The sequence below is a fragment of the Ruminiclostridium herbifermentans genome, assembly GCF_005473905.2.
Lineage (GTDB): Bacteria > Bacillota > Clostridia > Acetivibrionales > DSM-1351 > Ruminiclostridium > Ruminiclostridium herbifermentans.
This window is the reverse complement of record NZ_CP061336.1, coordinates 2,638,257-2,695,927: the sequence shown is the minus strand read 5'-3', so window position 1 is coordinate 2,695,927 and position 57,671 is coordinate 2,638,257. Positions and strand designations below refer to the sequence as shown.

43 protein-coding genes, 1 tRNA gene and 1 riboswitch (2 of these 45 cut by a window edge) are annotated in these 57,671 nt (G+C 32.1%); of the genes, 33 read left to right on the top strand and 11 right to left on the bottom strand.

The window, feature by feature from the left end; all coding sequences use genetic code 11:
• A protein-coding gene (gene crcB, locus EHE19_RS11075) for a fluoride efflux transporter CrcB (protein ID WP_137695880.1) crosses the window boundary here: on the top strand, positions 1-124 show its end. The gene continues 257 nt to the left of window position 1, outside the view; the window shows 124 of its 381 coding nt (coding positions 258-381); its start codon lies off the left edge, out of view; the stop codon is at positions 122-124.
• A 527-nt stretch (positions 125-651) separates the two neighbouring features.
• On the opposite strand, the gene EHE19_RS11070 is transcribed toward crcB, so the two are convergent.
• Entirely contained in the window at positions 652-1,131 is a 480-nt protein-coding gene (locus EHE19_RS11070) for an acyl-CoA thioesterase (RefSeq protein WP_137695881.1), read from the bottom strand.
• Positions 1,132-1,590: 459 nt separating this feature from the next.
• Here EHE19_RS11070 and EHE19_RS11065 point away from each other — a divergent pair, with 459 nt between their 5' ends.
• The 4 genes from EHE19_RS11065 to EHE19_RS11050 all read left to right on the top strand — a co-directional run bounded on the left by EHE19_RS11065 (position 1,591) and on the right by EHE19_RS11050 (position 8,780).
• Positions 1,591-1,965, top strand: a complete 375-nt coding sequence (locus EHE19_RS11065) for a ribosomal maturation YjgA family protein (protein ID WP_137695882.1) — start codon at positions 1,591-1,593, stop codon at positions 1,963-1,965.
• A gap of 254 nt (positions 1,966-2,219) precedes the next feature.
• Positions 2,220-3,683, top strand: a complete 1,464-nt coding sequence (locus tag EHE19_RS11060) for a serine hydrolase domain-containing protein (protein ID WP_137695883.1) — start codon at positions 2,220-2,222, stop codon at positions 3,681-3,683.
• A gap of 931 nt (positions 3,684-4,614) precedes the next feature.
• Entirely contained in the window at positions 4,615-6,816 is a 2,202-nt protein-coding gene (locus EHE19_RS11055) for a glycoside hydrolase family 9 protein (RefSeq protein WP_137695884.1), read from the top strand.
• Positions 6,817-7,187: 371 nt separating this feature from the next.
• Positions 7,188-8,780 carry a dockerin type I domain-containing protein gene (locus EHE19_RS11050; RefSeq protein WP_137695885.1) on the top strand — a complete coding sequence of 531 codons (1,593 nt, stop codon included), beginning with the start codon at positions 7,188-7,190 and terminating at the stop codon, positions 8,778-8,780.
• Between the two features lie 82 nt (positions 8,781-8,862).
• Here the strand turns inward: EHE19_RS11050 and EHE19_RS11045 are convergent, their stop codons facing one another.
• From EHE19_RS11045 to EHE19_RS11035, 3 genes are all read right to left on the bottom strand, one after another.
• Positions 8,863-11,685 carry a stalk domain-containing protein gene (locus EHE19_RS11045; RefSeq protein ID WP_171003470.1) on the bottom strand — a complete coding sequence of 941 codons (2,823 nt, stop codon included), beginning with the start codon at positions 11,683-11,685 and terminating at the stop codon, positions 8,863-8,865.
• A gap of 120 nt (positions 11,686-11,805) precedes the next feature.
• A complete protein-coding gene (locus EHE19_RS11040) occupies positions 11,806-13,428 on the bottom strand; it encodes a copper amine oxidase N-terminal domain-containing protein (RefSeq protein ID WP_137695887.1) in 1,623 nt (540 codons plus the stop codon).
• A 305-nt stretch (positions 13,429-13,733) separates the two neighbouring features.
• Positions 13,734-14,837, bottom strand: coding sequence for a hypothetical protein (locus tag EHE19_RS11035; RefSeq protein WP_137695888.1), 1,104 nt, complete (start codon positions 14,835-14,837; stop codon positions 13,734-13,736).
• A 630-nt stretch (positions 14,838-15,467) separates the two neighbouring features.
• Here EHE19_RS11035 and EHE19_RS11030 point away from each other — a divergent pair.
• The 7 genes from EHE19_RS11030 (at position 15,468) to EHE19_RS11000 (ending at position 24,998) form a co-directional block, all read left to right on the top strand.
• On the top strand, positions 15,468-17,270 hold the full coding sequence (locus EHE19_RS11030) for an ABC transporter ATP-binding protein (RefSeq protein ID WP_137695889.1): 1,803 nt from the start codon (positions 15,468-15,470) through the stop codon (positions 17,268-17,270).
• A 192-nt stretch (positions 17,271-17,462) separates the two neighbouring features.
• Positions 17,463-17,630 carry an AC3_0185 family rSAM-modified Cys-rich RiPP gene (locus tag EHE19_RS11025; RefSeq protein WP_171003471.1) on the top strand — a complete coding sequence of 56 codons (168 nt, stop codon included), beginning with the start codon at positions 17,463-17,465 and terminating at the stop codon, positions 17,628-17,630.
• 287 nt (positions 17,631-17,917) lie between these two features.
• Positions 17,918-18,439 carry a tetratricopeptide repeat protein gene (locus EHE19_RS11020; protein ID WP_137695891.1) on the top strand — a complete coding sequence of 174 codons (522 nt, stop codon included), beginning with the start codon at positions 17,918-17,920 and terminating at the stop codon, positions 18,437-18,439.
• A 366-nt stretch (positions 18,440-18,805) separates the two neighbouring features.
• Positions 18,806-19,519 (top strand): SDR family oxidoreductase, encoded by a 714-nt coding sequence (locus EHE19_RS11015; protein WP_137695892.1) that lies wholly within the window; start codon positions 18,806-18,808, stop codon positions 19,517-19,519.
• A 300-nt stretch (positions 19,520-19,819) separates the two neighbouring features.
• On the top strand, positions 19,820-21,319 hold the full coding sequence (locus tag EHE19_RS11010) for an MBL fold metallo-hydrolase (RefSeq protein WP_137695893.1): 1,500 nt from the start codon (positions 19,820-19,822) through the stop codon (positions 21,317-21,319).
• A gap of 220 nt (positions 21,320-21,539) precedes the next feature.
• Complete coding sequence (locus EHE19_RS11005) at positions 21,540-23,639, top strand: RecQ family ATP-dependent DNA helicase (protein ID WP_137695894.1); 2,100 nt, start codon at positions 21,540-21,542, stop codon at positions 23,637-23,639.
• Positions 23,640-24,998 (top strand): DNA-processing protein DprA, encoded by a 1,359-nt coding sequence (locus tag EHE19_RS11000; protein ID WP_137695895.1) that lies wholly within the window; start codon positions 23,640-23,642, stop codon positions 24,996-24,998.
• A 471-nt stretch (positions 24,999-25,469) separates the two neighbouring features.
• Here the strand turns inward: EHE19_RS11000 and EHE19_RS10995 are convergent, their stop codons facing one another.
• From EHE19_RS10995 to dinB, 3 genes are all read right to left on the bottom strand, one after another.
• Positions 25,470-26,282, bottom strand: coding sequence for an SOS response-associated peptidase (locus EHE19_RS10995; RefSeq protein WP_137695896.1), 813 nt, complete (start codon positions 26,280-26,282; stop codon positions 25,470-25,472).
• A gap of 128 nt (positions 26,283-26,410) precedes the next feature.
• The gene (locus EHE19_RS10990) at positions 26,411-26,644 is read right to left on the bottom strand and encodes a hypothetical protein (RefSeq protein WP_137695897.1); all 234 of its coding nucleotides are present in this window, start codon (positions 26,642-26,644) and stop codon (positions 26,411-26,413) included.
• A gap of 340 nt (positions 26,645-26,984) precedes the next feature.
• Entirely contained in the window at positions 26,985-28,226 is a 1,242-nt protein-coding gene (gene dinB, locus EHE19_RS10985) for a DNA polymerase IV (protein ID WP_137695898.1), read from the bottom strand.
• 458 nt (positions 28,227-28,684) lie between these two features.
• Between dinB and EHE19_RS10980 the strand changes: the two genes are divergently transcribed.
• The 19 genes from EHE19_RS10980 (at position 28,685) to EHE19_RS10890 (ending at position 49,326) form a co-directional block, all read left to right on the top strand.
• A complete protein-coding gene (locus EHE19_RS10980; RefSeq protein WP_137695899.1) occupies positions 28,685-29,248 on the top strand; it encodes a DUF2971 domain-containing protein in 564 nt (187 codons plus the stop codon).
• 43 nt (positions 29,249-29,291) lie between these two features.
• Positions 29,292-30,794, top strand: a complete 1,503-nt coding sequence (locus EHE19_RS10975) for an RNA-directed DNA polymerase (protein ID WP_137695900.1) — start codon at positions 29,292-29,294, stop codon at positions 30,792-30,794.
• Between the two features lie 355 nt (positions 30,795-31,149).
• Positions 31,150-31,389 carry a GNAT family protein gene (locus EHE19_RS19585; RefSeq protein WP_205314707.1) on the top strand — a complete coding sequence of 80 codons (240 nt, stop codon included), beginning with the start codon at positions 31,150-31,152 and terminating at the stop codon, positions 31,387-31,389.
• Positions 31,373-31,582, top strand: a complete 210-nt coding sequence (locus EHE19_RS19580) for a GNAT family N-acetyltransferase (protein ID WP_205314706.1) — start codon at positions 31,373-31,375, stop codon at positions 31,580-31,582. Before EHE19_RS19585 ends, EHE19_RS19580 begins: the two co-directional genes overlap by 17 nt.
• A gap of 85 nt (positions 31,583-31,667) precedes the next feature.
• Positions 31,668-31,961, top strand: coding sequence for a hypothetical protein (locus EHE19_RS10965; RefSeq protein ID WP_190530265.1), 294 nt, complete (start codon positions 31,668-31,670; stop codon positions 31,959-31,961).
• Positions 31,962-32,015: 54 nt separating this feature from the next.
• The gene (locus tag EHE19_RS10960; RefSeq protein WP_190530263.1) at positions 32,016-33,176 is read left to right on the top strand and encodes a hypothetical protein; all 1,161 of its coding nucleotides are present in this window, start codon (positions 32,016-32,018) and stop codon (positions 33,174-33,176) included.
• Positions 33,177-33,477: 301 nt separating this feature from the next.
• A complete protein-coding gene (locus tag EHE19_RS10955) occupies positions 33,478-34,440 on the top strand; it encodes a Gfo/Idh/MocA family protein (protein WP_137695901.1) in 963 nt (320 codons plus the stop codon).
• A gap of 353 nt (positions 34,441-34,793) precedes the next feature.
• Complete coding sequence (locus EHE19_RS10950) at positions 34,794-36,059, top strand: L-lactate MFS transporter (RefSeq protein ID WP_137695902.1); 1,266 nt, start codon at positions 34,794-34,796, stop codon at positions 36,057-36,059.
• A 628-nt stretch (positions 36,060-36,687) separates the two neighbouring features.
• The gene (locus EHE19_RS10945) at positions 36,688-37,527 is read left to right on the top strand and encodes a CvfB family protein (protein WP_137695903.1); all 840 of its coding nucleotides are present in this window, start codon (positions 36,688-36,690) and stop codon (positions 37,525-37,527) included.
• A 204-nt stretch (positions 37,528-37,731) separates the two neighbouring features.
• The gene (locus EHE19_RS10940) at positions 37,732-38,109 is read left to right on the top strand and encodes a PH domain-containing protein (protein ID WP_137695904.1); all 378 of its coding nucleotides are present in this window, start codon (positions 37,732-37,734) and stop codon (positions 38,107-38,109) included.
• A 546-nt stretch (positions 38,110-38,655) separates the two neighbouring features.
• Entirely contained in the window at positions 38,656-39,303 is a 648-nt protein-coding gene (locus EHE19_RS10935; protein WP_137696643.1) for an FMN-dependent NADH-azoreductase, read from the top strand.
• Positions 39,304-39,893: 590 nt separating this feature from the next.
• Entirely contained in the window at positions 39,894-41,027 is a 1,134-nt protein-coding gene (locus tag EHE19_RS10930) for a hypothetical protein (RefSeq protein ID WP_137695905.1), read from the top strand.
• Between the two features lie 449 nt (positions 41,028-41,476).
• Positions 41,477-43,588 carry a methyl-accepting chemotaxis protein gene (locus tag EHE19_RS10925; RefSeq protein ID WP_171003472.1) on the top strand — a complete coding sequence of 704 codons (2,112 nt, stop codon included), beginning with the start codon at positions 41,477-41,479 and terminating at the stop codon, positions 43,586-43,588.
• 365 nt (positions 43,589-43,953) lie between these two features.
• Positions 43,954-44,787 carry a DNA adenine methylase gene (locus EHE19_RS10920; RefSeq protein WP_137695907.1) on the top strand — a complete coding sequence of 278 codons (834 nt, stop codon included), beginning with the start codon at positions 43,954-43,956 and terminating at the stop codon, positions 44,785-44,787.
• A 12-nt stretch (positions 44,788-44,799) separates the two neighbouring features.
• A complete protein-coding gene (locus EHE19_RS10915) occupies positions 44,800-45,603 on the top strand; it encodes a DNA-methyltransferase (protein WP_137695908.1) in 804 nt (267 codons plus the stop codon).
• Positions 45,593-46,456 carry a type II restriction endonuclease gene (locus EHE19_RS10910; protein ID WP_137695909.1) on the top strand — a complete coding sequence of 288 codons (864 nt, stop codon included), beginning with the start codon at positions 45,593-45,595 and terminating at the stop codon, positions 46,454-46,456. The genes EHE19_RS10915 and EHE19_RS10910 overlap by 11 nt, the downstream gene beginning before the upstream one ends.
• A gap of 162 nt (positions 46,457-46,618) precedes the next feature.
• A complete protein-coding gene (locus EHE19_RS10905) occupies positions 46,619-46,795 on the top strand; it encodes a hypothetical protein (protein WP_171003473.1) in 177 nt (58 codons plus the stop codon).
• Positions 46,796-47,332: 537 nt separating this feature from the next.
• Positions 47,333-47,415, top strand: a tRNA-Leu gene (locus EHE19_RS10895).
• A gap of 1,026 nt (positions 47,416-48,441) precedes the next feature.
• Positions 48,442-49,326, top strand: coding sequence for a YesL family protein (locus EHE19_RS10890; protein ID WP_137695910.1), 885 nt, complete (start codon positions 48,442-48,444; stop codon positions 49,324-49,326).
• 113 nt (positions 49,327-49,439) lie between these two features.
• On the opposite strand, the gene EHE19_RS10885 is transcribed toward EHE19_RS10890, so the two are convergent.
• The 3 genes from EHE19_RS10885 to dapA form a co-directional block, all read right to left on the bottom strand.
• The gene (locus EHE19_RS10885; protein WP_137695911.1) at positions 49,440-49,910 is read right to left on the bottom strand and encodes an ACT domain-containing protein; all 471 of its coding nucleotides are present in this window, start codon (positions 49,908-49,910) and stop codon (positions 49,440-49,442) included.
• A gap of 698 nt (positions 49,911-50,608) precedes the next feature.
• A complete protein-coding gene (gene dapB, locus EHE19_RS10880) occupies positions 50,609-51,373 on the bottom strand; it encodes a 4-hydroxy-tetrahydrodipicolinate reductase (RefSeq protein WP_137695912.1) in 765 nt (254 codons plus the stop codon).
• Positions 51,374-51,434: 61 nt separating this feature from the next.
• The gene (dapA, locus tag EHE19_RS10875) at positions 51,435-52,319 is read right to left on the bottom strand and encodes a 4-hydroxy-tetrahydrodipicolinate synthase (RefSeq protein WP_137695913.1); all 885 of its coding nucleotides are present in this window, start codon (positions 52,317-52,319) and stop codon (positions 51,435-51,437) included.
• Positions 52,320-52,413: 94 nt separating this feature from the next.
• A riboswitch (Lysine riboswitch) is annotated at positions 52,414-52,593 on the bottom strand.
• Between the two features lie 214 nt (positions 52,594-52,807).
• On the opposite strand from dapA, the gene EHE19_RS10870 reads away from it, so the two are divergent.
• Positions 52,808-54,517 (top strand): SpoIID/LytB domain-containing protein, encoded by a 1,710-nt coding sequence (locus EHE19_RS10870; RefSeq protein ID WP_244648200.1) that lies wholly within the window; start codon positions 52,808-52,810, stop codon positions 54,515-54,517.
• Positions 54,518-55,059: 542 nt separating this feature from the next.
• Here the strand turns inward: EHE19_RS10870 and EHE19_RS10865 are convergent.
• Complete coding sequence (locus EHE19_RS10865; RefSeq protein WP_137695914.1) at positions 55,060-56,421, bottom strand: aspartate kinase; 1,362 nt, start codon at positions 56,419-56,421, stop codon at positions 55,060-55,062.
• A 306-nt stretch (positions 56,422-56,727) separates the two neighbouring features.
• Between EHE19_RS10865 and queA the strand changes: the two genes are divergently transcribed.
• A protein-coding gene (gene queA, locus EHE19_RS10860; RefSeq protein WP_137695915.1) for a tRNA preQ1(34) S-adenosylmethionine ribosyltransferase-isomerase QueA crosses the window boundary here: on the top strand, positions 56,728-57,671 show its 5' portion. Its footprint extends 79 nt past the window's final position; only the first 944 of its 1,023 coding nucleotides appear in the window; it begins with the start codon at positions 56,728-56,730; the stop codon falls past the right edge of the window.

Sequence of the window (57,671 nt, the reverse complement as noted above, 5' to 3'; positions counted from 1 at the left end):
GACAATAAACCTATATCAAAATGGAAATACATTTCTTGCAATTCTTAATGTTGTTTTAAGCATTTTATTTTGCTTAGCAGGTGTAGTATTAGGTAAGGTTCTTGCAAGGGTGATAATTTCTTAATAATGAATGATTGTGTTATTACGCAAGCTTTATGTGATTTAATTGGGTAATACTATTAATTATAATGTGATTTACAAAATTAATAACATTCCTTTGTCATTTATATCATAGAAAATGAGATAAAGGGAACTGATTGAATAAGAATTATAAAAATGTAAATGCTATTATTTCCTAAATAGTTATGATAAAATCATGTGTTTTTAAGGATGCATTTGTTTATACAGAAAGTTTCTTTGAAAGAAAATTTGTTAAAAATTTTAGTTATTTGACGAAGCTGTGTTTGACTAAATAAATTGAGGAATGCCTGCAAATTTCATATGCGAAATGTTGTGTTAATAATAATTGCATATGGAGGCAATCCTCAATTGTTAAATGAAATGTACATTATTGGGCTTAAGCCGAAAACCAATATATTTAACAGTTAAATTATGTTTAAACATATAATTTAACATATTTTCAGTATTGCTTAAAGCTTGACCAAGACTTTTTATAAGATAAAGAGACCAAGCATAAGCAAACGTAAAGAGTTAGTATGCTTCAAGTCTTCTTTGTTTTCTAAGTTCTCTGCGCTTTTCACCAGCTTCCCATTCAAGTCTTTCTTCATCTGTTTCAAGTATAAGACCGGGAACACGAACTGGATTATCATTTTCGTCTAATGCTACTAAAACCAAATATGCTCTATTAATCATCTGTCTTACGCCGTTTAGCTTTTCGACATAAGTAGTTACACGGACTTCCATAGAGGTAGTACCAACATATGTTACTTGGCCGCTTAAAAAGATAGTGCTGTTTATATATGCTGCTGCTTTAAATTGCAGATTATCTACTGAAGCAGTAGTTACATTACAGCCTGAATGTCTTCTGGCTACTACTGCAGCAACAACATCAATCCATTCCATTAGCTTTCCTCCAAAGAGGCGGTTAAAGCCATTTATGTGTTCGGGCATAAGTATTTGTATCTGCTCGGTCTTAGAATCCGATACTTTTTTATATACTAATTTATCCATTAAATTATACCTCCTTAGATTGATGCAATTTATATGTATAAAGTATTAATTTATTCTCGTTTACGAACTATGTCTATTGTTTCTTAAAATATTAATACTATTTTATTAATGATTATGCTTGTTAATATTATAACTCAAAAATATTATTTGTATATAGTGAAGGAAATGAAAAGAAGAAGTTAACTTGATAACTTATTCTGGTAAAAGTCCATTAGAACTCTAATCCACAAGATTATTCGTATAATTATTTATAAAGAACTATCTATTTATATGCAATTTCTGCTAAGAAGGCGGAGCAAAATTATATAATTATAATTTTATTACATTTTGTTTTTTTGGCTCAAAATAAATGGTGTTGAAGGGAGCAAAAGTGATACAATATATATGGTAATTGTCAATAAAATCTAATATTTAGTCGACAGTAATTGACTTCAAGAAAAGCTGTAAAGGAGATGCATAGTGAAAATAAATAAGAAATATTTGTTTGCTTTTATTTGCTTATTGATAATTGAAATTATAATTGCTTTATTTGTGCATGACAAAATTATTAGACCATATTTTGGTGATTTTTTGGTGGTAATTTTATTGTACACAATGATAAGGGCCTTTATTGGAAAACCAATAAAGCACTTGCCCTTATACATATTCCTTTTTGCTTTTGTTGTTGAAATGGCACAATATTTTCGAATTATAGATATACTAAACCTCCGTGATAATAAATTTGCTGCCACAATTATGGGTACTTCCTTTGATATAAAAGATATTCTCTGCTATTTGGCGGGGACTATAGCTTTGATTATTTGGGAGAGGTGGGAGTTAACATTGAAATGTTAGGTATCCAGTAGTTTAAACGGTAAAATTTTAGACACCTCGTTAACATGCATTGTTAGGTATAAAAGTTAATCAGGTGACTGTATTATTTGTGTTTATCGTATTTTAATGTTTGTAACAGGATTATTGAAGGAAATAATAAATAATTACATTAATATCCGCTACATAGGGTTATTTTAATGAATAAAAACAGAAATACGAGATTTTTTATTAGGAATACAGTATGAGTTTAATAAATTATATAAAGGAGATTGATTATGGAAAACAAGAAGTTACTACGGGCAAAACCTTACGAAATGGGAGTAGATCCAAAGGCTATTTTAAATTTTATTAACGTGTTGGAAGAGAAGCAGCTCTCTATTCATTCATTTATGTTGATGCGTCATAACAAGGTTGTGGCTGAAGGCTGGTGGAAACCGTTCAAGCCCGAATATAATCATGAACTTTATTCCTTAAGCAAAAGCTTTACCTCAATAGCAATTGGATTTGCTGTTCAGGAAGGGTTACTCACTGTTGAAGACTATGTAGTATCTTATTTTAAAGACAAATTGCCATGCCAACCATGTGAAAACATGAAGAAAATGAAGATTAAGCATTTGCTGAATATGTGTACTGGTCATTCAGTAGAGCCAGATATTATGAAAGAAGGCCAGGATTGGGTATATTTGTTTTTGACTTCATATGTTGATTGTGAACCTGGAAGCATATTCGTTTATAATACTCCAGCAACCTATATGCTGTCAGCAATCCTTCAAAAAATTACAGGGATAACTTTATATGATTATTTACAGCCTAGACTATTTGAGCCTCTGGGTATTTCTAATGTCTGGTGGGAATTATGCCCAAAAGGTATAAGTACAGGGGGATTTGGTCTGAATGCAAAAACAGAGGATGTTGCTAAATTTGGTACGTTCTTATTAAATAATGGAGTATGGGAAGGAAAACAACTTTTAAATTCTGAATGGATTAAAAAAGCGTCATCAAAGGTTATTGAGTCTCTGTCAAATCCAGAAACTGCTGACCAATGGCCTAAAGACTGGATTCAAGGGTATGGATATCAATTCTGGCGTTGTCAGCCAGAGGGTGTTTATCGTGCAGACGGTGCTTTCGGACAATTTTGTATTGTAATGCCAAATCAAGATGCAATATTAGCTATGCAGTCAGGTGAAGAGGATACTCAAACTATTTTAAGCTGTGTATGGGATATATTATTACCTGCAATGAAGGATGATATTTCAAAGGATACAGTTCCAGAAGACAAAGAAAGTCAGATGGCCTTAGAAGAGAAATTGTCCAGCTTAATATACAAAGCACCGGCGGGAGAAGCAACGTCACCAATAGCTGATAAAGTTTCAAGAAGAGAATATGAAGTATCTGAAAACCCGATTAAGCTTACAAAGATAATTTTTGATTTTGCTGATACAAATAAAGTTACAATGACATTAGGAAATGAGAGTTATACGGCAGAAATTGGTTATCAAAAATGGATTGACAATCAAGCAGGTCTTAATAAAGAAGATAAAAAAGTATTTCTGCAATATAATGATATATCTTGCGCAGGTGCATGGATAAAGGAAGATACTTTCAGGTTTGAAACTCTGTTTACTAGAATTCCAACAAAAGAGATTTTTGAAATAAGATTCCATGAAAAAGGAATTTCAATGTCCTTTGAAAGTAAAAACAACTTTTCTGCTATAAAATGCAATATGATGGGGTGGTAATAACTGTAGAAGCAGTTATTACTATATAACATATTAACCTAGCTTTTTGTAACTCATAATTATCAATGATATTAAATTGCTAGAATTTGTAAGTGCAAGAAACTAGCATTATTCATACAAGTAGCTTTGCTGCTGTACACATTCACAATCGTGGTTCCTGTAACCGGTATTCTGTAGGCTTTACGACAAGTAAACTATTAATGCTGTGTGATTGGCCTAAATAATTAGAGAGTAGTTTTGCTTGCTTACTTTGCTTGAGGATGCTTAAAAACAACATTTTTTGTATTGCGATGTCTTATTAAGAAATAGTACTAAGCAGTAATATATAATTCAGAAGTTCAGTTAGAAATTGATGCTAGAAATAGTGGGTGAAGAAAAAACATTGTAGCCGATACAGCGGAAGTAAGTAGCTGTGAGTATTGACCCGAGACAGGATGTCTTGATGATACGGTCGGTGGAAGTGCTTGTTCTTCACCTTAATTATTTCAACGTCAATTTTAGGAGAGAACTATACATATATTGTTTAGGAGTATTATTTAAGTAGTTTACTGCTAACATATACTATTTTTTGCTTTGCTCTTTTTAGTACATAAGTTTGTTAGTATAAGAGCGTGAAAAAATACTTTTTTTGACATGCTTTCTAACGATATTATTGTCATCAAAAAGATTATTTTTCTATGAAATTAAATTGGGTTAATGTTATGGCATTTTTTACTAAGAAGCTTTAAATACAGTAAAATTGGCCTGTACAGAATTCCTGCTGCATTGTATAATTAAATAGTAAATTAATAATGATTTACAGTAGAAGAATATTATGACTAAAGTCAATTTGTTAAGCTTTCACACAATTATGTTTTTTAATAACAAAGTTTTCTATGATAATACAATTTTTGCAATAAAAAATAAAATAAAAAAAGGGGAGATAATAATTATGGGGAAAATGAAATGTGATATTTCACACAAGAAGTTTTTCCGGTCAACAGCTTTAGTACTTGTGACTTCTTTGTTGTTGACATTATTTGCTTATGTTCCAGAAACACAATCTGCTAGCTCACCACGTACTGGAGGCTCTTACTACAATTATGGTGAAGCAATGCAAAAAGCTATTCTTTTCTACAAGGCCAATCGACTTGGAGACTTACCTGATGACTATATCTTGCCTTATCGAGCTGATGCTGCTATGGATGATGGCAAAGATGTTGGTCTGGATTTAACAGGAGGTTGGGCTGACGCAGGAGATGGTATTAAATTTACTCACCCTATGTCATATGCCGCAGGTCAATTAGGATGGGCAGTGTATGAATATCGTGATGCTTTTGAAAGGTCAGGACAAATAGACGACATTTTAGATGAAATAAAATGGGCTACTGACTTCTTTATCAAAGCAAATCCAAGTCCTGAAGTTTTATATTACATGTGTGGATATGAAGCGTCTGACCACTCTGTTTGGGTACCACATGAAATGCTGGATTATATGACAGACAGAAAATCCTTTGTACTTAATGCTCAAACTCCAGGGTCTGATGTTGCAGGTTCCACAGCAGCAGCTTTAGCTATTGCATCTCTTATCTTTGAAAAAACTGATCCAGAATATGCAGAAAAATGTTTAAAACATGCTAAGCAATGTTTTGCTTTTGGTGATAAATATAGAGGAAAAAATCCTCTTGATACTTTGTATCCATCAGGCGGTTATATTGATGATTTAGCTTGGGGTGCTATTTGGCTGTACATAAAGACTAATGATTCTACTTATCTTGATAAAGCTAAAGAACTATTGCCACCAACAAAATTAGGAGGCGGACATACTCACTGCTGGGATGATGTTAGCTACGGTGCAGGACTTAAGCTTGCACAGTTAACAAAAGATCCTGAATACATAAAGGTTGTTGAAAAGAACTTAGATTCTTGGATGCCAGATGGAAGTATTACATATACTCCAGGAGGTTTGGCTTGGCTTTCACAGTGGGGTTCTTTACGTTATGCTACAACAGCAGCCTTTTTAGCATTTGTATGGTCTGATGATGATACTGTATGTACACCATCTAAAAAACAGAAATACCATGATTTTGCTGAAAGACAAGTAAACTACGCATTAGGAGATAATCCACGCGGCGGTAGCTATGTAGTTGGATTTGGTGAAAATGCACCAGTTCATCCACATCATAGGACTGCTCATGGTTCTTGGACAAGCCAGCTTGAAACACCTAGCTTCCATAGACATATTCTATATGGTGCATTAGTTGGAGGACCTGGCTCAGATGACAGCTGGAAAGATGATATCAAGGATTACATGCTCAATGAAGTTGCAACTGATTATAATGCAGGTTTTGTTGGTTCATTAGCTAAAATGTATGATATGTATGGGGGAGACCCTCTTGAAAATTGGCCACAGCCTGAAGATTTTAGAGATCCTCAGGATGATATAGTAGAGTATTTCTGCCGTGGATGGATAATTTATGAAGGTTATGGTACAACAAATATCATGTTCCAGATTAACAACCGTTCTGCATGGCCACCTACTATGAAAGATAAACTTTCAGTTCGTTATTATATGGATCTTTCAGAATTGTTTGAGGCTGGTAAAGGCTTAGATGATGTTGAATTAAAGCTATTAGATCATCAGGGCGCAAAACTGATTGGTTTAAAGCAATACAAAGATAATATCTACTACTTTACTGTAGATTTTACTGGAACAAGGATTATGCCTACTGAGTGGGAAATGTGCGAAAAAGATGCCACTGTACAAATAAAGTATAAAGATATGAATATAGGTTCAAATGACAATGACTGGTCTTATCAGAATTTAAGTGGTCCACCAGATTACAAAGCTACTTCTTTTGCAGGCTTAACACCATATATACCTGTATATGACGATGGAAAACTCTTATGGGGAGAAGAGCCAGAAGGTGGTACACCTACACCTGAAATTAAGTACGGTGACCTAAATGAAGATAACAGCATTGATGCTATTGACTTTGCATTGCTGAAAAAAATACTATTAGGGGATAAGCCTGATAATGTGAACTTATCAGCAGCAGATTTAAATGTTGATGGTGAAGTTAATGCCATAGACTTTGCAATTTTAAAAAGCTACTTAATTGGAAATATTGATTCATTACCTAAAAAATCTTAATACAAAATTAAATATATAGTCAATTTAAACAAGCATTAAAGCAAGTTTATCTGGTGTATTGCAAATCAAAAGGAATATCTATTCAAAATATGTACAGATATTCCTTTTGGTAACGGCTTATTTATTAATTGAATTAACAAAACAGCTTTGGATTCTAGGTATCCATAAACCTAAATAAATTATAAAGGGGTGAAATCAGACTAAAAATTTTAAAGTAAGTTGCGTGTAATGCGAAAGCATTGCTAGTACCTTTGATTAGCCACACTTTTATTATGAGGTGTGCTAATAAACAAAAGATTATTTAATTTGATATTTCAGGGGATTGCAGTAATTTTGAGTAATACTAATAATTTAAACAGGGGGATTTCATTATGAAAAAAACAACTCGTTTAATCAGTCTTGCTATTGTTTTGACGCTGCTATTAACAATGCTAGTACCTACAAATTTGTATGCAGCTTCCACAGTTACTCTTGATTGGAACAAAGAGTATCAAGTTATTGATGGCTTTGGTGTATCAGAAGCTTTTCATCAATCAAATAACATTGCTCTTTTAGGAGAGACTAAACAAAAGGAAATATACGACTTACTATTTTCAACAGAAAAAGGAGCAGGTTTTTCAATATTCCGTTCAATTTTAGGTGATGGCGGTACATGGGGAGGTGCACAGGACGGACCAAACAAGACTATGCAGCCTTCTGCTAATACTTGGGACTGGAATGAAAAAAACGATGACCAAATACCTATGTATAGAACCATTCAGGAAGAATATGGTGTTGATAAATTGCTTTATACAGTATGGAGCCCACCAGCATGGATGAAAACAAATGGTTCAGTTGTAGGAGGATCTCTTAGATCAGATATGTATCAGGCTTATGCTACATATTTAGCAGAAAATATAAAAAACTACAAATCAAAATTTGGTATTGAGATTACTCATATAGGAATTCAAAATGAACCTGACCTTGAAACTTCGTACTCTTCATGTAAATGGACAGCTGCTCAGTTCAAAACATTTATGAAAGACTATTTGGTTCCTACCTTTGATAAGGAAGGTATAACAGCAAAGGTTGTTATGAGCGAAAACTCACAATTTAATGAATCATATGCTGTAGACTGCTTAAATGATCCTGTTGCTGTTACAAGGACAGATATTGTGGGCGTACATAATTATGGTAATTATTATAATACACTTCCAACTACTAAGGCAAAGGGAAAAGGAATTTGGATGACAGAAGTGTCTGATTTGAATGGTAATGATCTTACAATTAATGATGGCTTGAAATGGGCAAAACAGGTCTATGATTTTATGACTGTAACTCAAGGAAATGCTTGGATGTATTGGTGGGGTGCGTGCTACAAAACATGGAACGGCGAAGGCCTAATACAAATGGACATGAACTCAAAAAATTACAAGGTTGGTAAAAGATTATTTACCATTGGACAGTATTCAAGATTTGTAAGACCAGGATGGGTTAGATTTGACGCTACCAAAAATCCAGTGTCAGGTGTTTATGTAACTGCGTACAAGGATCCAGTGACAGGAAAATTTGCAGTAGTTGCTTTGAATGATGGTTCATCTAGTCAATCTATATCCTATAATCTACAAGGCTTTGAAGCTGATTCTGTTATACCATATACAACTTCTGCATCACAAGATTTAGCTGCAGGTTCAAAGATATCAATAAGCGGAAATAGCTTTACAGCTACAATACCAGCAAAATCAGTTGTTACATTTGTTGGAGAGACTAATGCAGGGGTTTACGGAGATGTTAATGGTGATAACATTGTGGATGCTATCGACTTTGCTATTATCAAGCAATATCTTATGGGTCAAATAAGCACATTCCCAGGAAAGAATGGAATGAAGCTAGCTGATGTTAATAATGACGGAAGTGTAGATGCTATTGACTTTGCAACAGTTAAGATGTTCTTGCTTGGCAATATTAGCAAGCTGCCTGTTTAGTAGAATTATTATTAAGATAGTATTTAATAAATAATTACTAGATTAAAATATTTAGTAAGAGGGGTTTATAAGACAAAGTCTCCTACTGTACAGAAGTAGGAGACTTTGAGTATATGGTACAACTTTTTGCTATCTCATCTATATATTTCTCGATTGTTTCACGCTCTATTATATTAGTTTTATATTTAAGTGAATTATTAAAACATTCTAATGCTTTTTTCTGATTTGCCTCTTTGTCCTTTATTTCAGCTAGTTCTTTATATGAAATACCAAGGATATATTGAATGGTGGCATATTGGTAAGAACCATCTTCCTCCACTCCCAAATTGACTACACTATTAAGTATACTAATTGATTTAGTAAGATTGTATTCTTTATCAGAATAATTTGATAGATAGTAATATAGCTGTCCTAAAGATATTTGTGATGAATAATAGTCTTGGGGTGAACTTTTATAAGTGATAGTTTGTGAAGCTTCCTCATTTAGAGCAATGGCTTTTTCAAACATTTCTTTATTTGATTCCAAATTTGCAAGCTTAGTATAAGCAAATGCTAGGCCCAATTTTGTTTTTGCTAACTCTGAATAATAATCTTCCTTATTAAATATATTAATAGCTTCTTCATATGCTTTTATGGCTCTATATAGATTTTCTTTTACATTAATGTATGCTGATAAATTTGTATAGGAGTTTCCTAGCTGGCATTGACATAAAGCATATTTTAAAGGGTATGTTTCAGGAGTAAAAACTTTAAGAGCTTCAAAATTAGCGTTTATTGATTTCTGATAATAAATACTATCTTGGCTTAGACCGGCATAGAAATAGTACGAGTAACCTAGATTGGTATTTATTATTGCATAGCTTTGTGGGAATTGCTCAAAGGTATATACTTTTAATGCTTGTTCATAAGCACTAAAGGATTTTCTTATATAATTTAAATCTCCTGTTATAAGGCCCAATCCAGAATAAGAGCAAGCTAAAGAATTTTGAACTTTTGCATAATCTAGAGGAAATGTATCTATCTTAAATACCTTTAGAGATTCATTAGCAGCATTAATAGCTTTTAAATTATTTTCTTGATAATCCCTATAATTTGCTAATTTTGTGTATGCAAAAGATAAATTGAAATAAATACTTGCATATTTAGTGGGGTACATATCAAGTGTGTAGAAATCAAGCAACTCAATGTAAAGCTGAATTGCTCTTGAAAGATTATCTGCAGCATCTTCAATATCAGAAAGCTTACTATACCAATCTGCAAGGTCATATTTATTTTCGTAAGAACTTATTGGATATTTATCATTAGTATATACTTTGAAAGCATTATTATAAGCATTAGAAGCTTTCTTTAAGTTTTCTTCAGAATTACGAATGGTAGACAATTGAACATACATTTTACCTAAACTCATTTGTACATCTGAAAAATGTAATGGGTAATTTTCCATACTATAAATCTTTAAGACTTCCTCACGTAAAGCAATTGCTTTTAAAAGATTATCAGGTGAGTCAGACATGACAAATAGATTTCTATAGACATTAGATAGTATTATATTTGTATCAGCATAGTAATTAGGATACTGCTCAATGGTAAAAAAACTAAGTGCTTCTTCACAAAATTCTAATGCTTTTAAGGCGTAGCTTTCAGTTCCTTCCTTACTAAATAACTGTATATGGCTTGTACTTAAATTAAGATTAATGAGTGTATAGTTTACAGAATCATCAATTTTTTTATACCCCAATTGTGCTTGGTTAAAGGCTAATATTGATTTATTAATATTAGTGACAAATTCTTGATAATTACTTATTTCAGACAAGCTTGAATATATCATACCTATTATTTTTTGAACAGCTGAATACTGTGAAGGATAGCTTTCAAGAGTATAAATTTTTAAAGCTTCATTACAATATTCTAAGCCTTTATTAAGGTTTTCTGTTTTATCTTTTACATTTGAAAGAGAATAATATGCATATCCAAGATTTTTCTGAACCTCGGATTTTTGTAAAGGGTCAATATTTCTGGCTTTTAAAGCTTTCTCAAAGCAAATTAGTGCATTAGGAATATTTGTATGTGCATCTCTTACTGTTGAAAGATATAAATATGCAACACCCAAACCATTTTGAATAGAAAAATACATATTTGTATATTTTTCTTCAGAACATATTTTTAAGGCTTCCTCATATACAATTATTGCCTTCTTAAGGTTATCCTCATTGTTATTGTATTGAGAAAGCTTTGTATATGCATTTCCTATATTGAATTTTACTAGAATATATTCCTCAGGATTTTTGGTACTTGATATATTTTTTAGAATATTTTCATAGGCTTTTATAGCTGGAGAAAAACGATTCTCCTCAAATAGCTTGTTAGCATCGTTGATACTGTCATTTATTTTGCTTAATCCGTACCGTTTATCTATGTAAAGAATATTTTCATAACCTATTGCAATATTATTATTATTTCCTGTAATAGATAGATCGTTTAAAATATTTATATGGAAAACATTATCACTTTTATCCCAGTAGGATTTTATTCCATATGCTATATCCAAAGCCTCATCAGGAATGTAGAACTTATTATTAATAATAATTGGTGATAGTTTAAGAACATGATGTTCTTCATTAACTGTTATTGTTTTACTAAATAAGTTAAATATAATATTTTTGTTACTATTTCTGCATGTCACAGTTCTTTTTGTACTATCCCATTTATAATCATAGCCTAAAATATCAGCTATTTCTGCTATTGGAACAAAAATAGTATCACTAACTTTGAAGGGGGGATAGTTGAATTTAACATTTTCTCCATTGATTTTAACACCTGATACAGGGCTTGTGTTTGCATATGCAAATGTTGAACTTAATATCAACATAAAAAGAAAGGCTGTAAGTTTTACTAATTTTTTCATAGTTACCTCCATTTTTTATACTCAACTAACTAATGAGAAGTTAAAAACGTCTATGTAGAAGTTGAGTTAGTAGTATATAAAAATAAGTGGTCTAGTCAAAAATATAATTTGCATATATTTTCAGTTAATGTTGACCATTTCATTAACCTTCTGATTAATTAGGGAATTAAGAACTGGATAATCCTGCTCTGTATAGACCTTTAGCGAATTATTATATGCAGAAAGAGCTGATGAAAGGTATTCTTTTTCATTTTGATTTATAATTAAATGGCTATATACTGCAGCAAGTAAATAATTGCTATATGCATACCCAATAGGATATTTTTCATATGTGTAGATTAATAAGCTTTCTGTGTACTCATTTTTAATTAATTCAAGTAAAGTTGGCTTTACTAGTGAAGGTAATTTTATACTATTAACTTGTGCAAAGGTATTAGATGACAAATATTCAGCTAAATATGGTTTATTAAAGCTATCTGTATTCCACTTCGCAAGTTGAATTGAAAAAACATCACCAAGGCTTTGATGAAGCTTTGCGTATTCTTTTGGATAGCTTTCAACAGTAAACACATTTAAGGCTTGCTTATATGAGTCAATTGCACTTTGAATATACAAATCGGATGGGGAGAAGGAGAATAATAACTTATAAATATCTCCAGTCTTTTTATGTATTGAAGCACATTCTAAGGGTGTTTCTGAAAAATTGTATATATTTAAATAATCATTATATATATTTAATGCTGTCAGTAGGCTTTCTTCAGATAAGTTTTTTTGATTTAGCCTAAAATAAGTTATTCCAATATTGTTTTGCAAAGTAGCATATTCAAGGATATAATTCTTTGACAAATCGTTAATGGAGGCATTTGAAAAATACTCAAGTGCCATTTTTAGATGTTCTTCTTCTCTTGAAACTTCCCAAAGAACATTGTAAGCATTGCCTAGATTAATAGATGCTATTGAATATTTAAGACTGTTTGCATCTGAGGAATAGATTTCTAATGCTTGTTTGTAATAGCTTATTGCATAATTAATGTTTGAAACCTTATTTCTAATTTCTGATTTAAGGGTATATGCATTTCCAAGATTATTCATGATATGTGCATAAATATTAGGGTCTTCATTTAAAGAGATATTATCTAGAATACTCTTGTATTGTATAACAGCATCATCTACAAGATTTTTAGCTAACATGCTATCTGCATAATCAAGCATGTCGTTTAAGGTGTCAATTCCATAGGGTTCTATTATATTGACAATAATACCATTTCCGGCAACAATAATATTTCCGTTTCCTTTTACAGCAATATTACTGTACACATCGTTTGATACAACTATGAAATTATCTGTTTTATTCCATCTGACTTTAATTCCGAATTGTGTTGCCAGCAGCTTGCTTTCTATATATGTAACACCTGAAATTATAATTGGTGAACTATTTATGTGGGTTTTAACATTGTTAATTTCAGCAGTTCTATTATTAACTGTAAAAATAACCTTATCAGCTTCCCTAATGCAAGTTATAGATTTGTTAGCTGAGTTCCAAGTTACTTCCCAACCATAAGCTTCAAGTGCAGTTCGCAATGGGATATACGGTTTGTTGTTAATTATTTTTGGTTTTATTGAAATTGATTTATTGGTATTAACATAAATGTAATTATCTTTTGCATATATAGGATTAATCATTAAAAGGATTATTTGAATTGAAATAATAGTAAAAAGTAAAATTCTAGAAACAATTTTCAAAAGTCTTCCTCCTATTAATTATTAATTCTACTATCCCACCGCAAAAATCTATCGGTGTTTAAGCTTATCAATGGCTTGTAGACAAGAAATAACTCGAAAGTATAGTTTGTGCTTACATGGTGCACTTTCGAGTCTCAAAAAACGCAAGTCTTTTTTACTAATGTGTGGGGAGTATCTATATATTTGGTGTGTTTTAGTTCATCAATGCAAAAAGCTGGCTTACTATATTCAACATCTATGATTCATAGTGTGCTAAAACCAATATCGTGTCGGTTTTTCGGTAAAAATAAATTGCTTAATGCAGACTATTCGTTTTCTAGTATGATTGTAGAACTTCCTACAGCAATGTTATTATTACTGCCATTTATATTAATAGAATTATTAATATTATTATTACTATTTTCAATATTATTGTTGCTGTCTTTATTGTTGTTCTTTGAGGAGGTATTTAAGTCGGTCTTAATACCACTCTCAGCGCTTTTTTTAGATGAAGCCTTTGGAGATGTTTTTTTGGGGCTTTCATGCTGTTTCTTCTCAACTACTTCAGTATTTTTAGCTAAAGTAGAATTTGTATCACTGGACACAGCTGGTGAAGAGGCAGTTGGTATATCATTGTCAGATGACTTTTTATCATCTGCAATTACAGTGTTATTTTGCTTAGGAGAAGCTACTACTTGAGAACTCTGAGCGGGAGCTGTTTCTAAGCCGATATTGCTTTGCTTATTATCTAGTGCTTGATAAACTATAAAGCTGGTTAGCGAGAACAATACTATTACTAATGTTGCTTTGCTCAATAAATATTTAATATTTTTTATTTTATTTATATCCTTTACATTTTGATTAGTATTTCTAATTAGCCTTTTTATAGAATTATTGGAAGTAATATTACCCTTTTTATCTATAGATAGATTAAATTTCATAATACCTTTATAATTGCCGGAAATATCATTTTGATTATCAATTTGCTCAAGTTCTTTGTTTTCTAATTCAATACTAGCAGAACGTTTCTTTGGGGTAAAAATTTTTTTTGCAGCAGGATGGTTAGATTTTGTTTCTTCATATAAATCAAATTCTATTGTAAAGATACTCAAGAATTCAATCAAAAAATCTTCAAAGTTTTCTTTATTAATTATAGTTTGCTTAAGCTCCTGTTTTAACAAACTATTTCTTAATATTGATATTAATTCGTTTTTGATAACAAGTCTCTGTACTTCGGTAGACTCATTTAAAACAAACTCAGCTATTTTTTTTAAATCCTCTGTTTTAGGTACAATCGTACCATTTCTCCATCTTGATATTATAGATATATCTTTTCTAAGATAAAAATCGGCGAAAATTTGTGGACTTTTTGTAGTGGTTTTAAAAATTATATTTAAAACATTATCGATATTAAGGGAATTGTCTGTCATATGTACCTCCAGTATAAAAAACAAGGACAGGATATTATATTAATTTAATGCGCAGGCCAATTATTTTATTAACCTTGCTGAGTAAAATTATAGTATTAGCATACTGTTGCTTCTTCACAAACTTATTTAAATTGTTTATTTCAAGATATTTTCATTTATATTTTGTACTTGCATATAAGCATTAGTTGTTTACCGACAAACTCAGTTCAAAAATTTAGCACAACAAGTTAATTTAATAACTACAACATATAGTGCAAATAGTCTAACCGTAAGAATTTTATCACATTATAGTTTCCTATATCAACTATAAATGGATATATATTTAAATAATGATATCATAGAAAATTCAACAAAAGTTCAATATAACTACAATATAAATACAATATTTAATTGAAATTACTATGATAATATTATTAAAAAATGGAACAAATTACTGCTCAATTTAATCTTTAAAATAATACTAATTTTTCATATATAAGAATTTGGCTTTCAGAAGTTAAGTTTTGGCTTTAAGTTATTTTCTAAGATGTAAAAATAAATTTTATCTGTAATAGTACTCGAAAGATAAAGTGAAAGATTAATATGAAATAGATTGATGATTATTATAAATATATAATGTGGGGACAAAAAATGAAGATTAAAGGTCTAAATGAAAAAGATGTTGCTTTAATTAAACGTATGCTAAAATATGTTTTTAATTATAAGGCTAAATTTATAATTGCACTATTATGTATTATCAGCACAATTGGTACTGGATTAATAATGCCTCTGCTTTGGGGGAGAATATTGGACAGTCTGTTCCAAAAAAGTATGGACGGTGCAGCACTTAATATAATGTATAGCATTATATTGGGCATACTTACCAATATAATTTCATATTTGCAATCATATATATTTTCTTCACTTAACCAAAATATAATATTCAACTTAAAAAGGGATATGTATAAATCAATGCTTGATCTACCTGTAAAGGCTTATGATGATATAAGCAACGGAGAATTAATTTCTAGATTGCATGGAGATGCTGCAGCAGTAGCAAATGCTATTACAGGAACATTGTTAAACACTATCGTTGATATAATACGTCTTATTGCTATAGGGGTAACAGTATTTGCTATAAGTATAAAATTAGCCTTAATAGTGGTATTTACTTTTCCAATATCCTTTTATATTTTTAATAAATACGGCAAGAAAATAAGACAAAGTAACAAAGAGTTATCAGAACTAAATGATAAATACTATAGTGATTCGGGACAAGCAATTTGGGGGATAAGAGAGATAAAAAGTCTGGGAGTTAAAAAAGAAAAATTTGATTCTTTTATTTACTTATCGAACAAAATTAAGAATAAGATAGTGGAAATAACATTGTTAGGCGCTAAGTCTCAAGCATTATCAAGTGTTGTAAGCTTTTTTTCTCAAATGGCAGTTGCTTTTTTTGGAGGTCTATTTGTTGTAAAAGGTTTATTAGACATAAAATATTTTATAGCTTTTTATTCGTATTCTGGGCAGTTTTCAAGTTCGATAACCAACATTAGCAAACTAAATCTTAATCTTCAACAAGTCATGAACTCCATTGAAAGAATATTTTTATTGATTGACGGACTGTCTTATAAAGCTGAAAAATTCGGTGAAAAAAGTGTGGACAAACTAAAGGGTGAGATAATGTTTGAAAATGTATCCTTTAGTTATAGCAAGAAAGCAAAGGTAATTAATAATCTGACTTTACATATTCCAGCAAAAAGTAAGACTGCAATAGTAGGGAGCAGTGGAAGCGGTAAAACTACTTTGTTCAATTTGCTGCTTAAGTTGTATGACCCTTGTGAAGGACGTATCTTAATTGATGGTATAGACATAAATGACATTAAAGAAGAGGACTTGCGAAAGCATATTTCAGTTGTCCGTCAAGAACCTGTTTTATTTATGACATCAATAAAAGAGAATTTGTTGCTTGCAAATCCAAATGCGTCTCAGCAAGAAATAGAAAATGCATGTAAGAAGGCATTTATACATGAGTACATTGAAACTTTACCTAATAAATATGATTCTGTGATAGGAGAAAATGGCGTTAATTTTTCTGGTGGTCAAATACAAAGAATTGCAATTGCAAGAGCTTTAATCAAAAAATCAAAAATAATTCTATTTGATGAAGCTACTTCAGCTTTGGATAATGAATCTCAATTTTATATAAAGAAAGCTATTGATGCCATAGCTAAGGATTGTACTGTGGTTATAATAGCTCACAGGCTTTCAACAATAATTGAAGCTGATGTTATATATGTAATGGAACAAGGAAAGTTAGCAGGTTGCGGCAAACACCACTCATTAATACACACTAACAGCATATATAAAAAATTATATAAAGCAGAGGTTGAACTTATTAATGGAGAGATGCAAGGAGGTGATTTGATATCGGAGAATCTAGCAAGAAGATAAGAATTGCTATAGTAGACAGTGGAATCAATACTGAAATATGCAATCTAAGTGAGCAAGTGGTGCATTCCACTGGATTTGGAATTAATGCTGAGGGATATATAGAAGAAAACAATTCTATGCCTGTATTACATATGCATGGTACTACTACTAACAATAATTTTTTATGCCTATTGGGGCGTGGGAGGTGTTAATATGGAGCGTTTATTTTCAAATAAAAAAATTACTAAAGCAAGACAGGATATAAGTGGATATTGCTATACATGTGATTATGAATGTGCAAGCAGTTGTTCATATACTTGTAGAGGAAGCTGCGACTCTAAGTGTGTTCACAGTTGTTGGGCAAATAATTACATTAGGTAACATAATGTTGTAAGAAAAGCTCATTCATAAATTTTGATTGTTTACATAATTATGGAACAATAGACTGTTATTTAAGAAAGACTATCTGCAGATATTTATTATATATGCATAATTTTATACAAGTAAAAATGCTGCTAAGCAGAGAATTTAGAAAAACTGAAGTCTCTGGCTTAGTAGCATTTTTATGTTAGGGTAAATGTAAATATTTTGTTGAGAGCACTATAAAATTGTAGTAAAATGGTATTATTGAAAAAATATATGGAGAATAATAAAATGAAAAAGCAGATATATTAGTTGAACAGAAAAAATATCAGGAGGCTGTCAAAGTTGCAGATGATTTCCTGAAAATTAAACCAAAAGATTTCTCAATGATGAATAAAAAGGGACAGATATATTATTCGTGGAAGAAATATGCAGAAGCTATTAAAATTTATGATAATATAATTTCACAGAATCCATATAATATTGATGCATATTCTAATAAAAGCGACGCATTACTAGGTCTTGGAAAGTATCAAGATGCTATAAAAGTTTTAGATAAAGCCATAGCACTAAAGCCTAGTAATAAAGATTTGTATACTCAAAAGGGTAACGCAATGGTAAAAAATAAAAAGTATGCAGATGCAATTAAAATGTATGATAAGTCAATTAGTGTAGATGCTGTTAATGGAGAGGCTCACTACCAAAAAGCTTGTGCATATGCTTTGCTTAAGAATAAAGATAAATCAATTGAGAGTCTAAAAAAAGCAATTTCATTTGATAAGAAATACATTGATAATAAAAAAAGATTCAGCATTTTCTTCAATTAAGAAAGACAAAGCTTTCACAGCTATTGTAAAATAAGATATACCACATAATAATAAGTCAGTTGAGATTATGCTATGCATTCCAAAAGTTAGACAATATATTTAACATTTGGAATGCATTTTTATTGTCTGTACAGAAAACAACTAAGCATAAGCATGGCTGTACTTAACTTTAGTTAGGTACTTTTGACTGACATTGATTATTAATCTATATTAATATAACTGACTGCTGTCATTTTAAAATGATATAATTGGTTTAATAAATTGAAACTTTTTAGTATAATATGTTCCGATAATTTGTATAAATAGTTTATTTAATTGTTTGCATAAATAAAATAAATAATTAATTTTTAGGAGACTAGGGATAATATGTTTAAAAATAAAGTAGCTGTTGTAACTGGTGGTGCTAATGGTATAGGAAAGGTCATTTGTGAGGAATTCCGTAAAGAGGGTGCAAATGTTTGCGTTATTGATAAATCAGATAACCCTTATTTTGTGGGTGACATAGCCGATGAAGGTGTTCTGCGTAATTTTGCGGCAAAGGTTCTAAAGGATTATGGGCATGTGGATTATATTATAAATAATGCGTGTTTAACACGAGGAGGTATTGAAAATTGTTCATATGATGATTTTAATTATGTTCTTCGAACTGGTGTAACAGCTCCATTTATGCTAGCAAAGTTATTCATGAACAATTTTGGCAAGGGTGCGGCAATTGTAAATATTTCATCTAGCAGAGACAGAATGAGTCAGCCTAATACAGAAAGCTACACGGCGGCAAAAGGCGGAATCTCTGCCTTAACTCATGCACTGGCAGTAAGTTTGGCGGGAAAGGTAAGAGTAAATTCCATTAGCCCGGGATGGATTGACACTAGCGGAACTGAATTTCACGGTGCTGATAATACTCAGCACCCAGCAGGCAGAGTTGGAACTCCCATTGATATTGCTAATATGGTATTGTTTCTTTGCAGTGATAAGGCAGGCTTTATTACAGGTGAGAATATTGCAATTGACGGTGGTATGACTAAGCTGATGATTTATCACAATGATTTTGGTTGGACATATGATAGCAATAATAATTAGTTAGATGCTTTCGGCAATTCATATGAATGCAGTTCTCTTAATGCCAAGCAGCTTATGTCAATTGCTAAGCAGAAGTGTGAGATACTTGGTATTTTATTTTATATGAAGGATATAATTAAGGATTATAAGCAAGGTTACTATGATAAGCAGCTTACGTTGTTTTAATTGGCTGTATTTGTAGAAACTAAAAATGATAGAAACTTAGAAACTAGAACTGAGAATTAAATAAATATTTTAATTTCAGTTAAAATGGGTAAATATTAAGTATTAGCATATACTTAATATTTATGGAGGTTCTATATGCCACGAAAAACGTACATCACAAGTATGCCAGATAAAACAGGAGCATTCTTACTTGCATCAAAAATCATAGCAAAGCACAATGGAAATATTGCTCGCGTCAGTTATAACAAGGCAGTTGACCTGCATACACTGTTTATTGACGTCGAAGCATCTGAAGAGGCACTTTCTGAAATAGCAGAAGAACTGGGAACTATAGGCTATATTAATAATAAGTTATCTGAAGTCAGAGTTGTTATGGTTAATATAAAAATACCAGATGTACCAGGAGCAGTTCTGCCAATACTTAAAATCCTTGACAGGTATGACATAAATATTTCATATATAAACTCAAACTCTACCAATTCGGATTACCAGAACTTTAAAATGGGACTATTAATTGAAAATCCTAAAATAATCAAAATGGTACTTGATGATATTAGCGAAGTTTATCAGGTTGATATTGCTGAATATGATGATTCTGAAAAGAATTTGGATAATACAATATTTTATATAAGACTTGCTAATGAGATGCAAAAGCTTTTACAGCTAAGCACTGAAACAACGATGGAGTTTATTTCTGAGTCTAACAGGATTATGCAAAGGCTTCAGGATAAGGGTGAAAATCCAGACACGGTATTTGACTATATTCGAAGATTTGCATATTTCATAAATAAGCGACAGGGAATTAATTTTAAGGCTGATATCGAAAAGATAAAAATTAGTGATTTGGTTACTCTTTACAGCATTGAACCGCCCTGCGGCAGTAATACTTATGTTTTGGAAACTCAAGAGGAACTTGTGCTCATAGATACTGGCTATGCTATATATGCAGATGAAATGTTCGAGGTTTTTAGCAAGCTATTTATTAACTGGGAAAATAGAATAAAAAGAGTATACATTACTCATGCAGATGTTGACCATTGCGGACTTTTATCCAAGCTTGAAGGGGCTTCTATTTGTCTTAATAAAAAGAGTGCTGACAGCTTGAAACGGCAGTATATGGGAGTTCCTGATGACAGAGAACAAAATGAAACTAGTTTGGGCTACAGTAAGCTGAGCCGCATTATTTCAGGATATATACCACCAAATACTGATAAATTCTATATTATTGATGAAGATACTCCTGAGGAGCACAATAATCTTCAGTTTATTGGAAGTTTTGCTGTGTCTGACCTTGAATTTGAGGTGTTTGAAGGAAGCGGAGGTCACTTGCGTGGAGAGATGGTTTTTGTGTGCAGAAAATACGGAATTGTTTTTACAGGCGATATTCTTGTTAATATAAGTGGATTTACACCTGAAAGAGCTGAGTTTAATTCACTTGCGCCATATCTTCTAAGGAGTGTTAATACTGACTCTGCTAAAGCAACAGAAATGAGAAATCAAATTATAAGCCTTGCTGAAGAAATTGGCGATGCTAACCAAAAGCCTTGCATTATCTGCGGAGGCCATGGCCCCATTTCAGTAATTTCAAATGGGAAATTGGTGAGTATGAATGGGGTTGAAAATGTGATTTTATAAGTTGAATACTTTTGTGAAATACGTATAGCTGGATTTTCGCGAAATTAGGAAAATAAAAGATAAAATAGTATAAAAAGTTTATTTTTATATAATTTTCTTTATATAAATATTATAATAGAGTTACCAAGTAGTATACCACCCAAAACTATAACTTGTTTATTTTTTTGGTGGCTGAATACATTTACAATGAAACCTTATAATGTAGAATGAAGGTGACTCTATGGATAAAGAGCAATTAAAAAGAATTGCAATTGAGTGCCTGAAAGAATTTTATGGTGAAGACGCAACTTTCAGAGATGGTCAATTAGAAGCAATTATTGGGGTTTTACAAGGAAAGCGAGCTTTAGTTGTGCAGAAAACAGGATGGGGTAAAAGCTTGATTTATTTTCTGTCAACTAAAATATTGCGCAAAGAAGGAAAAGGATTTACTTTAGTTATTAGCCCATTACTTGCATTAATGAACAATCAGATTGAATCGGCCAATAATTTCGGACTAAATACAAGAACAATAAACACAAATAATAAAGATGAATGGGAAGAAATTTATCAAGAACTGAGGGAGAACAAGGTTGATGTTTTATTTATAGCACCCGAGAAATTGGATAATGAGGAATTTAAAAAGAATATCTTAAATGAGATTAATAGTTCAATCGGGGTGCTGGTGATTGATGAGGCACATTGTATCTCTGATTGGGGACATGATTTCAGACCTGACTATAGAAGAATTATAAATATTGTAAAATTTTTGCCACCAAATGTTCCTTTGCTAGCTACTACCGCAACAGCTAATGATCGTGTGGTTAAAGATGTTTCAGAACAGCTAGGCAATGATATAATTATTCAACGAGGTCCATTGATAAGAGAATCTCTTTCAATACAAGTTATACATTTAAATAGAAAAGAAGAAAGATTGGCATGGTTAATTGAGAATATTAATAAAATGCATGGCACGGGTTTAATTTATTGTTTAACAAAGCATGATTGCAATTTAGTAGCAGGATGGCTGAAATGGTGCGGTATTGATGCGTATGCTTATTACTCAGGGTTAAGGAAAGATAAAATTGAGGAAAAAGAAGAACGGTTACGGCTTGAAGAAATGTTTATCCGCAATGAGATGAAAGTACTAGTTGCAACTACTGCTTTCGGTATGGGTATTGACAAGCCAGATATTGGATTTGTAATACATTTTCAAAAGCCAGGTAATGTTGTTACATATTATCAGCAAATAGGCAGGGCCGGAAGAGCAATTGAGTCAGCAGATGCAATTTTACTTGCTGGCAATGAAGACGATGAAATAACTAATTATTTTATTAATACCGCATTTCCTACATATAAAGAAATGGATATTGTTGTAAAAGCTATAGAGAATAGTGATGGAATATCTATATATGAAATTATGAAAGAAATAGACATACGTAATAAAAGACTGGAAAACTGTTTGAAGTTTTTAGTTATAAGTGGTGATATATATAAAGATGGTTCAAAGTATTATAAGTCACCTATACCATGGACTCCCGATTTAGCATATAGCGAAAGCATAACTAAGATAAGACATTATGAACTGCAAAGAATGAATGATTTTATTAAAACAGATGATTGCTATATGGAGTTCATTGCTAAGGAGCTAAATGATTCTTTTGCAAAAAAGTGTAACCGATGCAGAAATTGTTTACAAAAAGACATATACCCAAGTTCGGTTAAAAGAGATACAATTATAGAGGCACTGAAATATATAAAAAATGAACATTATACAATTGAGGCAAGAAAACAGTGGCCGACTGGATTATCTGTAGATGGTAAGAATAAAATTAATGAAATGTATAGGTGCGAGAATGGAATTGCACTAAGTAATTATGGAGATGCTGGCTGGGGTAGAGAAGTTAGTAAAAACAAATATAACGACGGATATTTTTCAGATGATTTAGTAAAAGCTTCTTTTGAACTGCTAAAAGATTTTGCAGGGCAAAAAAATATTGAGTGGATAACTGCTGTCTCTTCACTTAGAAGACCAGAGTTAGTTAGAAGCTTTGCTGTAAGGTTATCTGAATTACTTGGATTACCATATTATGATACAATTATTAAGATTGCAGATGTTAAGCAACAAAAAGAACTTCATAATAGTCATAGTCAATTTAAAAATGCTTGGGACAGCTTTGAAGTAAATAATAATGTTCATGCCGGTAATGTATTATTAGTTGATGATATGGTAGATTCAAGATGGACATTTACCGTATGTGGATATAAACTTAGAAAAAAGGGAGCAGGGCTTGTATATCCGTTTGCATTAGCAAATACAGCAGGCTCAGGAGGACAAGATTAAATGTTTTCAGATAATGCTTATGTAACTATTTTATTATGCAGTCACTTATTGAAGGATGATGGAGCTAAACCATTTTCAATAGTGGAATGGAGCAACTTGGCAGCAAATATTATTAATTCTAAAATTAAAGAACCCGCAGGTTTAATGCAACTTTCAAAGCAGGAAATTCAAAATAATCTATTGATTTCTGAAGAAAATGCAGAGAGAATTTCTATACTACTATCTAGAGGGGCGAAGCTTGCTTTTGCACTTGAAGAGTTATCAAGAAAAGGTATAGGTGTGGTAACTAAAAGTGACAAGGAATATCCAAAGAGGATAAAAGCATTATTAAAAAAGAATGCTCCTCCATTACTTTACTATTCTGGAGATATATCATTGATAAATAGCAAAGGAATAGCTATAGTTGGTTCAAGAAACATTGATGAGAAGGGTGTTAAATTTGCTTACGATTTGGCTAAAAAGGCTGCTGGTGAAAATCTTACTATATTTTCAGGTGGAGCAAAAGGTATAGATACAACTTCAGAGCAATCTGCAATTGAAAATAGAGGTAAGGTGGTTTCAATTTTGGCAGATTCGTTATCTCAGAGGATTAAAAAGAAAGAAATTAGGGAAAGAATCGTTAATAAGCAATTGCTGCTCATAAGCGCAAACAATCCCGATGCTCCTTTTTCTGCTGGAGGAGCTATGAACAGAAATAAGTATATATACTGCCTGTCAAGTGCTGCTTTTGTTATTGCATCAGACTTTAACAAAGGCGGAACTTGGGCAGGAGCAATAGAGAATATTAAGAATAATTGGGTTAAAACCTTTATATGGGATAATAAGACATATGATGGGAATAAAAAGTTAATTGAAAAGGGTGGAATACCACTTACTGATATTGCTAAAGATAATTTATCAGATTTAATAAGTGAAAAAATTTCTTTAAACAATCAAATGGATTTGTTTGGAATATATGAGAAGGATTTGGCTATAAGAGAGTGTTCGGAGGCTTATATTAAAGAAGTTTTAGAGGAAATCACTGATACAGTTAAAGATAAAAATACGGATACAAGTGCTATTTGTAAAAAGGATACAGAACTAGTTATAGATGAATTTTACGATATTAATTCAAAAAAGAATGCAAGTAGAATTAGCGGAATAGATAAAGAAAAAATTCTTGAGACTCAAACATCATATGATTTATTTGATATAGTTATTCCATCAATAATTAAATTGCTAAAACAACCAATGACTCTAGAAGAAATTGCATTAAAATTGAATATAAATAAAAAACAAGCGTCTACATGGATTGAAAGAGCAATGTCTCTAAGTATGGTAAGTAAACTTAATAAGCCTGTGAGATATATTTCTAAGTAATCAAATTACTAGCTAACTTGGAGCCATTAAATGATTTTAACCAAGTTACCGAGATTATTTGGAGTCAAATGAAACGAACTAGGTTAAACTATCAAACTTGTATGGAGTTATATAACCAGCGAAACCAAACTAACGAATCTTAGCTGGAGGTATAAGAATCAAGCTAAACAACCGAACCTAGCAGAAGGCATAAGAATCAAGCCAAATTACCAAACCTTAGCTGAAGGCATAAGAATCAAGCAAAATTACCAAACCTTAGCTGAAGGCATAAGAATCAAGCAAAATTACCGAACCTTAGCTGGAAGTATAAGAATCAAGCTAAACTACCTAGCTGAAGGCATAAGAATCAAGCTAAACAACCGAATCTTAGCAGAAGGCATAAGAATCAAGCTAAACTACCGAACCTAGCTGAAGATATAAATAAAAAGAAATAAGCCAATCTAACTTTCAAGTGCAGGATTGGTTTTCTGCTTATATTGCCAGCTTTTCAATACTAATAAACTTATCATATGGCTTTAGCAGGCTTAAAATATCTGTATCAAAGGTGTTTGTACTAATATATGAATTATTAGCGCTTTCAGGAGTGATACCATTAATCCAACTCATTGCTTTGGCACTGCTTAAAATAACTGGCATTCTAGTGTGAATTTGTGACATCTGACTATTAGCTTCAGTAGTAATTATGACAAAGCTGGTAAAGGGAATACCATTTTTATCGATAAAGCTATTGTACAGGCCTGCAAAATACATTAATTTATCAGGTACAGAGCGGATTAAGTACTTTTCTTTACGATTTTCAATAGTTTTCCACTCGTAAAAGCCACTGGCAGGGACAAGGCATCTGTTATTTTTGAGCAGCTTTCTAAAAGTAGGTTTTTCAGACAGAGTTTCACTCCTTGCGTTAATAATTACTCCGCTATTTTGCCTGTAATTTGGAAAGCCCCACTTGAAGAGGTCTGCGATCTTTTTACTTCCAGACACACCAGTAATAACGGGAACTATATTGGTAGGGAATATTTCACCAGTTTTCATTGGAGAGGGCACCTGATAAATATTGTTGCTGACAGGCTCCTCTGGAAAGAGCGAAAGCTGGGTATATGCTGAGTTTCCTTTAGACTGTACTTTGCTAGTATTTGTACAGCTAGGCTCCTGCATTTGTGAAAGCTGGTCATAAGCCAAATTTTCTTTAGCAGTCTCATCCTTGTATCGCTCATTTATACTATTGATAATCTCTCGTAACTCTGCATTTTCTTCTTCTGTGAAAATTGCATAGCGTCCGCACATTGGGTGTTCCTCCGCATCAAATAAAGCTAAAAAGCCAGATAGTCTTGGTAGACCTTTACTATATCAGAATATCATATCAATTTATAAAGTCAATGGAGGTCTATTGGTTATCCATAAAGCAACAGGCTCTATTTACCCTCCATAAACCAGCGACCGTCTTCGAAAAAAAGAAAAATATCTTTTCCCATAACTCTGCATTTATAACGAATACCATGACCGCCTACCTTAAGGCTTGCAGATGGCTTGTGTTCATAAACTTTGTCAATATCGTATTGTCTGCCATCATCCCAAATAAAGGACTTGGGAGTAAGCTCTCCATCTGATGAAAAAACAGCATTTACTTGAACATAAACCTTTCGCATAATTATATTCTAGCCTGAATTTGAGAATTAAATTCATCAAAATACAGACGTAGAACTTAGCCCTCCTTCTATTTGAAATATAAAATGTTATAATACAAACTTTTTTATCAAGTATGAAACCACAAAAAGTTGGCGTATCTATAACGATAGCTTCACTATTTTGTGTCGGCATAGAGATTAGCACTAAACTAAAACTATCGGGGAATATAGTATTATTTTTTCAAATATAATAAATAGATTTTAATAATGAAACTTAATCCTGCTATATACTTCAGCTTCAATATAGAATCCGAGGATAATAGGGATTAATTGCATATTTTACGAAGCAAACCCAATCTGCCTACCTAAAAAATGAAACCGGATGTATAATATTGTCTTCAACAGGATTGGCATTAAGTGCTTTATCCTTAAGAAAAAGCGCTCTTTGAATAGCATAGTGCCCAAAGCGTTTTCTTAACTCATCAATACTCTGTTCCAGCGCTTCTTGCTTACACCTTCTGTTTTGGTCTTCAAAAAGGCAAAGCTGAGTATAGGTGTCAGCCGTAACAAGGTCTGTAGTCCTTATGCCCAGTGAGCGTATGGGTTTGTGCCAACTCCAGTTTTTCTTGAATATATCAAAAGCCTTATTAGCTATTTCACCGGAAATACAGCTGGGGTTTTGAAGCTTTGCTTGCCTTTCCATACAACCCAGTTCATTGTCTCTTATATACACCTGTACGGTTTTTCCCATAAAATTGTGCTTTCGCAAACGCTCTGCAACACTTTCTGCCAAAACATAAAAAGTGAACTTCACATCATCATTGTTAACTAAATCTCTTGCTGTAGTCATGCTATTTCCAATGCCTTTAATTGTATTTTGAAAATCAACCGCTGTAACCTCTGATTCATCCATGCCATTTGAAAATGCCCAGAGGGTATCACCCCATTTGCCCAACAGACTTCTCAAAAATGTGGGGGACACGGCAGCGAGGTCACCAATTGTCATAATACCAATATTGTTCAGCTTTTTCTTAGTAGAACGCCCAACATATAAAAGCTCACCTACAGGAAGCTTCCAAACTATTTCTTTGTAATTTTCTTTTGAAATTACAGTAACAGCATCAGGCTTTTTTAAATCGCTGCCCAATTTGGCAAAAATTTTATTGAAGCTTACACCAATAGAAGCTGTAATTCCAAGTTCCTCCTTAATAGCTTCCCTGATTTCGTTTGCAATTTTCTCACCTGAGCCGTATAGCTTGGTGCTTTCAGAAACATCTATCCAACATTCGTCAATTCCAAAAGCCTCTATATTGTTGGTATACCTAGAGTAAATATCACGGGCTTCTTTGGAGAATCGCAAATACAAAGAGTAGTTGGGATTTATAACTACCAAATTGGGGCATTTCTGCTTGGCCTGCCAAATAGCTTCACCAGTGATAATATTATATTTTTTTGCAATATAATTCTTTGCAAGTACTATTCCATGCCGTAAATCCTGACTCCCGCAAACAGCTACCGGACAATCTCTAATTGACGGATTGTATAAACATTCAACTGAGGCATAAAAGTTATTGAGATCACAATGCAATATAGTCCTTTCCACAAAATCACCTCTACACAGAACGTGTGTTCGTAATATAATTATACAACTCGAACATGTGTTCTGTAAAGAGGAATAAAATGGGAGAATGTGGGGGGAGAAATGCTATTAGGAGGCACTTAGATAAAAAATGAAACATGGTGTATTAATAAGTTCTACATATTCTTGAGGATAAATAATCAAATTATGTATATTTATTGGGAATAAATGGGGGTTAAAGTGGGTTGGTGATTGTATTTAAAGTATAATATTTAAAAATTATAGAAGATAATTACAAAGTATGAGGATTATGGTAAAATATAGTAAGAATATAAGATTAGCAATTAATATGGAGTTTCAATAAATGGAGGTAAGGCATGGGAATTAATATGGTGGACTAGTGTAATAGAATTGCTGACCGTTCAGACTTAACAGGACGATTAACACATTTAACTAAACCAACAGGAATAGATATCACTGATATGACCTTTAATGAAATAAATATATTGGCAGTAGACAATTTAATTAAGATACTAAAAGAAAAAGTTATTTTAGGGAGTACAACACAAACTGGATATGTAATAGGGGATAAGAGTGCTGTATGTTTTCAAGATGTTCCTTTATATGCTCTAATACAAAATGTAGAGCATGAGCGTAAAAGAAGAGAACGTAATTCAAGAGAAAAACTACGTTACTGTGGAGTTGGACTTTCTTTTATTAAACCATATATGTATGCAACATATGGAGCAAGGCCTGTTATTTATGAACAGACTGACATAGCTAAAGCTTTACTTCAAAAAGAAGAATGGTGGAGAATAGTTAAATTGGATTTTAAAAAATTAGAAAATGAAGATTTTGATATTGTAGACTGGTCACATGAACGTGAATGGAGAGTACCTGGGGACATGAAATTTGAGTATGATAATGATTATGTTCATATAATTTTATACAACCCAAATTGTTTTGTATACTTTTTAGAAAAATGTCATTCTGAAATTGTTAAAAGAGTATCTGGGATTACAACATTAACAAGCATTTTAATGTAGTAATAAGTTACAAATTAGTTATACAAGGAGATTAAAAGTATAGATGCTTAGAGATTATAACAAAATAGAAAAAGAAATAGCAGAAACAGGTTTTTTTTCTGAATATTTGCCTCCATGTTTTAAATTAGATCAAAAAGTATTTATGAGAGTTCCTCCTGAGAACTGTGATTTAATTCAACCATATTGTTTTACGATGAGTAGATATAACAACAATGATGCTAGGCGTAATATTTTTATTCCTGAAATCGGAGCGTATACTGTCGTTCGAAATTATATCAGGCAAGAAAATATTATAAAAGAACTAATTGAGTTTACTGAAAACAACGAAGCATCGTTTTCTCCTATTTTAGGTGAAAATGATAGCATTATGAGACATGAACAAGCATATAGTGGAACAACGACTCAAATAATGGATTTTGCTCAATTGGAGGAAATTTCTTCTAATTATATTGAAAATATTGCCAAAAAAATAATTAAGGCAACAGGGGCTAAAAAAGTATTAAAGTTAGACATATCAAATTGCTTTTCTAGCTTCTATATGCATATGATACCAGCAATTTTGTTAGGTGTTGAAGAAACTGAACGCAACTATAATAAATTTATAAGGAATCCTGATGATCAGACAATTAGTAATGTTTATAGAAAATATCGTAAACTAGATGAAGTCCTTAGACGACAAAATTTAAATAGAACTAACGGATTGTTACCTGGCCCATTAATATCAAAAATTATAGCGGAAGGAATTCTAACTCGTATTGATAAGGAATTGAATTTTGAGGGTATTAAATTTTCTCGATATGTTGATGATTATGAAATTTATCTTTTTAATGATGATGAAAAATCCATAATAAGCATTTTTACAAGAGTGCTTAAAAAGTATGGATTTTCTCTTAATTATGAAAAGACGGAGATAGACGATTTTCCTTATTATGTAGTAGAGAATTTAGAAAAGATTTTTAAGGGACTCATTAAAGAATCTCTGGATAATTCAGAATTAATGAAGTTATTTAATACATATTTATTATTGGAGAAAAATGGAACTAAAGGAGCGATAAGATATTTGCTAAAAACATTAGAACAAAATCCGATACAAGCAACTAACATATCCCTATATAAAGCTTATTTATTAACAATTATTGAAAATAATGATCGCTCTTTAACAAAGGCATGTTCATTGTTTATTAAAAACAAAGAAAACCTAACATTAGATGTAAAAGATGTTGTCCTTATAAAGGATATGATAACCAAACATATTAGGTATGAGCATGATTTGGAAGTACTATGGCTGTTATATTTGTTGGTCGAAACAGGCAATAATATTGAACAATTACTAGTGGAACAAATTATAGAAAGTAGAAATGAATTAGCTAAAATTATTCTTCTACGAAAAGATTTGTTGGAAAGTGAAAATATAAGCCAAGTAAGGGATAATGCATTTTCTTGGATTCTTATTTATGAACTTTATGTTTCAGGCCATATAGATGAAATGGAGTTTATATCTAAACTAAATTTAAATAAAAATTTGGAACTGTTATCAATATCTTAAAAGAAATAATGTGCATTTTTGTTATTGAAAAGTGTCATTACTATATTTTTTCATATATTGATTGAATTTTATGAACTATAAATAATACGATAACACTAAAAATATTTACAAGTCGACCATCGTGCTCAAAATCCACCAAGTCAAAGAAAACGCCTCACATTACATTTGTGAATAAACAAGAATGCATTAGGATATGATTATCCAGAAGAAAAGAAAACAGAATGTTTAATATATAGGAAAAAATACATAGGTCTATACATACTAAATAACAGATGAAGGTTAAGAGTTAAGACTTGAATAAATAATGGACAACCCCTATTACTCTAAAACTATAGATTTAAAAGGAGGAATCCCCATGCTCAAAATCCGCCCAGCAACAGAAAAGGACTCACATTACATTTGTAAAATTAACAAGAATTCCTTTGGATATGATTATCCTGAAGAAAAGACAAAGGAAAGATTAAAATATATTATAAGCAGGCAAACAGATAAAATATGGGTTGCCTGTGAAGATGATTTGGTAGTAGGCTATATACATGGGGCTGATTATGAATGTACATATTCTGAATCCCTAAAAAATGGCAATTGCGGTTGATGAGAAATACCAAGGAAGAGGCATAGGTAAGCAGCTTTTAATGACTGTGGAGCAATGGGCAAAAGATGATAATTGTGCTGGAGTACGCCTTGTGTCAAGCTTTAGCAGAGAAAAAGCCCATCAATTTTATAGTCATTGTGGATATACACATAGAAAAGACCAAAAGAATTTTGTGAAAATCTTTGATAAATGAGAATGTTACGGGGAATTATATTACGAATTTATTATACGCATAGGTGATTAATGTGGCTCAACTTGTTAAATTCTAGGTAGTGGATTTGCCCAAAATATATTTGGTAGGTAAAGAAAAAAAGTTTACTATAGAAGTACATAATAAAGGTGATAACAGTATCTCGAACTTTTGGGATAAATGTCTTGCCGATGGAACTTTTTATGTTCTTGAAAAGCAGCAGGAATATGTTTACCAGCCTGCGTATGTAGGTACCTGCATTTACATGGATATGGGGTACGGAAATTTCTCATATGTTTGTGGAATGCTTTTTAAAGAAGGAGTAACGGTACCAGAGGGATATGCTGTTTATGAAATTGGTGATGAAAAGATTGGCATGTGATGGATAAAGGGCAAAGATGCTGCTGATGTTTGCAGCAGTGCACATGAAATAACCATGCAGGCAATAAAAAACAATGGACTTTGCCCAAATCAGATGAAATGGTCAATGCAGTTATTCACTAATCCGCGTTTCACAGTACCTGATGCAAACGGAGAGGTTATTTTATACTATTATATACCGTTAGCCCAATCATTCGATGGTCTAGGAAAGAGAGTCATCTATCCTTATTTAGCAACCTATCCTGTCTTTAAACCAGTTAATGATTGCAATGTTAGCTGCGATTCACAAAAGCAAATGTATGATTTTTTATTTGAAAGCATTGAAACCATTTATTTGGATTTATCAATTATTAATATTTCTTACGAACCAGACGATTGCTATGAGTATTGGCAAACTAATAATACTAAACCTAAATTGATTTCGAAAATGCAGAAAATCAAAAAGGAGTTCTTTGCCGTCTATGAATACTTCATTAAAATGGGTCTGGCAGGCGAAGTCATGCAAAATAGTTTATTCATTAGCAAAGGCAATTTACGAATAACACAAAAAAACAAAGATAAGCTTTTTGCATTCGGACTTGTTTGTGATGAAAAAGAAGAGGGCTATTATTTTATAAATAATAAATATAAGGAAATGTTTCCTGCATGGAAATTGCACTGTTCCATATCAAAAGATAATAAAATTAGTGAACATGATGTGATGAATTTTCTGTATGGAAGCCTTATGGATAAGAAATACACGGCAGATGAGATTTTCGGCAGGGTAGGGAATCCAGCACTAATTTCTGAACTTGAACAATACTTTCTGGAGAAAGAATACACCTGCGAAAATAGCCAGTTAACAGTTAGATATGAAAAAGAATACCCAAATAAACAAAAGGCGTATATGAATATTTCATATGACTTCCGAAAGGTAAGCCCCATGATATTTGAGTTCAAAGTTCCTCATTTTAGTAAAGTACTAAAATTTTATGACCAGATGGACGCTGAATTAAAAGCTATGGTCTTTAATAGAACTAAAATATGCGATGGATGCGGTTATTGCAATCAAACCGATAAAACTGGTAAACGCCCGCGGCTCACATTACTTCTTGAACTAAATGGCAATACAAAGCCAAAATGTCCATTGTTTCCGTATTTTGTATGGAATGGTATAAACAAAGAAATGATAACTAAAGTGAAAAAGCTATTTGAATTTGCAGAAAGCGTATTATGAATTACAAAATAATCCCTTTATGGAGGAGAGCTACAAAGCAATTGTTAAAGCATGGATGGATAATAGTATATAAAAATATAATATAATAACTATTGACCTCAAAGGATGATGATAACCTTCATAATTTTGAAATAGTATTGTCGATAAAACAATAAGACTGCTGGCGATAAATAAGTTTATAAAAAGAAAAAAGTTGAAATATAGAATAAATTTCTTATAAAGTATTGGAATATATTCATGTGATATGCTAGAATCAATATAAACATATTGGGATAGGCTAATGTTAAACGGAGGACTGATCATGAATATTCGATATGGAATTATAGGCTTAGGTGATATAGCTACAAGATTTGTAAAGGTGTTAAATAGAGTTGAAAATGTCGAATTAACTGCAGTTGCAGCTAGAGATAAAGCAAAGGCAGAGGCTTTCGCAGATAAATTCAATGCTAGAAAGTCATATGGCAATTATATTGAACTGATTAACGATAAAGAGATTGATGTTATTTATGTAGCGCTCACCCATAATTTTCACTATGAAGTTGTAAAGCATTGCTTGAATAAGGGGAAGGCAGTTTTATGTGAGAAGCCGTTAACTACTAATAAAAGGAATTCTGAAGAATTAATAGCGCTTTCTAGAAAAAAGAATGTACTTTTAATGGAAGCTATGTGGATGAAATGTGTTCCAGCCTACCTTAAAGCTAAGCAATGGGTTAAAACAGGGAAGATAGGTGATGTTAAACTCATTAGTGCTTCATTTGGATATTATGCACAATTTAATCCAAAGAGTCGGTTGTTTAATCCTGATTTGGCAGGAGGAAGTGTATATGATGTGGGAGTATATCCAATTCAATTTGCTACAGGAATATTGAATGAATGCCCCGAGATTGTCAATGGTATTGCAACAAATTGTGCAACAGGTGTTGATGAATTTGCTGCAATTAATATGAGTTTTAAAAGTGGGGTTTTAGCAACACTTAGCTGTGGATTAACTGCTTATACAAATAGAGATGCAAGAATATATGGAACGCAAGGCAATATTATAGTATATGATTTTTTTGGGTCTCCAAAATGCGAATTATATGATAGCGAGAATAATTTGAAGGAATGCTTCGGAGAAAAATTTGAAGATGGTCTTATATATGAAATTGAGCATTTTAATGAGTTATACAGCAATAAAAAAATAGAAAGTAACCTTGTTCCGCATAGAGATGTAATTATGTGTGCAGAAATAGTAGATAAGCTTTTGAAAAAATGGGGAAGGTAATTAATTTTGGTGTTCTAACTTATCAATTCTTCTAACTTAATTTTTAATTGATAAGTTGAGCACCTTTAATTTTATACTGAGAAGAGTTGGTTAGATATTAATAAATGAGATTTTCTTAGATTCACTTTATTTCAACAGCTCCAATAAATGATTATCCAAAATAGATTATCCAAAATGCTAGAGAAGCTAATTATTCCACACTTAATGTATTAGAATATTAGCATTTATAAATTTAGGATAAAAAACATTCATATATTTGTCACTAAAAGGATATAAATCGTGTGGCTAAAATCTTAACCATAAAGTAACATATTGTTACAGGAAAATACAATATATGATTAGGAGCGGATTAAATGAATCAAGGAAATGTACAAAATAACAGATATCGATGGATACCGGTTATAGCAAGTATTGCAATTCAAATGTGTTTAGGTACGGCTTATATTTGGAGCGTATTTCAATCGTACTTAATCAAAGGAAGCACTACACCAAATGCATTGTTTGAGTGGCCAGCAACCCATGGAACCTTGGCATACTCTTTATTACTTGGAGTGTTAACTCTTGGTAGCATTGTTGGTGGAAAAATTCACAATAAGCTAAAAAATCCAAGACCAGCTATTATTTCAGGAGGCATTATACTTGGAGTAGGATTTTTTCTTGCTCAGTTTACAACAGAGTCTACACCATGGTTGCTCTGGCTTACTTATGGAGTTCTAGGCGGCTTTGGAATGGGAATGGCTTATACGACAACTATTTCAACCTGTCAAAAGTGGTTTCCAGATCGCAGAGGTATGGTAACAGGAATAATTGTTTCAGCACTTGGATTTGGAGGATTGGTATTTACACCTATTGCAGAAGCGCTTATAGGTCAAATAGGTGTTTTAAAGACCTTTGCAGTTTTGGGATTCATATTTATAGTTGTTACCGTTTTAGGAGCTATTTTTATTAAAAATCCTCCTGAAGATTTCAAGCCTGCGGGATGGACACCATCAGAAAAAAAGACTGCTGCTATAGTGCAGGATTTTACACCTGGTGAAGTATTAAAAATGCCACAGTTTTATATGATAACACTAGCTATGATGTGTGCTACTGCAGCAGGTTCAATGATGATTCCAATGGCAAAGATACTAGGCTTACAGCCTGATAGTGGTTTGTCAAGCAGTACAGCAGTTGCGGGAGTTATGATTATATCAATTTGTAATTCCTTTGGACGATTATTCTGGGGCTGGACATCAGATAAGCTTGGAAGAAAGCAAACAATATTAATTCTCTTATTCTTAGCAGGTGCTTCAATCATTGGAGTATCATTTGCAAAAGCATATATAATGCTTGCGTTTATAGCAGTTATAGGTTTTTCTTACGGAGGATTTCTTGGAGTATTCCCAGCATTAACAGCTGATTTCTGGGGTACAAAGCATGGTTCTCAAATTTATGGTATGGTTTTATTAGGCTTTGGAGTAGGAGCAGTTGCTTCGTCATATATTGTAGCGTACTTTAGTAAAACAAAAGCCTTTTCAACAGCCTTTATCATAGCTGCAATTGCAGCATTGGTGGGAATTGTAATAATATCCTTTATAAAAGCACCACGTGACAAAGCAAAACAAGCAGTAAATAACTAATGGAGAATTTGTGACAAAGCAAAACAAGCAGAGAAGAACTAGTGGATAATTAATATAAATATATTTATTTAAAAGAGACAGAATTGATGGGATTTATCCTATTGATTCTGTCTATTTTAGTGCACATAGAATGGGCACAATCTAACGGATGAAAGTCCTTAGCCTGCCCTAGTATTGGTAAAGACACAGCCAATGACAAGGGTATTGGTGACATCCTTATTTTATAAAAATCTTTTCTTATAAACATAATAACGGTATACTATAAGAATATGGCATAGAAATAATATTCCTAAAATTATATAATATTGAATTTATTGTTGAAGAATAGTTAATGTATACCAACGAATCAATGAAGCATGGGTGCTGAATGTTGAATTGTGGTATAATTAACTATAATGAGCAGATACAAATTCAACAAATATCTTGTGAGTAAACCATTTAGATAAATTCGTACGGGAGTAATAGTAAGCAATTACTATAGCTTTGCCATGTAAGGTTCATGAAATAATTAGCACAATACTATAAATTATTTAGTAAAATACTTGTGTGCAAAAAGACTATTCATTTTGAAAGTTTAGTAAACTGAAAACAATAACATTCATTAAGATAAAAGGAAAAGGGATAATATATGGTAGAATTAGGGAAAACACAATGTTTAGAAGTACTTAGAAAAACTCAGATTGGTGTATATCTTAACAAAAAAAATTGTTCCGATAGAGAAGATATTTTACTGCCCAAAAGTCAAGTACCTGAAGGTACAGAAGTGGGAGATGAATTAGAAGTATTTGTTTATAAAGATTCGGAAGATAGGCTAATAGCCACTGTTAGAAAGCCAAAGCTTGAACTTGGAGAATTAGCAGTATTAAAGGTTGTTGAAAATACAAATATAGGTTCATTTTTAGATTGGGGCTTGGAAAAAGATTTGTTTTTGCCTTTCAAAGAGCAAACAACGGAGGTTATAGAAGGTAACGATTATTTGGTAGGTTTGTATATAGATAAAAGCGACCGATTATCTGCAACAATGAAGGTATATGACTTTCTGGAATTTCGGTCACCATACAAAGAAAAAGATAGAGTACGTGGTATGATATATGAAATTAGCAAGGAACTTGGAGCTTTTGTGGCTGTAGATAACAAGTATCAGGGCTTAATTCCCAATAAAGAACTATATGGCAGCTATGCTGTAGGTGAAAATGTTGAAGTAAGAGTTAAAAGGGTCAGACAAGATGGAAAGCTTGAATTAAGCTTGAGAAATGAAGCCTACAACGAAATTGAAGGTGATGCTAGAAAAATAATGGACAGATTGGAGTCATATGGAGGCAAACTTCTGCTAAATGACAAAAGTTCTCCAGAAAGTATTAAAGCTGAATTTAAAATAAGCAAGGCTGCTTTTAAAAGAGCAGTGGGCAGGCTTTTAAAGGAAGGTGCCATAGAAATTACAGATGAAGGCATTCAGAGAAGGTGGTAACAAGAGTTTGCTTATGAAAGTATAAGTTATACTCTCAGCTTTCAAATATAGTGCTAAATATAGTTTTATTTGTTGCTTAAACTTATTGTAATTCAACTAATCATAGATAATTCTACTGCATTAATAGATTTTTTGTGAGAGTATTAAATAAATAAAAAGTAATAGGAAAAAAATATGCTTAACTAAGCAAAAGGAGGTAGCGTCATGGGATTAATGGATGGATTACTTGGTAATGCATCAGAGGTAAGAATTGATGAAATTCAAAAAGAACTGGGGAATCTTCTTGCAGCAGGAGAAAAAATTGAAAAAGCATATAAGCTGATTCGAGATTACTTTGTTTTTACAGATAAAAGACTGCTGATGGTGGATAAGCAGGGAGTGACTGGCAAAAAAGTTGAGTATCATTCAATTCCGTATAAAAGTATTATTCATTTTAGTATAGAAACAGCAGGGCACCTTGACTTAGATGCTGAACTAAAAATTTGGCTTTCTGGTTCTCAGATGCCGATTCAAAAGACATTTAATAAAAGTCTAAATATTTATGAAGTGCAAAGTGTACTTGCTGGATATGTGTTAAAATAAGTAGCTTATGCAGATTGGATAAAGCAATCTGCTTTGTTTTTTATATAGAGAAGTAATTTTATGCTGAAATAATAGTATTCTTATATACTTTTGTTTTAAAAAATTGATTATTTATGTACAAATATATTATTTAGTACTATATTGAAGTTATATACAAAAATGTATATAGTTGTAATTGATTATATCCATTATTACAAGTATTTACTTAGCTTTAAGCAATTTTAAACTGCGAAGTTCGAGTTTTAAATAATGGATATAATTATGGATGTAAGTATATACATAAAATGCACCTCAGACATTAATTATTGTGTTTGCAGGTGCATTGTTTTTAATAGTATTTATCTTGTGTAATGTCAAATATACTGTTATAAATCTGTATTGACCAAGTTTTTCCTGGCCTCAAGTAATAAATGAAATTTGAGAGCAGTATATAAATAATATTTTAGTAAAAAATAGAATAGATAAAATTACTAAAATAGGAGGTGTCTAGTCCATATCAATCATTTATATACTTATTTGAATTGAGATTGAGATATGGATATTGAGATGAAAAAGCTGCTTTATATTACTGTTAACTCAAAGCCTGAAGACATATCATCTAGTAAGACAGTTGCAAGAAGGTTGGTAAATAAAATTTTGGAGGTACATCCTAGTATTGTTTTAGAAGAATTAGATTTATATAAAGAACATGTACCACAGCTTAAGTCTTGCTACTTTAGTAGCAGAAGCTGCATAGTTGACCAAGAAGTGTGTTCTAAATTGACAAATGAAGAACAGGAAGAGATAGGTCAAATAATAAAGCTATGTGATCAATTTAAAGCGGCTGATTTATATGTGTTAGCTGCACCTATGTGGAGTCTTTCCTTTCCTGCTCCTTTACTGGAATATATTCATTGTATTGTTTTGGCTGATAAAACAATTGAATTTATTGAAAATAAACCACATGGCCTTTTAGACGATAAAAAACGTACATTTATATACGTCCAATCTTCTGGAGCCAATATTCCGTGGGTTATCAGACCGATATTGAATAAGGGCTTAAATTATGTACAAGAAATCATGAAATTTTTGGGTATAAGTAAATTTGAAGAACTTTTGGTGGATGGAACAGGAACTACTGAAATTGAGCGTCAGGAAGCAATTGAAAAGGCTACAGCTAAAATTGATGCTCTAGTTGAGCAGATTGAATTGTAAGAGTAAATAAATATTAAAAAAAGGGTTGAAGCTTTAACAAAAAGCATCAATCCTTTTTTGATTGTATAGGGAACTTTCCAAGAATGCTAATTTTCCAGCATATTTTGCATTAACAGTTTATTATATTGATTGTACATAATAAAGGCAAACATCCAATTGTTTAGTCTGATAGAGGATGTCATTTTCGGTGGTGTGGTTGGATAGTGAGAATAGAGAAATATAGCATTATAAGGTCAATGCCAAAAGAGAGGGTTTTCTGTAATCACAATAAAAATGGCAATATTGTACTTATATATAATAAAGTGCTAAAATATTCATTAGAAGAACATTCTAATTAATTTATTTGATGAACAATTAGAATTTATAAATGTAATTGATTATATAAAAATTATTTCTACACTTATTTATTCTTTTATTCATTATATTTATTCGGGAAGCTTAGTTACAATGGTATCCATTTTGGACTTTGTCGATGACAATGTGTGCATGAATTTAATTAATATTTTATGATGGTTGTTTTACTACAAGAAATGTGAGAATAGCTAAATAAGAATTTTGCTGTTTGTAACCCACGTAGGAGGATGAGAAAATTGAAAAAGCTTGTGTTTTTAACAGTATGTATAATGCTATTGGTGATTGCTGTTTCTGGGTGCAGTTCATCTGCTTCTCAAGAAAATAGCAGAAGCTTTACATTGCACGAAACGCCACAAACCTATGCATTAGTTGATGATGATTTCACAAAGATGCCTACTGTTACACTATATGAAAATGGCAACGCAAGGTTGTCACAGCCACTAATTAGCAGTGTTGGTATGTTGGGAATAGGTCACTATCAGGTAAGAGACGATGAATTAGTTGTCACTTGTGACCCAAATACCAGTGTCACTTTTTCTATTTCTGATAATGGTGACACACTCACGATGAAGATGTCCTCTGGTATAGCTTTCACAAAAATTGGTGCAGTGTATAAATACCGTTCAAAAGCTGAGTATTTAAGCGAGTATAGTAAGAAAGCTGGTGATGCATTAACCCTTGATATAGTAAGGGATTTGGCTCAAAAAGGAAATACCCTTACCCAAGCTGATTTTGAAAAGTATGCTTGTGTAATCGTTGACCCATATTATAGAATCTATGATGTTGAAGGCAAATATACCTTGACTATTATTGATGGTGAGGATGGAAACGCAAGCTTTACAATTGAAAGAAATGCAAGTGGGGAAAGCTTTCCGCTAGACCGCAATGGTTCAACAGGATTGGTATTTGATGATTTTCTGGGGATTAAAAAAATTCCCGATTACAAAACACAAAAATGGTTTGACTATTTAAATGATGAAAAAAAGCCGTGGGGCGAAAATATAGAATTGTCATTGCCAGAATTTCCGGGTGTTAAATTTACTTGTACATCTGAAAAAATTTCAGACGGTAAAAAAGATTTGATTTTCGGTATGCCCGTTTGGAATGCCTATTTGGCGGATTTGACCAATGACGGTAAGCCAGAAATATGCACTACTGTAAGTATTGGGTCAGGGATTATAGATAATCGAGTAGTTGTTTATGATTATGTAAATGATAAGGAATATCAATTAGCTGATCGTATGCATTATGACTACTATTTATCCATGGAAGATGGAAAACTCATGGTCACACAAACGGAATATAATAAGAATAAACCCCTTGTCACTACCCAGCTTCAACTGGTAAACAGTGAAATTTTAAAGCCTTGAACTCCTCTGCCAGAAGAGATTGAAAAGGGCAGAGTAGTTGACTAATTTGATGTGGTTAAAGCACTTGTAAGACCTTGACAACCATGATATAACAAATTTGATATAGTTTGAAGGAGGCTATATGAATTGAATCGCAAAAGAGTTGGAGACAATAATTGAAACATTTAAGAATGAATATTCTGGGTTGGACGAACAAATTACATCGCATATAATTTCTTAGGATAAATGGACATTAAAAGAAATCAAAGAAAAAACTCTCCCTATTTCGGAGAGTTTTTTTGATATAAAAAATGGATACTTTTCTAATGTCTTTGGGATATGATTTGCAATTTATGTTGTAAATTCTTACTACAATATCCAAGTATAGTATTGTAAAACGAGTCAAATAATGTTAGAATAATACTGAAATAGAAGAATAATGTAAAAAATATGTGATGGGGAGAATTTATATGAAATTTAAAAAGCTTGGCGTAAGATTAAACTTACTGATTGTTAGTGTAATGTTTTTTCCATTAATTATTATGTTTATATTAGTTTCTGTAGGAGTATATAGTTCGCAGGTAAGTAATGCAAAGCTGTTAGCTGCTAACGAAGGTAAAGTTATTGCTGCCGAAATAAATGAACTTTATATAAAATGTCTTCAGTCAGCAAAAGATTTAGAAACTAGAATAAACGGCATAGTAAGCAGTTCTTCAAAAAACCGTGAGGATATAATTAAAATACTTGAAGAAACCATGAAGGCAAATGACTCCATATTTGGTGTGCGTGTTTGCTTTGAGCCAAATTCATTTGACGGACGAGATATGGAGTTTGTAAATAAAAAATACCATGATGAGACGGGACGTTTGAATCCATACATATCAAGAGGAGAGAATGGTTTTGATATTTCAGTCTTAGTTGATTATGATAAGGAAGAATGGTATTCTGATACGAAGAAAACGAGAAAGCAAACATTTATGGAGCCACTGACTTATGAAGTCAATGGTAAAAAATACACACTTATAACTCAAGCACTTCCGATAATTGATTCCTCAGGTAATTTTATTGGAATAGTTGCAGTTGACATAGACATTGCTATACTACAAAAGTTGATTGAGAGTATTGACTTTGGAAGTGGTTATTCGACTATTTTTTCTCCAAAGGGAGTATTTCTTGCTCATAGTACAAAAGCTGATTTAGTCATGACAAATGTGGTTGATCTTGACGCAGCAAACAATTATTTAATTGATAGAATCGCAAAAGGAGAAGAATTTGATATAGTAGATAATTCTGCTGTAACAGGTGAAAAAACACTTAAGATTTTCGTACCTATAAGCTTTGAGGGTACAAATACCAATTGGTCTATATGTATAATAACTTATCATAAGTATTTTTTAGCAACCTTTTATACTTTGTTAAAGATGTTTGCATTTGTAGCTGTTTTTATACTTGTATTAACACTTGTGGTTCTTTCTATTGTCATTAAGAAAACTGTTACAAAACCTATATTTAGCATAGTAGAAGTTCTCAAAAGACAAGCAGCACTTGATTTCTCTTTTTATGAAAAATCAGAAGCAGTTAAGTATTGCTCTAGGCATGATGAAATAGGAATTATTGTAAACGCTCTAAAAACAATGGAAGATAGTGTAAAAGATTTTGTTGCTAATACATCGAAATGGGCACAGCAAATTGCAGCATCGATGGAGGAACTGACTGTAACAGCTCAACAGGCGGCTTTATCATCTGATGAGGTTGCTAGAACTATACAGGAAATTGCACGAGGAGCAAGTGAACAAGCTAAAGATACAGAGGTAGCATCTATTAATATTGAAGAACTAGGTAGTATTTTAGAGCAAGATGTTGATTTAATAAAAGAACTTAATGATGCTGCTTTAACTATTGATGAAAGAAAAGAAAAGGGCTTGTCAATACTAAAAGAGCTGGTTGAAAAAAATAATATGAATAATAATGCAGCAAAAATAGTTTTTAAAATAATTATAAGTAACAATGAAAGTGCGGATAAAATTGAAAATGCCAGCCAAATGATAAAAAGTATTGCAGAACAAACAAATATGCTAGCACTAAATGCAGCAATAGAATCAGCAAGGGCAGGTGAAGCAGGAAAAGGCTTTGCCGTTGTAGCAGATGAGATAAGAAAGCTAGCTGAGCAATCCAATTTATTCACAAGTGAAATAGAACTTATAATCAATGAACTAAAATTAAAATCTCAAGATGCGGTTGATACAATGAAGAATTTGAAAGGTCTCGGAGATTCTCAGGCAGAATGTGTTAAAAATACTGAAGCTGAGTTTGCATTGATTGCAAATTCAATAGATTCTGTAAAAAATATTGTTGAAAAATTAAACAGTTTTGCAGAACTCATGACAGATAATAAGAATAAGATAATTGAACTTACACAGAATTTGTCAGCTATATCTGAAGAGAATGCTGCTGGAACTCAAGAGGCATCTGCATCAATGGAAGAACAAGCGGCTACCATAGGAGAAATTTCAAATTCTGGACAAGAATTAGCAATTGTTGCAAAAGAATTGCATAAACAGATTATGAAATTTAGAGTGTAGATAAAGAAGATGTACGCTATCTTTAAAAATCCGCATAGAAAATAAAAAAATCATATAAGATTGAACAGCTAAAAACTACTGGACAAAAGCCAGTAGTTTTTTGGTGCGATAGTATTATTAAACTTGTACTCATCATTTGATGTATGCCATAAATTCTCAGCAGCATTCAATACTTGTATAAATGTATTACCAAGGCTAGGTGAAATAGTACCTTCAGCTTCAATTTAATCTAAAAAAATCTTAAGGAATTTATATTGAAAAAATAATGAGAAATAATGGAATCCAATCATTTCGATGTTTCATTGATTAAAACTGCTCTTTCTCGTATAATTAAATGTAAGTTTACTATTGAAAGAGGAAAAGGTATGTCAAACAAATATGTGACACCATTTGTTAAATGGGCAGGTGGCAAGAGACAATTACTAGATAGAATATCAGAAAGAATACCTCAGAACTATAATAAATATTTTGAACCTTTTATTGGAGGTGGAGCAGTATTGTTTGAATTACAGCCGGAACAAGCTGTAATTAATGATATTAATGCCTCACTTATTAATACGTATAGAATTATTCAAAAGAATCCACAAGAATTTATAGAATATATCCACAAATTGGATTCTGGGATGCTCGAAAACGGAAAAGAATACTATTACTATTTGAGAGAGCATTATAATGATAAATTAATGAAAGAAGAGTTTGACATAGAACTTGCAGCATTGTTTGTGTTTATAAATAAGCATTGTTATAACGGTTTGTATCGAGTTAATGGAAAAGGTTTATTTAATGTACCTTATAACAATAGCAAGAAAGAGTCCATTGACGCAGAATCTATTCTTCATGTTTCTGAATATTTAAAAAAGGTTGATATATTACAAGGTGATTTTGAAGAAGCCTGTTGTGATGCTAAAAAGGGTGATTTTATATTCTTTGACAGTCCGTATGCTCCTTTAAATCCTTCGTCATTTGAATCCTATACAAAAGAAGGTTTTGATGTGGAAAGTCATGAAAGGCTTTCAAGACTTTTTGATGAACTCACAAAACGAGGGTGTTATTGTATGCTGACAAATCATAACACTGAATTTATCAATAAATTATATGGCAATAAGGGATATAGGATTGATGTTGTTAGTGTCAAGAGAATGATTAATTCTGATGCATCTAAAAGAACTGGGGAAGAAGTTATTATATATAATTACTAGGGAGGTGTGTTTTTGGAAAGTTTATTTGATAAAAATCAGCAATATTTCTATGAAAACACAGCTGCTCAAATTATTTTAGGAGATTCTCTTAAGATATTACCAAAACTAAAGCAAGAAAGCATTGATATGATATTTGCAGACCCACCGTATTTTTTAAGTAATGATGGAATAACTTGTAAGGGTGGCAAAATGGTATCTGTGAATAAAGGTGAATGGGATAAGATAGGAACGTCCTCAACGCAAATATCAGAAAAACACAAATTCAATAGAAAATGGATAAAATTGTGTAAACGGGTATTAAAACCTAACGGAAGCATTTGGATTTCAGGAACATTGCATAATATTTATTCTATTGGAATGGCACTTGAACAAGAAGGATTTAAGATAATAAATAATATTACCTGGCAAAAAACAAATCCGCCACCCAATCTTGCATGTAAATGTTTTACGCATTCAACAGAAACTATTCTATGGGCGCAGAAGGCAGATAAAAAATCTCGTCATTATTTTAATTATGAATTAATGAAAGAACAAAATGGTGGAAAGCAAATGAAAGATGTGTGGGTAGGAAGTTTAACAAAACCATCAGAAAAGAAAGCAGGCAAGCATCCTACACAGAAACCGGAATATTTGTTAGAAAGAATTATTTTAGCATCTACTCAATCAGGAGATGTTGTTTTAGATCCATTTTGCGGTTCTGGGACAACAGGAGTTGTAGCTAACAGATTTGGGCGTTATTTTATTGGAATAGATACAGAAGAAGAGTATTTGAATATTACTAAGACGCGATTGGAGATGGAAATGGATGGCAAGTAGAAATTTTGAAGATTGGCTTGGGAAATTCAGAGCAAGTATTTCAAGCTATGATTATTATATAGATTTTAAGAAAGTGGTAAGCAATGTAGAAGAAATCAAGGTAGAACTAAATATCCTTAATTCGTTGATTGGTTCAAAGAATATAGAGGCAGAATTTGAAGCTATTGTAAAAAGATATCCAGAGACTCTTGCTTGCATTCCATTGTTACTGGCAGTAAGAGGTAACGAAATATATGCTCAAGATGAAAATGGTGCATTTCTGTATAACTTCAAGAAAATGAACTATAGTATTGAGCAATATAAGGTATTCATGAGAAAAACAGGTTTGTTTGATATGCTTGCAAATCATTTGGTAAATAATCTTGTGGACTATGTACTGGGTATTGAAACAGGACTTGATTCTAATGGAAGAAAAAATAGAGGTGGACACCAGATGGAGGACTTAGTAGAGAAATATATAAAAACTGCGGGTTTTATTAAGGATGTAAATTATTTTAAAGAGATGTATCTGGTGGATATCGAAAAGAAATGGGGCATAAATCTCTCGGCTATTTCGAATAAAGGAAAAGCTGCAAAAAGATTTGATTATGTTGTAAAAACAGATAATATGATTTATGCAATTGAAACTAATTTTTATGGTGGTGGCGGCTCAAAACTGAATGAGACTGCTCGAAGTTATAAAATGCTTTCGCAAGAAGCTGATACAGTGCCGGGATTTACTTTTGTATGGTTTACTGATGGTATTGGATGGAAAAGTGCAAGAGGCAATCTTAGAGAAACTTTTGAAGTAATGGAACATATCTATAGCATTGATGATATGGAAAATGGAATAATGAAAGAAATATTTAAGTAAGATGATTATGTTTTAAGCAGTGGGAAATAATAGCCGGCTTTTACAAATAATAAATTTGATGATCCAGCTATATCAGCAAAACATGATTTTGATATTATTAATAAATCTTCTCATTTTATTTTATTGTATCCTGAAAAAATTGCTAGTGGTGTATTAATTGAATTGGGTTATGCTATAGCTCTATGTAAGAAAATACTAATCATTACTCCTGAAAGAGAAACACTACCATATATGGCAAGAAAATTAGACTGTATTTATGATTTTATTGAGATATTGAATGCTAACGAGATTGATATAAATATAAAGTCAAAAATAAAAGCATTTGTATCAAATGAATAACTCATATAAGCTTTACAATGGAAGATATAAATGTATCTATTGTAAAAGGAAAAATCCTGCCACTATAGAATACACCTTTAATTGCAGTATTATCATTATAGAATTCTATATGCTCAGGAAATAAGAAAGATGTTGAAAAGTTAGGAATTATAATTTTACTTGTTTTTTCTATGACATCTATATGATATTTTGTAAGTATCATTATTTATATTAGGATTTTTATTGTATAAGTTAGAGGAATATGGAAATAAGAGTACAATTATAATATTAAATTACTTTTGTTTAGAGTACTAATTATAGATTAGTTGTAGTTGTAAGATACAATAATCAGTTATAAGTGAGTATGTAGTAATATACAAAAATGAATATAGTATCAATAAAGATAGGGAAGATAAGACATTTTAATTTTTATATTTTATATATTGTTATTTTTATGTATATTTTTTTGATTTTTTTTAATTTTATTATTGACAACATAGAGTGAATGCGAGTATAATCATACTTGCTGATGGCAAACACATTGTTTATATGATAAATGCGATCGTGGCGGAACTGGCAGACGCGCACGTTTGAGGGGCGTGTGGGAGACCGTATGGGTTCAAGTCCCATCGATCGCACCATTAAAAAAGCAAGCGGTATTAGATATCGGTTGCTTTTTTGTATCGTTTTTGTTTGGGGCTTGAACTTGGACAACGTCACATCGAGCGCACCAATTTAAAAGCAATCGATATGTGTATCGGTTGTTTTTTTGTGTATTTTGAGTTGGGGCTTGAAATAGCAACTTGGAACATTCTAGGATGTTCTAAAAATAGACGGAAAACTCTTCATCAACTTCTATTGCTATTAATTAAATGTTGTGACAAATAACAAAGTATACCCTGTCACAAAATCAGAGTGTAAAAGTTAGAATAATTTAATACAAAGTTAACAATTTTACATTAAAAAAGAATTATAATAAATATAGTTATCTATCATAAAGTCAATTATGGTTAATAATTTTGCCTTTAAAATGAACAATGTGATATTATACTTTGATTGTTTCAACGGTTTGGTTTTTAGATTTTAAGGTATGTAATTCAGAAAGATTTAGCTTAAACCAATCTGTCCAACACAATAGCATATTTAGCTACAAATCCAAATTATTGTCCGATAGCATAGGATATTTAGCTATAAACCCAAGCAATCGTCCAATAGAATAGGATATTCAGTTACAAATCCAAATTATTGTCCAATAGCATAGGATATTTAGCTATAAACCCAAGCAATCGTCCAATAGAATAGGATATTCAGTTACAAATCCGAACTATTGTCCAATAGCATAGGATATTTAGCTATAAACCCAAGCAATCGTCCAATAGCATAGGATATTTAGCTATAAACCCAAGCAATCGTCCAATAGAATAGGATATTCAGTTACAAATCCAAATTATTGTCCAATAGCATCGGATATTTAAACACAAACCCAAGCTATCGTCCGATAGCATAGGACATATAGCTACAAACCCAAACTATTGCCTGATAGAATCGGAAGCTCGCCGACAGGATTGACATAATAAATTTTATTAAATTCTTTAGAATACATATTGTAGTCTTAGGGCAGTATTGATACAATATACTAATGACAATGAGAAAAAGGAGAGTTGAGTGTGGGGTTATTTAGTTTTAATTATAATAAGCCAGGTCCAGGGGTTGAAAAGGATGCACCTCCAAAGCCAAGGTTTTTTGTTTTTTTTGAAGTAGTTAAAAGAAAATTTTGGAATTTGATTAAGATTAACATGATGTTTGTGCTGTTCAATATTCTTGCATTGTTGGTAGCAAATTATATATCATCAGTACTATTCCAAAGAATAAGGATTGATGGTGGTATGGGTGATTTAGTTATTAGAGTATTTTTTGCCGCCATTATTACACTAATTCCTGTAGTTACTATTGGACCTGTACAAGCTGGTTTTACTTATATTTTGAGAAATTATTCACGAGAAGAGCATTCCTTTATATGGGGAGATTTTAAAGAGCACTTTGTAAAGAACTTTAAGCAGGGAATGATAATTACAATTATAGACATATTTGCTATGATACTATTTAGCATTGCCATTAATGTATATTTTAGTATGAATGGTTTATTGCCTATATTTGGTGCAACATTTATGCTAATATCAATAGTAATTTTCTTCATGATGCATTTATATATGTACCCAATGCTTGTTACTGTTAATTTAAGCGTTAAGAATATATATAAGAATGCATTAATATTCAGCATAATGAAGTTTATACCAAACCTTTTAATGATTATACTCAATTTATTCATTGCGTATTTAGCTTTTTATATTCCTATTCTTGGAGTTGTAATTTACGTATTTTTATTGCCTGCTTTTGTAGGTTTGATGAACAACTTCTACGTAGACCCACTGATAAAGAAGTATGTTGTTATACCTGACGTGAATGATAAAATTGACCAAGATAGTTTGCTTAATGATGGTAGTACTGGTGAAAGCTATTACAAGCCTGCTTTAGAGGATGAGGATAAATAAAGATAGATTGTCTTAAATGAATTTTACAATTTATAACTAAAGTCAATACAGTTTAGGCCTTCATGACGATATTTATATAGTCGCGAAGGCCTAACATTATTTTTCAAAGTACATTAAAGCTTAAATTCTTTCTTAATTGCAGAAATAGCTTTGTCTATATCTTTTTCATAAATAAGATAAGATATTTCAACTTCAGAGGTGCATATAAGCTTAACCTCAATATCATTAACAGCTAGCAGCGTAAATAACTGTGCAGCCACTCCAGGAATGTTTTTCATGGCTTCACCATAAACGGTTATCTTTGTGTTATCTGAATCAATTTCAATTCTTAGGTTTGGAATTTCTTTTTTGAAGGAGTTCAACGAACTTATTACCTTGGTGATATCCTCAACTGGAAGAGAAAAGGATATATTGATTTTTCCTTTATAGGGGGCAGCCTGGCTAATCATATCAATATTGATTTTTTCATCTGCAATTTTTCGAAATATATTAGAAATGATGGTCATATCGTTTGGAAGATTGTCTACAGTAACCAGTGCTACATTGTATGTTGTGCTAATACTTGTAATAGGATTATTCGTCATAAGAAATTCCTCCTTAATATTTTTATTAATTGTATTTATTTAAACATTGTTCTAAAACATTGTTTTTAGAATTTAACTTAATGGAATATTCTTTTATAATGCTGCTTAACAAGTTATCCTACTGGTAGTTTTCTAAGTCTTCCTATATATGCTTTTAAGAATATATGTTTTTAAGATTATTATTATGATTATAAAACAGCCCATAAACAAAATACCCAAGGCAATTTAAACTGTCTCCAAAGCATTATACATAAGAAAATGTATGGAATCATACTATGCTGGTCAAGACCAAAGCAGCAAAGGTTAAGGAAAAAGCTAAGGCAAATTATATTTATTTGGGCGACATTACTGCATGACATTGGAAAGCCTGATACAGCATTATAGCTGCTAATCATCATTTGTAAAATTCAGAAGTGTAAATAGCTACATAGAAAATGTGTAAAGTAAATGTGTAAAAGCTTATATAATTTAGCGTCCGTAGTTGATAAACTAGTATTCGGGTTTTGCTGCTCGAAAAAGCGTATTGTTTGTAATGCGTTTTTCGAGCTAGCTTGAAAAACCAAAATATCGCTCCATATCATCGCATATTTAATCCATAGTAGTTGACTTTTGTATAGTCGGCGAAAATAAATTGTATTTGTTTTCGCCAACTATATGCAGCTTTTATGGGCTTAAAATATCGAGTCTAATTATTTTTTCTAATTACTTTCTGCAATAAGATCATCCATTGAATATAGACCTGGTTTCTTATTTGCAAGAAACAGTGATGCTTTCAATGCGCCTACTGCAAAAATTTCTTTTGAAGTTGCAGTGTGGTTTATTTCAATAATTTCATCCTTACCTGCGAATATAACAGAGTGATCTCCAACAATAGTACCGCCGCGAACAGCATGTATTCCAATTTCTTGTTTACCGCGTTTTTTCCTTTTGGAGTGTCTGTCATAGGTATACTCACATTTTTCATTAAGAGTGTCGTTTATAGCGTCGGCAATGGCAAGTGCAGTGCCGCTAGGAGCATCAATTTTTAGATTATGATGCTTCTCAATTATTTCAATATCAAATTGTCCCTCAAGAATTTTTGCAGCCTTTTTTACCAAATCAATAAGTAAATTTATACCGATAGACATATTTGCGGAGAAAAATACAGGAATTCTCTTTGATACATCATTTTTTAGCATACTTATTTGTTCGGCAGAAAGTCCAGTTGTACACATAACAAGCGGAATACGTCTTTCTTGTGCATATTCTACTAATCCATTAAATGCTTTTGGATTTGAAAAATCAATAATAACATCAACCTTAATATCACATTCATTTAATGAAGTAAAAACAGGGTAGGAGTTTTTTATTTTATTATTTATATCAGACCCAGCAGCAATTTTTAATCCGCTGAAATCTTCTGAAAGTCGTGTAATTACCTGACCCATATTTCCATTGCAGCCACTTAACAGTATATTAATCATTTGCATTTCACATCCTAATCTATAGTTAATAAGTAAATTTGTAATTATTTATGTCTGTAAATTAAGAAAGCAAGCCATATTTCTTTAATTCATTTTTAAGGTATTCCAAATTCTTGTCACTCATATCAACTAGAGGCAATCTGCAGCTGCCCACATTCATACCCATTAAGTTCATTGCTGCTTTTGTTGGAATAGGACTGACTTCACAGAAAAGTGCTTTTACCAAATCCAATGCTTTTAATTGCAGTTTTCTGCTGCCTTCGATATCGCCTGCTAAGTACTTTGCAACTATGTCGTGAGTGTCTTTTGGAATAACATTTGCCATAGCAGAGATTACTCCTTTTGCTCCCATTGATAGGAAAGGAACGATAGAACCGTCTTCTCCTGAATAAACAGTAATATCATCTCCGCACAAATTAATAATATCTCCAACCTGTGAAAGATTACACTCCTTAATGGCAACTATATTTTCAATTTGTGACAAGGCTTTCACTGTTTCTGGGGCAATGTTCAAGTTAGTTCTTGATGGAACATTGTAAAGAATTACTGGAATTTTTATACTGTTAGCAATTGCTTTAAAGTGTTCGATTAATCCCTTTTGAGTTGTTTTATTATAATATGGCGTAACTGATAAAATAGCATCAGCACCAACTTTTTCTGCATACTGACTGAGTTCTATTGCATGGACAGTATGGTTACTGCCAGTACCTGCGATAACTGGAACTCTTCCATTAACCTTTTCTACAGCAAACTTTATTGCAGCTTTATGTTCATCATCATACATGGTAGAAGCTTCACCGGTAGTTCCACAGATTACAATTGCATCTGTGCCTTCTTTAATCTGAAACTCAATGAGTTCAGCAAGCTTCTGATAATTAGTACCTTCATCGGTAAACGGGGTAATAATTGCAACGGCTGAACCTGTAAAAATAACTGGCTTTTTCATATAAAACACCCTTTCATAAAAAATAAAAACGCTAGCATGGGCTAACGTCTGTTCTTACATACTATAATTTATAACTTAACTTATAAATTTATAATAAACAGATAGCGCTCCATCATGCGAAATGATGACAGTCACAAAGCTATTAACCTTGAAACCAGGAGTTACAAATATTGGGCCAGTAACTCCTTCGGCGTTTTTTCCTTTCGAAACAAATCACAAGACCCCGAATATCTTCATTGCTTTTACTATTAAAAAACGCACCTCTATCTAAAAGCTATTCAATTATCTTAATAATATCATTGGATATTTAATGTGTCAATGTTTATTTGATTGTAACAAGTTCTCTGGTGAATATTAAAACAAACTTTCTTTTTATTAGTGTATTCAAGATATTTCAATAATGTTACATTTTAAATATTTAGCAGGAGCTAGTATAGAACTTGTCGAACAAGCAATATTTGAAATAAAAAAGAAGGAGTATATCACAAATGAAGAAGATTTACCAAATTAAGAAGATTTGTTTGTTTTTTAGTGCAACATTTATATTTATAACGTTTTTTTATTTTTATAGTTTAAATACTTTTGCAGCAGCAAATCCTATGATAAAAATAGGTTTGTATTTTAAAACAACAGCTCAAAGCCAAATAGATATTAGCAGCAATAAAGGAGTTGCTTTTTTTGGGTTTGACTCAGCGAGCAATAAAGAATATATAGTATATAATTCAACCTCAGATGAAGTTATTACTCTTAGAAAAGATGGTTTTTTTACTGTCAGCGGTTCAAATTATACAGCGGTTGGAGAGGGTGCTAGTCCTACACTTCCTCAAAGTGGTCCCTACCATATTCAAGTTGAAAAAGATTATGGTACATACAATGACGCATTTGCTATAGTTCAGAACTATGCAAAAAAAGGTATTACTGCATATCCAGTGTATACTGATTCTGGATGGAATGTTTGGACAGGTTTTTACATTAATAAAACTGATGCTGAAAAAGATATAGCCAATGTCAAAGCAAAACTTGGTGACATCTCATATACAGTTATTGAAAAAAGTGATACAAGAATTTATGGTGTAAACGGTGCTGGAGAAGTTAAATTTATGTTTGCTTCTGCTAAATGTTTATTAAGAGGGAAATCCCTATCTGATCAAAATCAAAATCCGATAAACATTGGTAAAACTACTTCTTATAGAGGGCAAGTTGAGTTTTTTAGAAAAGCAGATAGTGACATGACCATAATTAATGTTTTGCCTATGGAAGAATACATATATGGTGTTGTTCCAAATGAAATGCAAGCATCATCTCATGTTGAGGCGTTAAAAGCGCAAGCAATAGCAGCAAGAACCTATTCATATAAAACTATAAATAAGCATTCAGCTTACGGCTTCAATCTTTGTTCAACTACAGACTGCCATGTTTATAAGGGATATTCTTCTGAAAGCCCTATTACTAATAAGGCAGTTGATGACACAAAGGATATGGTGGTAACCTATAATGGTTCATTAGCCGAAACCTTGTATTTCTCGTCAAGTGGTGGCAGAACAGAATCTGCTGTAAATGTGTGGGGAACAGATTTCCCTTATTTGAGAAGTGTAGAAGATAAATATGAATCAGGTTACTCATATAAATATAACTGGAGTGTAACATACACTGTTGAAGAGTTAAGTGAGAAATTAAAAAGCTATGGCCTTGGAACAGTAACTAGTATGGAAATAACTAAATGCTCAGAGGCAGGTAGACCTATTGAAATTGTTATTAAGGGTACCTTAAAGCCAGAAGGGGTAGTTATTACTAAGGATAAATGCAGAACCTTCTTAGGCTTGGATAGCCAATGGTATACAATTAATGGTAATAGCGGCAGCAGTAATACAGCCAATACCAGTTTTTTTATAAAGAATAAAAATACTACAAAGCTAATAAATCAAATAAAAGTAAAAACAGCATCTGGCGAAACAAAACTATTATCTTCAGGCAAAGTAACTGTGGTTGGAGCTAATGGCATTAAGAATAATTTGGGAACAGGCTCTGAAGTAGGCCCTAAAATAAGTCCAACATCATATACTTTTGTAGGAAAGGGATGGGGACATGCGGTAGGAATGAGCCAAGAGGGTGCAAAAGGTTATGCAAACGCTGGATATACCTATGATCAGATTTTAGCACATTATTATACAGGTACAAAGATTGAATTGAAGAAGTAAAATTAAAGAAATAAAAAGAAGAAAGATGATGATTCTATTTTTCATTGACATACACAAGATGACCGTCTTATCCTGTTGAAGAAGGGAATGGAGGTAGCATGGAAGTATATAAAAAGAATGAACGGATAAGTTTAAACTGATAATTTTGAACGCATAATTATTTCAACTTAGAGAGATTATTTTAAAAATTATATGGTAAATTAAATGGGTTGTTGCAGAACAAGATATAATTAACAGTAAACTGTTAAATAGTACTTCCGTGCAATATATATCATTGCTTGCTCACGAAATTGACGCTGAAATAATAAGGGTTCAGAACAAGAACTTCCACCGACCGTATTACCAAGTACCCTGTCTCGGGTTAATACTCACAGCTACATCCTGTAGCTGTGTCGGCTACAATACTTGTTCTGAACCTATTTTTTCTAGCATCAATTTCAAACCGAGCTTTGCAATTAGATATATATTACACTCGCGTACTATTTCTTAAATCAAGATGTAACTATACAGAAAGTGTTGTTTTGCAACAATCACTTATATAATTAATTCTTTAAAAAAAACTCATTGTACAATGAAATAACAGCTTTATGAGCCTCACTTTGTCTTACACCAAACATCATTGTAACCTCGGAAGAACCTTGATTTATCATTTCTAGACTGATTGAAGCATTAGCCAAAGCTGTAGTTGCTCTTGAAGCAGTTCCAACTGTGTTTTTCATGCCTTCACCAACAACTAGTATCAGTGCTAAGCCATAATCTATAGATACATCATCACAATTTAATTCATTTTTTATTCTGTATAAAATTCTTTGTTCTACATCTTTATTCTTTAATTGATTTTGCTTAAATATTACAGAGATATTATCAACACCCGATGGAGTATGCTCATAGGAGATGCCTTCGTCCTCAAAAATTTGGAGGAGTTTTCTGCCAAACCCTATTTCTCTATTCATCATGATTTTACTTACATATATGCAGCAGAAACTATCATCGCTTGCAATACCAACAACGTGGGTACTTGGAGTATAATCTCTTGAAAGCACTATTTTTGTTCCAGGTGCTGTAGGATTATTTGTGTTTTTAATATTAACAGGTACACCAGCTTTGAAAACAGGAACCAGCGTATCCTCATGTAAAACGGAAAAACCTGCGTAGGATAATTCTCTCATTTCTCTGTAAGTTATTTCTGATATTGCAACAGGATTGTTTACCAAGCCTGGATGAGCAGCATAAACAGCATCAACATCAGTGAAATTTTCATATAAATCAACTTTTAACGCTGCGGCAATTATTGATCCTGTTATGTCAGAACCACCACGAGGGAAGGTTGCAACATTGCCTTCAACAGTATAACCAAAAAAGCCTGGGAAAATAATAATTCCATCAATGTCTTTTAACATTTTAAGATTATCAAAGGATTCAGGTAGTACCTGTGCATTTCCAAATTCACTGCTTAAAAGTAAACCTGCATCTTTAGGACTAACATATTGAGCTTTTTTGCCTATGCTATTTAAATATGCAGCTACTAGTTTAGCACTATTGTCTTCTCCAGCAGCCTTCATAGCGTCCATAAACACTTCTTTATGGCTTGTATCTAACTTTAATCTGTTTTCTAAGTCAGTCTTAATTTCATCTATTATTTCATTGCCAAGCTTCAAATCATCAGCTATGTCTTTAAATCTCTTAACAACAGCCTCAAGTTCTGCTTTAGCATCCTTTGTTGCTAAATGCTTTTCAGCACACGCAATTAATAAATCCGTTACTTTGGTATCTGTTTTTTCCCTTTTACCTGGTGCAGATACAACAACTATTTTTCTATCACTGTCTGAGAGAACAATATCACATACTTTTTTGATTTGTTCTGCATTAGCTAATGAAGTTCCTCCAAACTTTGCAACCTTCATTATTAAATCCTCCATTCATTCATTGAAATTTTATACTTGAACGAAGCTGTCTAATATAGTACATAAATATTATATGTAAGTCTGCTACACAAGCTGACAAGATATATATCTACTAACAACAGACATCCCTTGGTATATTTTAAAGAGTTATAACAGAGCGCTCAGATTCAGAAGCATTAAAATCCTCAGAATCTGAGCCATGAGTTAAATTATACAAAAAAACGTTTTACATGGCAATAATTATTTGTAATATGTCAAATTATAATGTATGATAATTATTGATTATTTAATGGAGGAATTTCTATTGTGGATTTGAAGGAGTTTGATTATTATTTGCCTGAGGAGCTGATTGCTCAGCATCCAATGGAAAAGAGAGATATGTCCCGTTTAATGGTACTGGATAAAGCATCGGGACAGATAGAGCATAGAATATTTAAGGATATTGTTGATTACTTTAGAGAAGGTGACTGCCTTGTCTTAAATAATACTAGAGTTATACCAGCTAGATTGCTTGGAGAAAAAGAAGGAAGCGGCGGTAAAATAGAGTTTGTACTTTTAAAATGTATAAAAGAAAATGACTGGGAAGTTATACTAAGGCCGGGAAGAAAGGCAAAACCTGGAGCAAGATTTGTATTCGGCAATGGGGAATTGAAGGCTGAAATACTTGAGGTACTTGAAGAAGGTAATAGATTGGTTAGGTTTGAATATGAAGGTGTATTTCAAGAGGTACTAGATAGGGTAGGTATAATGCCATTGCCTCCATATATAACTGAAAGGCTTGAAAATCCTGAGAGATATCAAACTGTATATGCAAAATATAATGGTTCAGCGGCTGCGCCAACAGCAGGTCTGCATTTCACAGAAGAACTTTTGAATACTCTTCAAAATAAAGGAGTAAAAATAGCATTTGTAATGCTGCATGTTGGCTTAGGTACCTTTAGACCTGTAAAGGTTGAGGATATTACGCAGCACAAAATGCACTCTGAATACTATTCAATTAGTCAGGAGACCTGTGACATTATAAATGCTGCAAAGAAAGCTGGTAATAGAGTGACAGCAGTTGGGACAACCAGTTCAAGAGTTTTAGAGACTGTAGGAGCAAATGGAGAACTGCATGCCTGTGAAGGCTGGACTGATATTTTTATTTATCCTGGTTATAAGTTTAAAATTGTGGATAGACTAATCACTAACTTTCATTTGCCGGAATCTACGCTAATAATGCTGGTTAGTGCCTTAGCTGGAAGAGAGAA

Excerpts from the sequence above, each read along its gene's own strand:
- EHE19_RS11005 (WP_137695894.1), top strand. The coding sequence starts at position 21,540 with ATGGATAAAGAGCAATTAAAAAGAATTGCAATTGAGTGCCTGAAAGAA.
- EHE19_RS10995 (WP_137695896.1), bottom strand. The coding sequence starts at position 26,282 with ATGTGCGGACGCTATGCAATTTTCACAGAAGAAGAAAATGCAGAGTTA.
- EHE19_RS10920 (WP_137695907.1), top strand. The coding sequence starts at position 43,954 with ATGTCAAACAAATATGTGACACCATTTGTTAAATGGGCAGGTGGCAAG.
- EHE19_RS10925 (WP_171003472.1), top strand. The coding sequence starts at position 41,477 with ATGAAATTTAAAAAGCTTGGCGTAAGATTAAACTTACTGATTGTTAGT.
- EHE19_RS10960 (WP_190530263.1), top strand. The coding sequence starts at position 32,016 with ATGCAGGCAATAAAAAACAATGGACTTTGCCCAAATCAGATGAAATGG.
- EHE19_RS19580 (WP_205314706.1), top strand. The coding sequence starts at position 31,373 with ATGGCAATTGCGGTTGATGAGAAATACCAAGGAAGAGGCATAGGTAAG.
- EHE19_RS11060 (WP_137695883.1), top strand. The coding sequence starts at position 2,220 with ATGGAAAACAAGAAGTTACTACGGGCAAAACCTTACGAAATGGGAGTA.
- EHE19_RS10950 (WP_137695902.1), top strand. The coding sequence starts at position 34,794 with ATGAATCAAGGAAATGTACAAAATAACAGATATCGATGGATACCGGTT.
- EHE19_RS10975 (WP_137695900.1), top strand. The coding sequence starts at position 29,292 with ATGCTTAGAGATTATAACAAAATAGAAAAAGAAATAGCAGAAACAGGT.
- EHE19_RS10980 (WP_137695899.1), top strand. The coding sequence starts at position 28,685 with ATGACCTTTAATGAAATAAATATATTGGCAGTAGACAATTTAATTAAG.
- EHE19_RS10955 (WP_137695901.1), top strand. The coding sequence starts at position 33,478 with ATGAATATTCGATATGGAATTATAGGCTTAGGTGATATAGCTACAAGA.
- EHE19_RS11070 (WP_137695881.1), bottom strand. The coding sequence starts at position 1,131 with ATGGATAAATTAGTATATAAAAAAGTATCGGATTCTAAGACCGAGCAG.
- EHE19_RS11050 (WP_137695885.1), top strand. The coding sequence starts at position 7,188 with ATGAAAAAAACAACTCGTTTAATCAGTCTTGCTATTGTTTTGACGCTG.
- EHE19_RS19585 (WP_205314707.1), top strand. The coding sequence starts at position 31,150 with ATGCTCAAAATCCGCCCAGCAACAGAAAAGGACTCACATTACATTTGT.
- EHE19_RS10885 (WP_137695911.1), bottom strand. The coding sequence starts at position 49,910 with ATGACGAATAATCCTATTACAAGTATTAGCACAACATACAATGTAGCA.
- EHE19_RS10865 (WP_137695914.1), bottom strand. The coding sequence starts at position 56,421 with ATGAAGGTTGCAAAGTTTGGAGGAACTTCATTAGCTAATGCAGAACAA.
- EHE19_RS10935 (WP_137696643.1), top strand. The coding sequence starts at position 38,656 with ATGAAAAAGCTGCTTTATATTACTGTTAACTCAAAGCCTGAAGACATA.
- EHE19_RS10990 (WP_137695897.1), bottom strand. The coding sequence starts at position 26,644 with ATGCGAAAGGTTTATGTTCAAGTAAATGCTGTTTTTTCATCAGATGGA.
- EHE19_RS11015 (WP_137695892.1), top strand. The coding sequence starts at position 18,806 with ATGTTTAAAAATAAAGTAGCTGTTGTAACTGGTGGTGCTAATGGTATA.
- EHE19_RS10940 (WP_137695904.1), top strand. The coding sequence starts at position 37,732 with ATGGGATTAATGGATGGATTACTTGGTAATGCATCAGAGGTAAGAATT.
- dapA (WP_137695913.1), bottom strand. The coding sequence starts at position 52,319 with ATGAAAAAGCCAGTTATTTTTACAGGTTCAGCCGTTGCAATTATTACC.
- EHE19_RS11035 (WP_137695888.1), bottom strand. The coding sequence starts at position 14,837 with ATGACAGACAATTCCCTTAATATCGATAATGTTTTAAATATAATTTTT.
- EHE19_RS11010 (WP_137695893.1), top strand. The coding sequence starts at position 19,820 with ATGCCACGAAAAACGTACATCACAAGTATGCCAGATAAAACAGGAGCA.
- EHE19_RS11030 (WP_137695889.1), top strand. The coding sequence starts at position 15,468 with ATGAAGATTAAAGGTCTAAATGAAAAAGATGTTGCTTTAATTAAACGT.
- EHE19_RS11025 (WP_171003471.1), top strand. The coding sequence starts at position 17,463 with ATGGAGCGTTTATTTTCAAATAAAAAAATTACTAAAGCAAGACAGGAT.
- EHE19_RS11000 (WP_137695895.1), top strand. The coding sequence starts at position 23,640 with ATGTTTTCAGATAATGCTTATGTAACTATTTTATTATGCAGTCACTTA.
- EHE19_RS10870 (WP_244648200.1), top strand. The coding sequence starts at position 52,808 with ATGAAGAAGATTTACCAAATTAAGAAGATTTGTTTGTTTTTTAGTGCA.
- EHE19_RS10910 (WP_137695909.1), top strand. The coding sequence starts at position 45,593 with ATGGCAAGTAGAAATTTTGAAGATTGGCTTGGGAAATTCAGAGCAAGT.
- EHE19_RS11055 (WP_137695884.1), top strand. The coding sequence starts at position 4,615 with ATGGGGAAAATGAAATGTGATATTTCACACAAGAAGTTTTTCCGGTCA.
- EHE19_RS11045 (WP_171003470.1), bottom strand. The coding sequence starts at position 11,685 with ATGAAAAAATTAGTAAAACTTACAGCCTTTCTTTTTATGTTGATATTA.
- EHE19_RS10945 (WP_137695903.1), top strand. The coding sequence starts at position 36,688 with ATGGTAGAATTAGGGAAAACACAATGTTTAGAAGTACTTAGAAAAACT.
- dapB (WP_137695912.1), bottom strand. The coding sequence starts at position 51,373 with ATGATTAATATACTGTTAAGTGGCTGCAATGGAAATATGGGTCAGGTA.